The sequence below is a fragment of the Vibrio sp. CB1-14 genome (assembly GCF_040412085.2).
GTDB classification, from domain to species: Bacteria; Pseudomonadota; Gammaproteobacteria; order Enterobacterales; family Vibrionaceae; genus Vibrio; species Vibrio chaetopteri.
Genome location: NZ_CP115920.1, coordinates 230,686 through 288,356 on the forward strand (window position 1 = coordinate 230,686; position 57,671 = coordinate 288,356).

General features: G+C 47.8%; 53 protein-coding genes, 3 tRNA genes and 3 rRNA genes. 37 read left to right on the forward strand and 22 right to left on the reverse strand.

Annotated elements, in window-relative coordinates:
* Positions 1-101 precede the first annotated feature (101 nt).
* Together PG915_RS01115 and PG915_RS01120 are read left to right on the forward strand one after the other, a co-directional pair.
* Complete coding sequence (locus PG915_RS01115; protein ID WP_353497523.1) at positions 102-1,289, forward strand: multidrug effflux MFS transporter; 1,188 nt, start codon at positions 102-104, stop codon at positions 1,287-1,289.
* A gap of 91 nt (positions 1,290-1,380) precedes the next feature.
* On the forward strand, positions 1,381-1,665 hold the full coding sequence (locus tag PG915_RS01120; protein WP_353497524.1) for a hypothetical protein: 285 nt from the start codon (positions 1,381-1,383) through the stop codon (positions 1,663-1,665).
* A 90-nt stretch (positions 1,666-1,755) separates the two neighbouring features.
* On the opposite strand, the gene PG915_RS01125 is transcribed toward PG915_RS01120, so the two are convergent.
* From PG915_RS01125 to PG915_RS01140, 4 genes are all read right to left on the reverse strand, one after another.
* Complete coding sequence (locus tag PG915_RS01125; RefSeq protein WP_353497525.1) at positions 1,756-2,208, reverse strand: DoxX family protein; 453 nt, start codon at positions 2,206-2,208, stop codon at positions 1,756-1,758.
* 1 nt (position 2,209) lies between these two features.
* Positions 2,210-2,983, reverse strand: coding sequence for a DNA-binding domain-containing protein (locus tag PG915_RS01130; RefSeq protein ID WP_353497526.1), 774 nt, complete (start codon positions 2,981-2,983; stop codon positions 2,210-2,212).
* Between the two features lie 2 nt (positions 2,984-2,985).
* Positions 2,986-3,843, reverse strand: a complete 858-nt coding sequence (locus PG915_RS01135) for a DUF692 domain-containing protein (protein WP_353497527.1) — start codon at positions 3,841-3,843, stop codon at positions 2,986-2,988.
* A gap of 173 nt (positions 3,844-4,016) precedes the next feature.
* Positions 4,017-4,277 (reverse strand): DUF2282 domain-containing protein, encoded by a 261-nt coding sequence (locus PG915_RS01140; RefSeq protein WP_112463168.1) that lies wholly within the window; start codon positions 4,275-4,277, stop codon positions 4,017-4,019.
* Between the two features lie 259 nt (positions 4,278-4,536).
* Between PG915_RS01140 and uvrD the strand changes: the two genes are divergently transcribed.
* A complete protein-coding gene (gene uvrD / locus PG915_RS01145; RefSeq protein WP_353498633.1) occupies positions 4,537-6,711 on the forward strand; it encodes a DNA helicase II in 2,175 nt (724 codons plus the stop codon).
* Between the two features lie 717 nt (positions 6,712-7,428).
* Here the strand turns inward: uvrD and PG915_RS01150 are convergent.
* The 3 genes from PG915_RS01150 to rarD form a co-directional block, all read right to left on the reverse strand.
* Positions 7,429-8,085, reverse strand: a complete 657-nt coding sequence (locus tag PG915_RS01150) for a LysE family translocator (RefSeq protein ID WP_353497528.1) — start codon at positions 8,083-8,085, stop codon at positions 7,429-7,431.
* A 21-nt stretch (positions 8,086-8,106) separates the two neighbouring features.
* Positions 8,107-8,898 carry an AraC family transcriptional regulator gene (locus tag PG915_RS01155; RefSeq protein ID WP_353497529.1) on the reverse strand — a complete coding sequence of 264 codons (792 nt, stop codon included), beginning with the start codon at positions 8,896-8,898 and terminating at the stop codon, positions 8,107-8,109.
* A 97-nt stretch (positions 8,899-8,995) separates the two neighbouring features.
* Positions 8,996-9,898 (reverse strand): EamA family transporter RarD, encoded by a 903-nt coding sequence (gene rarD, locus PG915_RS01160; protein WP_353497530.1) that lies wholly within the window; start codon positions 9,896-9,898, stop codon positions 8,996-8,998.
* Between the two features lie 205 nt (positions 9,899-10,103).
* Here rarD and recQ point away from each other — a divergent pair, with 205 nt between their 5' ends.
* The 3 genes from recQ (at position 10,104) to PG915_RS01175 (ending at position 13,115) form a co-directional block, all read left to right on the forward strand.
* Positions 10,104-11,939, forward strand: a complete 1,836-nt coding sequence (gene recQ / locus PG915_RS01165; protein WP_353497531.1) for an ATP-dependent DNA helicase RecQ — start codon at positions 10,104-10,106, stop codon at positions 11,937-11,939.
* A complete protein-coding gene (locus PG915_RS01170; RefSeq protein WP_353497532.1) occupies positions 11,932-12,234 on the forward strand; it encodes a DUF3630 family protein in 303 nt (100 codons plus the stop codon). Before recQ ends, PG915_RS01170 begins: the two co-directional genes overlap by 8 nt.
* Before the next feature lie 209 nt (positions 12,235-12,443).
* Positions 12,444-13,115 carry a 7-cyano-7-deazaguanine/7-aminomethyl-7-deazaguanine transporter gene (locus PG915_RS01175; RefSeq protein ID WP_353497533.1) on the forward strand — a complete coding sequence of 224 codons (672 nt, stop codon included), beginning with the start codon at positions 12,444-12,446 and terminating at the stop codon, positions 13,113-13,115.
* 90 nt (positions 13,116-13,205) lie between these two features.
* On the opposite strand, the gene gppA is transcribed toward PG915_RS01175, so the two are convergent.
* Together gppA and rhlB are read right to left on the reverse strand one after the other, a co-directional pair.
* The gene (gene gppA, locus PG915_RS01180; RefSeq protein WP_353497534.1) at positions 13,206-14,702 is read right to left on the reverse strand and encodes a guanosine-5'-triphosphate,3'-diphosphate diphosphatase; all 1,497 of its coding nucleotides are present in this window, start codon (positions 14,700-14,702) and stop codon (positions 13,206-13,208) included.
* A 52-nt stretch (positions 14,703-14,754) separates the two neighbouring features.
* The gene (gene rhlB / locus PG915_RS01185; RefSeq protein ID WP_353497535.1) at positions 14,755-16,047 is read right to left on the reverse strand and encodes an ATP-dependent RNA helicase RhlB; all 1,293 of its coding nucleotides are present in this window, start codon (positions 16,045-16,047) and stop codon (positions 14,755-14,757) included.
* Between the two features lie 108 nt (positions 16,048-16,155).
* Between rhlB and trxA the strand changes: the two genes are divergently transcribed.
* The 13 genes from trxA (at position 16,156) to PG915_RS01250 (ending at position 29,154) form a co-directional block, all read left to right on the forward strand.
* Entirely contained in the window at positions 16,156-16,482 is a 327-nt protein-coding gene (gene trxA / locus PG915_RS01190; protein WP_042478899.1) for a thioredoxin TrxA, read from the forward strand.
* 192 nt (positions 16,483-16,674) lie between these two features.
* Positions 16,675-17,934 (forward strand): transcription termination factor Rho, encoded by a 1,260-nt coding sequence (gene rho / locus PG915_RS01195; RefSeq protein ID WP_252012937.1) that lies wholly within the window; start codon positions 16,675-16,677, stop codon positions 17,932-17,934.
* Between the two features lie 129 nt (positions 17,935-18,063).
* Positions 18,064-19,062: a hypothetical protein gene (locus PG915_RS01200; protein WP_353497536.1), complete on the forward strand. Its 999-nt coding sequence runs from the start codon at positions 18,064-18,066 to the stop codon at positions 19,060-19,062.
* 97 nt (positions 19,063-19,159) lie between these two features.
* Positions 19,160-21,025 (forward strand): 4-hydroxy-3-polyprenylbenzoate decarboxylase, encoded by a 1,866-nt coding sequence (ubiD, locus tag PG915_RS01205; protein WP_353497537.1) that lies wholly within the window; start codon positions 19,160-19,162, stop codon positions 21,023-21,025.
* Complete coding sequence (locus PG915_RS01210; RefSeq protein WP_042478889.1) at positions 21,022-21,294, forward strand: 2Fe-2S iron-sulfur cluster-binding protein; 273 nt, start codon at positions 21,022-21,024, stop codon at positions 21,292-21,294. The genes ubiD and PG915_RS01210 overlap by 4 nt, the downstream gene beginning before the upstream one ends.
* A gap of 12 nt (positions 21,295-21,306) precedes the next feature.
* Positions 21,307-22,020 carry an NAD(P)H-flavin reductase gene (gene fre, locus PG915_RS01215; RefSeq protein WP_353497538.1) on the forward strand — a complete coding sequence of 238 codons (714 nt, stop codon included), beginning with the start codon at positions 21,307-21,309 and terminating at the stop codon, positions 22,018-22,020.
* A gap of 533 nt (positions 22,021-22,553) precedes the next feature.
* Positions 22,554-24,104, forward strand: a 16S ribosomal RNA gene (locus PG915_RS01220).
* Between the two features lie 67 nt (positions 24,105-24,171).
* Positions 24,172-24,248: transfer RNA gene (locus tag PG915_RS01225), tRNA-Ile, on the forward strand.
* A gap of 41 nt (positions 24,249-24,289) precedes the next feature.
* Positions 24,290-24,365, forward strand: a tRNA-Ala gene (locus tag PG915_RS01230).
* A gap of 349 nt (positions 24,366-24,714) precedes the next feature.
* A 23S ribosomal RNA gene (locus PG915_RS01235) occupies positions 24,715-27,601 on the forward strand.
* 127 nt (positions 27,602-27,728) lie between these two features.
* Positions 27,729-27,845, forward strand: a 5S ribosomal RNA gene (rrf, locus tag PG915_RS01240).
* The 16S, 23S and 5S rRNA genes sit together here with 3 tRNA genes alongside, the layout of an rRNA operon.
* Before the next feature lie 70 nt (positions 27,846-27,915).
* Positions 27,916-28,006 (forward strand) — tRNA-Ser (locus PG915_RS01245).
* 188 nt (positions 28,007-28,194) lie between these two features.
* On the forward strand, positions 28,195-29,154 hold the full coding sequence (locus PG915_RS01250; protein WP_353497539.1) for a phosphotransferase: 960 nt from the start codon (positions 28,195-28,197) through the stop codon (positions 29,152-29,154).
* Between the two features lie 60 nt (positions 29,155-29,214).
* Here PG915_RS01250 and PG915_RS01255 read toward each other — a convergent pair whose 3' ends face one another.
* From PG915_RS01255 to hemC, 4 genes are read right to left on the reverse strand one after another with little or no spacing between them, the layout of a single operon-like run.
* On the reverse strand, positions 29,215-30,396 hold the full coding sequence (locus PG915_RS01255) for a heme biosynthesis protein HemY (RefSeq protein WP_353497540.1): 1,182 nt from the start codon (positions 30,394-30,396) through the stop codon (positions 29,215-29,217).
* On the reverse strand, positions 30,396-31,577 hold the full coding sequence (locus PG915_RS01260; RefSeq protein ID WP_353497541.1) for a uroporphyrinogen-III C-methyltransferase: 1,182 nt from the start codon (positions 31,575-31,577) through the stop codon (positions 30,396-30,398). Before PG915_RS01260 ends, PG915_RS01255 begins: the two co-directional genes overlap by 1 nt.
* Positions 31,561-32,319, reverse strand: coding sequence for a uroporphyrinogen-III synthase (locus PG915_RS01265; protein ID WP_353497542.1), 759 nt, complete (start codon positions 32,317-32,319; stop codon positions 31,561-31,563). The genes PG915_RS01260 and PG915_RS01265 overlap by 17 nt, the downstream gene beginning before the upstream one ends.
* 6 nt (positions 32,320-32,325) lie before the next feature.
* Positions 32,326-33,264, reverse strand: coding sequence for a hydroxymethylbilane synthase (hemC, locus tag PG915_RS01270; RefSeq protein WP_353497543.1), 939 nt, complete (start codon positions 33,262-33,264; stop codon positions 32,326-32,328).
* A 344-nt stretch (positions 33,265-33,608) separates the two neighbouring features.
* Here hemC and PG915_RS01275 point away from each other — a divergent pair, with 344 nt between their 5' ends.
* Positions 33,609-36,143 (forward strand): class I adenylate cyclase, encoded by a 2,535-nt coding sequence (locus PG915_RS01275; RefSeq protein WP_353497544.1) that lies wholly within the window; start codon positions 33,609-33,611, stop codon positions 36,141-36,143.
* 14 nt (positions 36,144-36,157) lie between these two features.
* Here PG915_RS01275 and cyaY read toward each other — a convergent pair whose 3' ends face one another.
* On the reverse strand, positions 36,158-36,472 hold the full coding sequence (gene cyaY / locus PG915_RS01280; RefSeq protein ID WP_353497545.1) for an iron donor protein CyaY: 315 nt from the start codon (positions 36,470-36,472) through the stop codon (positions 36,158-36,160).
* 74 nt (positions 36,473-36,546) lie between these two features.
* On the opposite strand from cyaY, the gene lptM reads away from it, so the two are divergent.
* The 6 genes from lptM (at position 36,547) to yigB (ending at position 41,243) form a co-directional block, all read left to right on the forward strand.
* Entirely contained in the window at positions 36,547-36,684 is a 138-nt protein-coding gene (gene lptM, locus PG915_RS25080) for an LPS translocon maturation chaperone LptM (RefSeq protein ID WP_418641851.1), read from the forward strand.
* A gap of 13 nt (positions 36,685-36,697) precedes the next feature.
* A complete protein-coding gene (gene lysA / locus PG915_RS01290; RefSeq protein WP_042502916.1) occupies positions 36,698-37,951 on the forward strand; it encodes a diaminopimelate decarboxylase in 1,254 nt (417 codons plus the stop codon).
* A gap of 10 nt (positions 37,952-37,961) precedes the next feature.
* The gene (gene dapF / locus PG915_RS01295) at positions 37,962-38,792 is read left to right on the forward strand and encodes a diaminopimelate epimerase (protein WP_353497546.1); all 831 of its coding nucleotides are present in this window, start codon (positions 37,962-37,964) and stop codon (positions 38,790-38,792) included.
* Between the two features lie 81 nt (positions 38,793-38,873).
* Complete coding sequence (locus tag PG915_RS01300) at positions 38,874-39,590, forward strand: DUF484 family protein (RefSeq protein ID WP_353497547.1); 717 nt, start codon at positions 38,874-38,876, stop codon at positions 39,588-39,590.
* A complete protein-coding gene (gene xerC / locus PG915_RS01305) occupies positions 39,568-40,524 on the forward strand; it encodes a tyrosine recombinase XerC (protein ID WP_353497548.1) in 957 nt (318 codons plus the stop codon). Before PG915_RS01300 ends, xerC begins: the two co-directional genes overlap by 23 nt.
* On the forward strand, positions 40,524-41,243 hold the full coding sequence (gene yigB / locus PG915_RS01310; protein WP_353497549.1) for a 5-amino-6-(5-phospho-D-ribitylamino)uracil phosphatase YigB: 720 nt from the start codon (positions 40,524-40,526) through the stop codon (positions 41,241-41,243). Before xerC ends, yigB begins: the two co-directional genes overlap by 1 nt.
* Before the next feature lie 6 nt (positions 41,244-41,249).
* Here yigB and PG915_RS01315 read toward each other — a convergent pair whose 3' ends face one another.
* A complete protein-coding gene (locus PG915_RS01315; protein WP_353497550.1) occupies positions 41,250-41,834 on the reverse strand; it encodes a tRNA-uridine aminocarboxypropyltransferase in 585 nt (194 codons plus the stop codon).
* A gap of 9 nt (positions 41,835-41,843) precedes the next feature.
* Positions 41,844-42,872, reverse strand: a complete 1,029-nt coding sequence (locus PG915_RS01320) for a COG3650 family protein (protein ID WP_353497551.1) — start codon at positions 42,870-42,872, stop codon at positions 41,844-41,846.
* 43 nt (positions 42,873-42,915) lie between these two features.
* On the opposite strand from PG915_RS01320, the gene PG915_RS01325 reads away from it, so the two are divergent.
* The gene (locus PG915_RS01325; protein ID WP_353498634.1) at positions 42,916-43,374 is read left to right on the forward strand and encodes an EVE domain-containing protein; all 459 of its coding nucleotides are present in this window, start codon (positions 42,916-42,918) and stop codon (positions 43,372-43,374) included.
* 108 nt (positions 43,375-43,482) lie between these two features.
* Here the strand turns inward: PG915_RS01325 and PG915_RS01330 are convergent, their stop codons facing one another.
* Together PG915_RS01330 and PG915_RS01335 are read right to left on the reverse strand one after the other, a co-directional pair.
* Complete coding sequence (locus PG915_RS01330) at positions 43,483-44,304, reverse strand: Cof-type HAD-IIB family hydrolase (RefSeq protein WP_353497552.1); 822 nt, start codon at positions 44,302-44,304, stop codon at positions 43,483-43,485.
* A gap of 165 nt (positions 44,305-44,469) precedes the next feature.
* Positions 44,470-45,489, reverse strand: coding sequence for an alpha/beta fold hydrolase (locus PG915_RS01335; protein ID WP_353498635.1), 1,020 nt, complete (start codon positions 45,487-45,489; stop codon positions 44,470-44,472).
* A gap of 110 nt (positions 45,490-45,599) precedes the next feature.
* Here PG915_RS01335 and rhtB point away from each other — a divergent pair, with 110 nt between their 5' ends.
* Positions 45,600-46,217: a homoserine/homoserine lactone efflux protein gene (gene rhtB, locus PG915_RS01340; protein WP_353497553.1), complete on the forward strand. Its 618-nt coding sequence runs from the start codon at positions 45,600-45,602 to the stop codon at positions 46,215-46,217.
* A gap of 15 nt (positions 46,218-46,232) precedes the next feature.
* Complete coding sequence (locus PG915_RS01345) at positions 46,233-47,459, forward strand: EAL and HDOD domain-containing protein (RefSeq protein ID WP_353497554.1); 1,227 nt, start codon at positions 46,233-46,235, stop codon at positions 47,457-47,459.
* 2 nt (positions 47,460-47,461) lie between these two features.
* Here the strand turns inward: PG915_RS01345 and PG915_RS01350 are convergent, their stop codons facing one another.
* Complete coding sequence (locus tag PG915_RS01350; RefSeq protein ID WP_353497555.1) at positions 47,462-48,481, reverse strand: amidohydrolase family protein; 1,020 nt, start codon at positions 48,479-48,481, stop codon at positions 47,462-47,464.
* 96 nt (positions 48,482-48,577) lie between these two features.
* On the reverse strand, positions 48,578-48,898 hold the full coding sequence (locus PG915_RS01355) for a DUF2500 domain-containing protein (protein ID WP_353497556.1): 321 nt from the start codon (positions 48,896-48,898) through the stop codon (positions 48,578-48,580).
* A gap of 258 nt (positions 48,899-49,156) precedes the next feature.
* On the opposite strand from PG915_RS01355, the gene PG915_RS01360 reads away from it, so the two are divergent.
* The 4 genes from PG915_RS01360 to PG915_RS01375 all read left to right on the forward strand — a co-directional run bounded on the left by PG915_RS01360 (position 49,157) and on the right by PG915_RS01375 (position 52,083).
* The gene (locus tag PG915_RS01360; RefSeq protein WP_353497557.1) at positions 49,157-49,528 is read left to right on the forward strand and encodes a DUF4145 domain-containing protein; all 372 of its coding nucleotides are present in this window, start codon (positions 49,157-49,159) and stop codon (positions 49,526-49,528) included.
* Positions 49,529-50,467: 939 nt separating this feature from the next.
* Positions 50,468-51,106, forward strand: coding sequence for a lysoplasmalogenase family protein (locus tag PG915_RS01365; protein ID WP_353497558.1), 639 nt, complete (start codon positions 50,468-50,470; stop codon positions 51,104-51,106).
* A 99-nt stretch (positions 51,107-51,205) separates the two neighbouring features.
* A complete protein-coding gene (locus tag PG915_RS01370; RefSeq protein WP_042502888.1) occupies positions 51,206-51,445 on the forward strand; it encodes a YecH family metal-binding protein in 240 nt (79 codons plus the stop codon).
* A 53-nt stretch (positions 51,446-51,498) separates the two neighbouring features.
* Positions 51,499-52,083 carry a YhgN family NAAT transporter gene (locus PG915_RS01375; RefSeq protein ID WP_353497559.1) on the forward strand — a complete coding sequence of 195 codons (585 nt, stop codon included), beginning with the start codon at positions 51,499-51,501 and terminating at the stop codon, positions 52,081-52,083.
* 70 nt (positions 52,084-52,153) lie between these two features.
* On the opposite strand, the gene PG915_RS01380 is transcribed toward PG915_RS01375, so the two are convergent.
* Together PG915_RS01380 and rsmD are read right to left on the reverse strand one after the other, a co-directional pair.
* Positions 52,154-52,462, reverse strand: coding sequence for a DUF1145 domain-containing protein (locus tag PG915_RS01380; protein WP_353497560.1), 309 nt, complete (start codon positions 52,460-52,462; stop codon positions 52,154-52,156).
* Positions 52,462-53,061: a 16S rRNA (guanine(966)-N(2))-methyltransferase RsmD gene (gene rsmD, locus PG915_RS01385; protein WP_353497561.1), complete on the reverse strand. Its 600-nt coding sequence runs from the start codon at positions 53,059-53,061 to the stop codon at positions 52,462-52,464. Before rsmD ends, PG915_RS01380 begins: the two co-directional genes overlap by 1 nt.
* Positions 53,062-53,264: 203 nt before the next feature.
* On the opposite strand from rsmD, the gene ftsY reads away from it, so the two are divergent.
* From ftsY to rpoH, 4 genes are all read left to right on the forward strand, one after another.
* Positions 53,265-54,542 (forward strand): signal recognition particle-docking protein FtsY, encoded by a 1,278-nt coding sequence (ftsY, locus tag PG915_RS01390; RefSeq protein WP_353497562.1) that lies wholly within the window; start codon positions 53,265-53,267, stop codon positions 54,540-54,542.
* 75 nt (positions 54,543-54,617) lie between these two features.
* Positions 54,618-55,289 (forward strand): cell division ATP-binding protein FtsE, encoded by a 672-nt coding sequence (gene ftsE / locus PG915_RS01395; RefSeq protein ID WP_042502875.1) that lies wholly within the window; start codon positions 54,618-54,620, stop codon positions 55,287-55,289.
* On the forward strand, positions 55,279-56,232 hold the full coding sequence (gene ftsX, locus PG915_RS01400; RefSeq protein ID WP_353497563.1) for a permease-like cell division protein FtsX: 954 nt from the start codon (positions 55,279-55,281) through the stop codon (positions 56,230-56,232). The genes ftsE and ftsX overlap by 11 nt, the downstream gene beginning before the upstream one ends.
* A gap of 263 nt (positions 56,233-56,495) precedes the next feature.
* Positions 56,496-57,353, forward strand: a complete 858-nt coding sequence (gene rpoH, locus PG915_RS01405; protein WP_353497564.1) for an RNA polymerase sigma factor RpoH — start codon at positions 56,496-56,498, stop codon at positions 57,351-57,353.
* Positions 57,354-57,671 lie beyond the last annotated feature (318 nt).

Sequence of the window (57,671 nt, forward strand, 5' to 3'; positions counted from 1 at the left end):
AGGAATAATACTAATGAGTATAAACCATTTCTGCTCATATCTTAATGGATATAGAATTGCGTCTTCATTAACTCGTTTTACTATTGCTAAGAGGCACCCCGTTGCAAACCACACCTTCGAAAGTCCAACTTGCTGCATTAGTGATGTTGGTATTTTTTAGCCCTTTGGCCATCGACATCTATTTGCCAGCGTTAACGCAAATTTCTTCTACGTTTGATGTAGCTCATACGCGTGCTCAAGATACGATTACATGGTTTTTGTTTGCTATGGGTGTAGGACAGCTGTTCGCGGGACCACTTGCCGATAAACTCGGACGTCGAACGGTTGCCCTTGGCGGCATAGTGATCTACGGCTTGAGTGCTTGCTTGGCGTGGGCAGCTCAATCCATTGAGTGGATGCTAGTCGCAAGGCTGCTACAAGGCTTGGGTGCGTGCGCGACATCTGTGGCAGCCTTTGCAACCGTTCGCGATATGTTTGGACCAGAGCGTAGTGGCAAGATGATCAGCTACCTTAACGGAGCTATTTGTTTTATCCCTGCATTGGCGCCGATTTTAGGCAGCTATCTAACGCAGCAGTTTGGATGGCGTGCGAACTTCAGCTTCATGGCGGGTTTTGCGTTGTTCGTAGGTGTTATGGTTGTTCTTAACATGAGAGAGACCAATCCGCAGCAAACCAATCAGAAGTATTTCGCACTATCTAGATATACCCATGTCCTTAATACGCCGACGTTCTTGTTTCATGCCACTCTGTGTTTATTGGCTATGGGTGTAATACTTGCGTATGTCACGTCTGCACCAGTGGTACTGATGGAAAACATGGGTCTGTCGATGAATGCCTTTACGTTTTGGTTTGGCCTTAATGCGGTATTTAACATCGCAGCCTGTCTGCTCGCGCCAAAAATGATGGATAAGCTTGGCACTCACAAAACACTGCAATTTGGTATCGTGACTTTGTTAGTCGCCGGAGCCTTAATGGTATGGGGAGCAGAGCTTCAAACACCGGCTTCGTTTATGGTACCTGTTATTTTGTCTTCAATAGGCTTTGCTCTCATCCTTGGAGCGGCTGCCGGTAAAGCATTGGCACCATTTGGCGATAAAGCGGGTACCGCCGCTGCTCTACTCGGACTATTCCAAATGAGTGGAGCGGGTCTGTTAGTTGGTTTGATGCAGCGTGCTGGGCTAGAAGCGCCATACATGATTGCTTTGCAGATGTGGTTGGTACTGCCAGCACTGTTCATTCTCAAAAGCAAAGTTGGCAAAGGTTGGCATCAAACAGTAAAAATTGGCTAATTAAAAAACGATTAGGTTTTCCAATTTAAGAAACGGGTGTATATTTAGCTTTATACACCCCGTATTTATTTATAACTGGATAAACGCAGTAATGTCTTTGACTACATACGAAATGGCTCGTGTTCTCGAGCAAATGGAAGAGTCTCCAGAAAAGATCATGTTTGGTAAATTGCTTAATGAATTAGGCAACCAAAGTGAAGAGCGTATTCGCAGTGCTGCAAAGCAAGTTCCAATTCATGTGCTTCGTGATATCGTTTACCAATTTCAACAAGTGATTGAGTCTCGCAAGGGTGAGCAAGTAGAAACATTGGCCAAAGAATTGGCCGAGCAAGGGATCTCAGTAGAAGAGCTGAAAGCGTTTCTTGCTAGCAAATAGTCGTTAGTTTTTAAAAAGCCTCGCATATCTATGCGAGGCTTTTTACTTTCAGTAAGCCCGACTATTTTGACTCAATAATCAGATCTTGAATCAGGTTATTTGTGAACGAATTACTTTGTCTGCAGATAGTGGTCCTGGACCCCATACAACCACTATGAGTATCATTAACCCCCAAAGCTGGTGGTCATAGAACCCTTTCTCCCAAAGTAGTGGGTAGGAAACAACAGCAATAATATTGAATACAAACAAGATGGCAGCCATGGGTCGAGTAAATAAACCAAGCGCAATAAACACAGGCAAAATTAACTCTGCGGCCGTTCCCATATAGGCGGCTAGCTCCCACGGCAAAATAGGCACTTGGTATTCAAGCTCAAACAGATACAGAGTGCTGTCCCAAGAGCTAATCTTCGTCATTCCCGATTTAAAGAATACCCAAGCTACCCAGAGGCGACAGAATAGCAGCAGTAGGGGCACGAAGCCGCTTTGTAGCGTATCAATAAGCTTGTCATAACTAACAAGCCAGTGAGATAAGGTCGTTTTCATATCATGCTCCTTGTGAGGTGTCGTCATGGAGAGTAAATCCAGCTACAACATCCAAAGCGAATAAACTTGGTAGTGCTGTTAGAAGAGCAGGATTAATGAAGTTAAGGGGTTGTTGTGAACCGAGGGCATTGAGCAGTTCAAGAACGTTGTCGTCGAGAACGTGAAGCGTGCTGGTCGATAGTCCTTGTTTAATAATCAACACGTTTTCAGGTTGATTGATTTCAAAACCCTCTAGGTTATTGCTATGTATCGCGCTCACAAGGCTGGCGATAGCATATTGAGATTGCAGCACAATGTGATTTGGTTTCACATGAAACACTAAGTTGCCATGTTGTGCTTCTGGTACACGCTGCATGTTAACGAGTGGCTCAGTTGGTTCTTTCGCCTCATTTAGAGGGTGTTGATTGAGTGAGTCGATAGCCCACTCAAGTCTTATAACATCGATTAAATAGGGCACGGCATTAGTGATGTTATCAAGCTCAGAGACAGACTCAGCAAACCCTTTGCCATAGTCGGCGACGTTACCTGTTGTTGGTGGATGATGGATCACATGGTGTTTTGCCATCGACTGAAAACATTCCTCACCAACAAGCTGCAAGGTGATCGGGTAGCAAGCTTCGAGCACTTCACTCAAACTCAACACAAAATTGTTGCGATAAATCTGAACGCGATCATCGGCGCTAAAGTGGTCTGCGATAATGAAATGCTCTATGCCACCATCTTGGCTGCGCAAAGATTGGCTGAAAGCCGATTGCAATTCGTGAAGGCTAATCATAGTTAAGCCCTCCTCAGAGTCGTGTTGTGACACTCAACAAGCATGTCGATGGCCTTCTCTGCCTCTTCAAGTAGCACCTCGGGTGCTGGAATATCCAGATCCCACTCAATGAGTGTGTGCACGGCGGCGTGATGATTGTTCCATTGCCGGTACAGCTCCCAAACCTCATTGGAGACTCTCGCGCTGTGGGTATCAATCCAAATCTCGCCTTGCTCAAGTTGTTTGCGTGTGAATCCGGCCAAGTGGATCTCATCAACTGTGTCTGGGTCTATCGCACTTAAGTAGCGGTTGGCGTCGTAGCCATGGTTGAAGCAGGAAACATGGACATTGTTTAGGTCGAGCAGTAGGCGACAATCAGTGCGACGCTGCACTTCAGCGAGAAACTCACATTCTGGAATGGTTGAGTGCTGGAAGCGTAAATAGCTCGATGGGTTCTCAATTAATAGTGGGCGTTGAATCGCATCTTGAACCTGAAGTACGTTTCGACAAAACAGATCTAATGCCTCTTCGGTATAGGGCAGTGGCAATAGGTCATTGAAATAGTGGCCGCCATGCTCGCTCCAACTTAAATGGTCAGAAACTGCAAGTGGCTGGATATCGTTAACCAATCGCTTGAGCTGTTTTAGATGATCGGTATTTACCTTTGATGCTGAACCGAGTGATAGACCAATACCGTGGCAGCTGATATTGACCTTTTCACGAATCGCTATCAGCTGTCGATATTCAGTGCTATGGGGCTGAAAATAGTTTTCGCTGTGGATTTCTAGCCAGCCCACGTTGTGAGCGTTGTGCTCAAAATAGTCGAGGTGGGGTGTGCGTAATCCTACACCGACAAGCTGAAAGGCACGACTTCGATCCATGATGATCTCCCAGATCTGTTGGCTTCTGTGGGTAAGCTGTAGAAAACGGAAGGGGCGTATAATCACGCCCCTCCGATAGTGCTGTAACTTGAAAGCGTATGGACAAACAAAGTGAAGACAAAATGACAATCAAGCTATACAGGCCGTATTACGGCTTTTTGCACGCGAGGCAATTATGCTGACTCTGTGCTGCCGCCAACCAGTTTGTCACATAGGCCTTTAGGGACGACAACGAACGCATCTTTTTGGTTATCTTCTTTCGCAGTACCCGCACATGAGCTGGTTTTGGTTGCACAGTCATTTTGACCAGCTTTCGACACGCCGTAGCACTTTTCTTTGTCAGCTGCATGTGCTGGTGCTGCGCCAAGTGTTGCACCGCCAAGAGCGATTAGACCGGTAACTGCTGCAGTGATAGCTAGATTCGTAGTTTTCATATTACTTTCCTCGAGACTTGATCCTTGATGTTTATTTTCACAGGTCACTGTTTGCGACTTGCTTAACCAATAGGATAGGAAGCCAAAGCTAAATCTTTCAAAAAGATCAAAAAATATTTACTAAAATGTTAAATGTCATCTTATGTGTATGATATTGAAAGGGTAATTGTCTTTTAAAAAAACAGAACTTTTTCTGAAATGGTGAGACTGTTTGAGTTATAATCAACGGATATGTATAAATAACCAGTAGCTAAGACTCATCATGGATCCTTCTCTTCTTCTCGACGGTCTCAATGACAAGCAGCGTGAAGCTGTTGCAGCCCCTCTAGAGCACATGCTCGTCCTTGCCGGAGCCGGCAGTGGTAAAACGCGCGTGCTTGTGCATCGTATTGCTTGGCTTATGTCGGTTGAGAACGCCTCTCCGTTTTCCATTATGTCTGTGACCTTTACCAATAAAGCGGCTGCAGAGATGAGAGGGCGTATTGAAGAGCTGATGATGGGCAGTGCTTCTGGTATGTGGAATGGTACTTTCCACGGCATTTGTCACCGTATCCTGCGCGCGCATTATCTCGACGCTAAGCTGCCGGAAGACTTCCAAATCATCGATACCGACGATCAGCAAAGGCTATTAAAACGTCTCATAAAGGCGCAGAATCTGGATGATAAACAGTGGCCAGCACGCCAAGCAGCTTGGTGGATCAATGGCAAGAAAGATGAGGGGCTGCGACCTCAGCATATCGACAGCTACCAAGATCCGGTCACTAAGACGTATCTGCAGATCTACACCGCTTATCAAGAGGCGTGTGACCGTGCTGGGCTGGTGGACTTTGCAGAGATTTTGCTGCGTGCTCATGAACTGCTGCGTGACAACAAGTTTGTTCGCGAGCACTACCAAGCGCGCTTCAAACACATTCTGGTGGACGAGTTCCAAGACACCAACAACATCCAATACGCTTGGCTACGAATGATGACCGGCGCTGACTGTAAGGTGATGATTGTTGGTGATGATGATCAGTCTATTTATGGCTGGCGTGGTGCTAAGGTTGAAAATATCCAGAAGTTCTTGGATGAGTACCTAGGCGCGAAAACCATTCGCCTTGAGCAAAACTACCGCTCAACCAAAACCATCCTTGAAGCTGCCAACGAGCTGATTGCCAACAATACTGAACGTATGGGTAAGGAGCTATGGACGGAAGGTAACGAGGGTGAAAAGATTTCCGTTTACTCTGCGTATAACGAGCTGGATGAAGCGCGTTTTGCCGTGGGTAAGATTAAAGAGTGGCAAGATAAAGGCGGCAGCCTGACAGACTGCGCCATGCTATATCGAAACAACGCCCAATCCCGTGTTCTGGAAGAAGCCTTGATCCAAGCGCAGCTGCCATACCGAATCTATGGTGGTATGCGATTCTTCGAGCGTCAAGAAATCAGAGATGCCTTGGGCTATTTGCGCTTGATGGCCAATCGCAACGATGACGCTGCATTTGAGCGTATTGTGAATACGCCGACTCGTGGGTTGGGGGATAAAACCTTAGATACCATTCGTTTCGCCGCTCGTGATCGTGGGGCAACACTATGGGAAGCAAGTATTGCACTGCTCGATGAGAAGGTTCTCGCTGGGCGAGCAGCAGGTGCGTTGTCGCGTTTTATTGAGCTTATCAACGCACTCGAAGACGACACGTTTGAATCGCCGCTTCATGAGCAAACTGACCATGTGATTAAGACCTCTGGGCTATTTGCTATGTACGAGCAAGAAAAGGGCGAGAAGTCTAAGGCACGCATTGAAAACTTGGAAGAGCTGGTAACGGCAACGCGTCAGTTTGAGAAACCTGAAGAAGCAGACGATATGACGCTGCTGACGGCGTTCTTAACCCATGCAGCGTTAGAAGCCGGTGAAAGTCAAGCTGATGAGTTTGATGATGCGGTGCAACTAATGACACTGCATAGTGCCAAAGGTCTCGAGTTCCCAATGGTGTTTATGGTGGGTGTTGAAGAGGGCATGTTCCCTAGCCAGATGTCGGCAGAGGAAGCGGGCAGGTTAGAGGAAGAGCGTCGCCTCTGTTATGTGGGTATGACCCGGGCGATGGAAAAGCTGTTCATCACCTATGCCGAGATGCGTCGCTTGTACGGTCAAGATAAGTATCACAAGCCATCGCGCTTTATTCGCGAGTTGCCAGAAACGTGTCTGCAAGAAGTTCGCATGAAGGCGCAAGTAAGCCGTCCAACGACAGCGGGTCGTTTTAGTCAAACAGAAGTAAAAAATAACTTCAACGAAACGGGCTTTAATCTAGGTGAGCGTGTGATGCACCCGAAATTTGGTGAAGGAACGATCATCAACTTTGAAGGAAGTGGTCCACAAAGCCGTGTGCAAGTCGCCTTTAATGGTGAGGGTATTAAGTGGTTGGTGACGCAGTACGCCAAGCTGGAAAAGCTATAACCGACTGGCTATGGAATTATAAGTGCAAAAGGAGCTTAGTTATGAGCTCCTTTTTTGTGTCATACGGATTTGAATTATTGAATTTTAGATAAAGAAAAACCCCGAGGGCTTGCGCCCTGCGGGGTTATAGCTTTACTCGCAGCAATCCGGCTACTAATAGTGCTCCATGCATCTAATCCATGATAGTGTGCTGTATTCCGTCAGCTTAGTCCTTTCGTCGCCTTCCTAGCGGTGTCCTAATGATCTTATCCTGATCGGCTAACAATCCTCGTTAGCGCACTTCACTTGTTCCCTGAGCGGTGTCCCTGACATCATCCTGATGCTAAGTCCTTGCCTCATCCAGAGGTGTCCATTGTCTTTCCTTAGTAGTAACCATCCTAGTTACTATTGCGTCCATTCAATGTCCAATTTGCTATCCATGCCGATCATTCATCCTGAATAACCGTATCTTCTTCCTGAAGATGCCCAAATCCCTGAGCGTTTCCTGTTCCGTGTCAGCATCCTTCCGACATGGTTGATATTAAACGAAACTGGCCTCGGAGCAATCCAATCAAGCAGTAATAATCCATTGTCTCAACAAAGAAAAATTACCCCTTCCCATTTAAAAACAATGACTTATGATATTTTAGGGTGGAATGCTTGTAGCACGAAGCGATAAACACCTAAGCCTTTGTGAGAGATCTCGCACACGTCGCGTGTCGAATGGCGCAAAATACCCTAAAGGCTGGAAATCACCTGTGTGAAGATGGTCACACCAATTCCCGAAAACAGCACGCCACACAGACCATCGATGTAGATGGCGGCAGAGCCTAGCTTGCGTTGCATGCGCTTAGTCGACAGCGCCCAAGCCAAAAAGGAGAACCAGGCCAAGGAAAGCGACCATAGAATCACGAGTGCGGCCACTTTACCCGGAATCGACATGGCAGATGGCACCAAGCTAGACATCAAGCTGATAAAGAACACTAAGGCTTTCGGGTTGAGAATATTGGTGGTAAAGCCACGAGAGAACGCTTGTCTTCGACTTGAAAGCAGAAGACTTGGGTCATTGGCAAGATCACTTGACTGGTGGCGCTGCGGCCATCTACTCCATACGGAGCGTAAGGCGCCGATACCTAGGTAAAGCAAATAGCTGCCGCCAGCGATTTGCACGACGGCAAACAATGTGGGGTGCTGATGAACGATATAGCTAACGCCCGTTAGACTGAAAATCGAGTGCAGCAAGATGCCAAACGACAACCCCAGAGCAATATAAAAACCAGTCTGGCGTCCAAATCGAGTCGCGTTTTGTACCACAAGCGCAAAGTCTGGTCCTGGGCTCATAAGCGCAACAAAGTGCACCGTAGCCAGTGTCATTAGGATAGTAATTTCATTCATGATCGTTCTAAGAAAACTAAGTTAGTTAATGTTTGAAGGAGAAACGCCATAGACGTTTCGAAATGCCTTACTAAAGTGTGCTTGGTCGTAAAAACCGGTTTGCAGTGCGACTTGAATTGCGCTCTTTCCGGCCTTCATCAGTGTCATACTCTTCTCAAGCCTTAGTCTGGTTAGCCAAGCATGCGGTGACATACCGGTTGCCAGTTTAAATTGGCGATGAAACTGCCTTGGGCTCAAATCGCAAAGTTTAGCAAGCTGCTCTAGGCGGATTGCTTGGTCGAGGTTTGCCATTACATAGTCTCGAATTAGCTTGAGCGATTTAGTACCAATGGCATGTGTCTCGGTAGAGAGTGGTTTGCCGTGTCGGTCTAGTATGTTCTGAAAGCTATCTAGAGGAATGCAATCCAGCGCTAAGGCACTCACTTGGTTGGTACTGAGCGTTTGATGCGTATCCAGCAGTGAGCGAAACAATCCAGGCTCGCGAACAATGGGTGAGTGAAAGCCCAAACCGCCTGAGCTGTTACTCATCGAAAATTGTGTTAGCCAAGGTGGAGAAACCGCCAGGACTTTTACCTCATAGCCTTCTTCAAAGCGCGCTTGCCCGTCATGGAGCTCATCCGGTGGCATCAAGACCAAGTCTCCAGGGCCACTGGTGTACGACGAACCTTTTAGCTGAAACTGCTGCTGACCACTGACAATCAACCCAAAGTGATAGTCAAGATGGTAGTGCTTCTGAAATGCAAACTTTTTGTACGAGCCGTTAATGAGATTAATATCTGGGATCGGCGACGACAGGTAGTCTATCTTCTCCATATGATCTCCTTCTATTAATAACATTGGCTCCAGTATAGGAGGTGAAAAGGCGAGGTGTCTTGTAAAAAATGGACACCTCACACATCAAATTTCGGTCTTAACGCTTCTTGTTGGCTCGGTTGGTTTTTAGTCCATCAAAGCTAAACACCACCAATGCACCCCAGATGAAGGAAAAGGTGAGCGCTTTATCTAAGGTAAAGGCCTCGCCATACACGAGTGCGGCCAGTAAGAACATTAAGCTAGGACCAATGTATTGGAAAAAGCCAAGAGTCGACAGCTTCAAGCGCGTCGCGGCACCGGTAAAGCACAATAGTGGCAGTGTGGTGATGATACCTGCTGAGATTAGCAGTACGTTCAGTGTCGTGCTGTTGTCCATCATATTTGAGGTCGCCGTATCCGCGATGAACAGCACGTAGATAGCGGCTGCTGGCAGCATCACTAAGGTTTCAATGAACAGCCCTGTTTGCGCATCTAAACTGACTTTTTTACGCAGCAAGCCGTATAAACCAAAGCTCATTGCCAGCGCAAGGGCAACAACGGGTACCGAGCCAAATGCAATAAGCTGAATCAGAACACCGATGGTAGCAAGTGCGACCGCAAACCACTGCAGTTTTCTGAGTCTTTCACCCAAGAACAGCATGCCGAGTATTACGTTGATGAGCGGGTTGATGTAGTAACCCAGGCTAGCATCGAGCATGTGATTGGAGTTAACCGCCCAGATAAAGATAAGCCAGTTAACACCAACCAGTAGTGCGGTGGTGACTAAGTAAGCCATCTTCTTTTTTGAACGCAGCACATCGCGAACGCTGCGCCATCGTCGACCAAAATGAAGCAAGACGGTCAGTAACACAAATGACCAGATCACACGGTGACTGAGAATTTCTAAGGGAGAGACGCTGCCTAGTGCTTTAAAGTAGATAGGGGCAATACCCCACATTGTGTAAGCACCGATGGCGAGTAAAACGCCTTGTTTGGCTCTTTGTTGTTCTTCTAATGACATGCAAATTTTCTCAAGAGCAGGTCTGTGACCATAAAAGGGGAGGAAAGCGTTTGAGTATAACGTGTTGTGTAGTTTTGGACTATTTAATGCTCGATCTGATGCTACTTTTTCTTCACCTCGCAGAGTAAATTGAGTTTCCTTCAAGTGACAACCCCTCTACAATGTAGCGTTTTCGACCAATCAAAGACTTTCATCAGGATATTGCATGACCGCTGTACTCGCTGCAGAACAATCTGAATCGTCACCCAGTTCGCAGTCGGTCTTAGAGTCCGTTTTCGGCTATCAAGAGTTCCGTCCGGGACAGCAAGAGGTTATCGATAGTGCCATTGCGGGTAACGATGGCCTAGTTATCATGCCAACCGGTGGCGGTAAATCGCTGTGTTATCAAATTCCAGCCTTGGTGAGACCCGGTGTGACACTGGTTATCTCGCCACTAATTTCTCTGATGAAAGATCAAGTTGACCAACTCAAAGCTGACGGCGTCGCTGCAGAGTGCATTAACTCGACTCAGTCGAGGGAGGCGTTGATTGATATCTATCGCCGCATGAACAGTGGACAGATCAAGTTGGTGTATGTGTCACCAGAGCGCGTGTTGATGCACGACTTCATCGAAAGATTAGAGCATATTGAGCTGTCGATGATTGCAGTGGATGAAGCGCACTGTATTTCTCAGTGGGGGCACGATTTTCGCCCTGAGTATGCCGCGCTTGGTCGACTAAAAGAGCAATTTCCCTATATACCAGTTGTGGCGCTGACTGCAACGGCCGACGATGCCACTCGCAAAGACATCATCCACAGACTCAATCTGCAAAACCCTCAAGAATACTTGGGCAGTTTTGATAGACCCAATATTCGCTACACCTTGGTCGAGAAGCATAAGCCTGTCTCACAGATCGTGCGCTTTCTTGGCGAGAACAAGGGCGGCAGCGGAATCATCTATTGTGGTAGTCGTAAGAAAGTGGAAATGCTCACGGAAAAGCTGTGTGGCAACCACATCCGAGCGGCGGGTTATCACGCCGGAATGGACATTGATGAGCGTGCTTATGTTCAGGATGCGTTTCAGCGCGACGATATTCAGGTCGTGGTGGCGACAGTGGCCTTTGGTATGGGCATTAATAAGCCGAATGTGCGCTTTGTCGCTCACTTTGATATCCCACGTAATATTGAGTCTTACTACCAAGAGACTGGCCGAGCCGGGCGCGATAGTTTGCCCGCAGAAGCGATGATGCTTTACGATCCTGCCGACATGGGTTGGCTGCGCCGCATGGTGGATGAAAAGCCCGAGGGACCACAAAAGCAGGTCGAGAGTCATAAGCTTAATGCAATGAGCGCCTTTGCTGAGGCGCAAACCTGTCGTCGTCAGGTACTGCTTAATTACTTTGGTGAGTACCGAGAGCAGCCTTGTGGTAACTGCGACATCTGCTTGGATCCACCTAAGCATTTTGATGCTACCCAAGAAGCACAAAAGGCGCTCTCTTGTGTCTATCGCGTAAATCAAAGCTTTGGTATTAGTTACGTCGTGGAAGTGCTGCGTGGTATGTCGAATATCCGTATTCGCGAGCATGGTCATGACAAGTTAACCACTTATGGCATCGGCCGAGATCATAGTCATGACTACTGGGTGAGTATCTTTAGGCAACTGGTGCACAAAGGGTTACTGAGTCAGAACATCACTCGAAACTCTACGTTGCAGCTTACAGAAGAAGCGCGTCCTCTGCTACGCGGTGAAACCACGCTAGAGCTTGCCGTACCAAGGCTCGATACCGCCGCGCGCAGCGCAAAATCCGATAAGCTGGCATCGAAACACTACGACAAGAAGTTGTTTGCCAAACTACGTAAACTGCGTAAGTCGATTGCCGATGAAGATGGCTTGCCACCGTATGTGGTGTTCAGTGACGCTACCTTGATTGATATGGCAGAAATCTTACCGACCTCGTATGGTGAAATGCTTGCCGTGAACGGGGTGGGTGAGCGCAAGTTAGAAAAGTATGCCGATCCTTTCCTAGACTTAATACAGGAGCATTTAACTGGTCATGGCTGATTTTGGTCTTCGAGAATACATTGAAGAGGAAGGCAAACTGCTTATCGTTACTCCTTCCTTTGATTTTGATAGCTTTGATTCACTAGCGATGTCGATGCTCGATCTGCTCGGCGCAACTGTGGTTGAAAAGCAGTGGGACGCAGACATTCACTCTTGGCTGGTGGATTTTGAAGGCTGCCGCATGCTTTTAAAAGGTGAGCACTACAGTGAATCAATGTGGCTTGAGGCTTTAGATATCTCTGCGAGCAAAGAAGAGTTTGATTTCTTAGAGGGGCTATTTCGTCGCGGCTTTTGACATAACGCATTCAGTCGTTAGCTCGAAAACGTTTGCTATATTATCCTCTATTGCGCGCCAAGTTGATTAATGTATAATCGCCCGCCGCTGAGCTTAGTTAATCAAACAATGAGTTAAATAAGCGGCACAACAAACCATTTTATTAGTCACTCGAGGCTTTGCCTCAACTTGGGTTCCCTCAACCCCAAGCAAAACGAAAAAGGTACAATATGAACTCGTTTTCCCCTGCGCAGCAGCGCAAAGCCCTGACATTTCTTGTTTTATTTCACTTGGTGATCATCGCATCCAGTAATTACTTGGTGCAGCTACCGTTTACTATTTTCGGTTTCCACACCACGTGGGGCGCATTTACTTTCCCATTCATTTTCCTTGCGACCGATCTGACCGTACGTATCTTTGGTGCTGGTTTAGCCCGTAAGATCATCTTCTTGGTCATGCTGCCTGCGTTGGCGGTGTCGTATGGATTATCAGTATTGTTCTTTGAAGGGCAGTTCCAAGGCTTTGGACACTTAGGTGAATTTAACCTGTTTGTTGCTCGTATCGCTGCGGCAAGTTTTATGGCTTACCTGTTGGGACAAATCCTAGATGTGCATGTTTTCAACCGCCTGCGCCAAATGAAGCAGTGGTGGGTGGCTCCGACATGTTCAACACTGTTTGGTAACGCGCTGGATACGCTGGCTTTCTTTGCTATCGCATTCTACCAAAGCCCAGATCCGTTCATGGCAGAGCATTGGACGGAGATCGCCTTGGTCGATTACGGCTTTAAACTGGTGATCAGTCTTGGTCTGTTCGTTCCAATGTACGGCGTGCTGCTCAACTTCTTGGTGAAGAAGCTTACTGCAGTGAACCCAGACTTAAAGGTGAGCGGTGTAAAAGCCTAATGAATCTCTAGAAGCTAAATATAAAAAATCCCGAACGGTTTGGTTCGGGATTTTTTTTACAGCAATAGACTTAAACAGTTTGAGTCAGGATTAGACCGCCTGAATCGTCAGTGGCCAACCAGCATCTGACTGTCGGTTAGACTCGATTTCCAGCCCTGCTGCTGACAGAGGATGGGCTTCTAACCACTGCTTGTCGATAGAGAGCGTTAGGCTATTGCCCTCACATTGCACCGCAAATCGAGGCTGCAGATCACGCTGACGGCGGTGAGTAATGATCACCGATAAGCGCAGCAGTCGCAGTACACGCTCGGCACTTTGTGTCGATAGAGCATGCTGCGATGGCAGTGGTGTTAGCTGGTCTTTGTATCGACGAACCACTTCACTAAGCAGATGCTTTTGCGCGCGAGTGAAACCCGGTAAATCTAAGTTTTGAAGTAAGTACGCACTATGCTCACCGGCCTTTTTAAAGTTCAAGGTTAGGCCGATTTCATGCAACTTTGATGCAGCTTCAAGCAGGGCAACGGCATGTGGCTCTTCAATCCAGCTTTCATTGCCACAGCTTACTAATAAGCTGGTGGCGGTAGCAGCAACTTGATCGCCGTATTCCACATCGAGCTGACAACGGGTTTGCACGCTGTTGATGGTGCGCGCACGAATGTCATCTTGTTGCAGCTCTTCAACCATGTCATACACCATGCCCTCGCGTAGCGCGCCGCCAGCAAGAGTCATGGAATCGATATTGAGTAGCTCAAATATGGCAATCAATATAGATAGGCCGCTCGGGAACACCAAAGCGCGCTCTAGAGTTAGACCATCAATGTCGAGCTCTTCAAGATGATCGGCTTGCATCGCTTGTTTTTGCAGTCGCTTTAGTTTGGCATGAGTGATGACCTCATCCATACCTTGCGCCAGCATGATCTCTTGCAGGGCTTGTACTGTGCCACTGGCACCAACACATACATCCCATCCCAATCCCTGATACTGCTCGAGAATTGGGGCGAGCGTCTGTTTGGCACCTTCGATAGCACGTTCGAAGTTCGCTTTGTTCAGCTGGCGGTCTTTAAAGTAACGCTCTAGCCAAGTGACGCAGCCCATTTTCAGGCTGGTCAATGCTTTTGGCTCGAATCCTTCGCCAATTATGAGCTCGGTACTGGCACCACCAATATCGACTACAAGGCGACGGCCAGTACCGCCAGACGTATGAGCTACACCTTTATAGATGGTCGCTGCTTCTTCTTCACCGCTGATCACTTGGATTGGGTAACCCAAGATTTGATCGGCTTTGGTTAGGAATACATCGACATTAGTTGCGGTACGTAGTGTTGCGGTACCAACAATACGGATGTTTTCCTTTGGAATGTCCTGAAGTCGTTCCGCGAAAAGACTTAGGCAATCCCAACCACGCTGCATCGCTTCTTGACTGAGAGCCATCTCATCATCAAGGCCTGCGGCCAAACGTACTTTGCGCTTAATCTTGGCCATGGTCTGAATGCTGCCATCGATATGACGCACAACCAACATGTGGAAACTGTTGGAGCCAAGATCGATAGCCGCATACAAAGGTGAAGAATTCACTGCAAGACTCATAAAAACTGCTTACTTCCTGTTCAGATTACTGCTTATGTCAGATCTCGGTCTATTAAGACCTTGGTGATCTTGGCCTTCTTTGAGGCTTTCTGTTTGATGGTCGTGAACCACCTGTATTAGTGCGACGAGGGCCTGAGTTGCGGCTCTTCATAACAAGTGGAGCAGGCAGCTCGGTCAACAGTGCGCTTGAGTCATAGTCAGACACTGGGATTGAGTGCTCGATATACTCTTCAATCGCTGGTAGGTTGATCGCGTATTCTTCACAAGCAAAGCTGATTGAGTGACCACTTGCACCAGCACGACCTGTACGGCCAATACGGTGCACGTAATCTTCACAGTCGTCAGGTAGGTCGTAGTTGAATACGTGCGTAACTTGAGGAATATGTAGACCACGCGCTGCAACATCCGTTGCAACCAGAATGTCTACATCGCCTTTTGTGAATTGCTCAAGGATCTTTTCACGCTTCTTCTGCGGAACATCTCCAGTTAAAAGACCAACGCGGTGTCCGTCAGCGGCAAGGTGACCCCACACTTTTTCACACTTATGTTTAGTGTTGGCAAAGATAATGGCGCGATCGGGCCACTCTTCTTCCAAAAGCGTTTGCAGTAGAGCCATTTTTTCATTGTTCGATGGGTAGAACAGCTCTTCTTGAATGCGGTGACCCGTTTTTTGCTCAGGCTCAACAACCACGTGTTCAGGGTTATGCATGTGTTCGAACGCTAGCTCTTGTACACGGTATGACAAGGTCGCAGAGAACAGCATGTTGAGACGGTCTTTAGGCTCAGGCATACGGCGGAACAAAAAGCGAATGTCTTTAATAAAGCCAAGGTCGAACATACGATCGGCTTCATCAAGAACCACAGCTTGAATGTTGTTGAGGTTAAATACTCGTTTCTTATAAAAGTCGATAATACGACCACAAGTACCGATTAGGATATCGACACCATCTTCAAATTTCGCTAGCTGTTTGTCGTAGCTATCGCCCCCATACGCTAGTGCTGTTTTTAGACCCGTGCTTTCAATGAGCGGTTTCGCATCATTGTGGATCTGAATAGCAAGTTCGCGCGTTGGAGCCATGATGATTGCGCGCGGTTGTGTCGCTTTGCGGCCTTCATGTTCAGGCGTATTTAACAGATGGTTAAAGGTAGCAGTGAGAAACGCAAGCGTTTTTCCCGTCCCGGTTTGGGCTTGTCCTGCAATATCTTGGCCGGCGAGCAGTACCGGCAGCGCCAAGGCTTGGATCGGGGTACAGTATTCGAACCCTTTTTTTTCCAATCCTTCAATGATTTGGGGGTGTAACTCCAAATCGGCGAACTTTTGCTCTGTGATATGCGTCTTTTTCATCGGTATAGAATATCAGCTTAAGCTTGCAATACGAAGGTAAATACATTCCAATAGGAGATCTAATTGTTGGTGATTATCTCATCAATACAAAAAATATCGGAGTGAAAGATGAGTGAAAAGATTTTGCAGCTGACGGATGACGGTTTTGAAACTGACGTAATTAATGCTGCAGGCCCGGTTCTTGTTGACTTCTGGGCGGAGTGGTGTGGTCCTTGTAAGATGATTGCCCCAATCCTCGATGAAATCGCAGATGAGTACGAAGGCAAACTCACTATCGGCAAGCTAAACATCGACCAAAACGCAGGTACTCCACCTAAGTTTGGTATCCGTGGCATTCCAACGCTACTACTTTTCAAAGATGGCGGAGTGGCAGCAACGAAGGTTGGCGCACTGTCTAAAACTCAGCTAAAAGAGTTCTTAGACGAGAACTTATAATGAGAAGTAACGAAAACCGTGTATCTTAACAAATACACGGTTTTGTTTTTTTCAAAGCTAGACTAGACTCTTTTTTAGTGATAATTTATCGCACGTTAATTAAACAAGTGTTCACTTCTTGGTCGATCCTGTGACCAAATCCTTCTTAACAACAAAACAGATCCTATTTTGACTAAACAAACATCCACCACAATGAACTTAACAGAATTGAAGAACAGACCTGTTTCTGAGCTCGTTAAACTTGGCGAATCTCTTGGTCTGGAAAACTTAGCTCGTCTGCGTAAGCAAGACATCATCTTCGCCATCTTAAAAGCCCATGCGAAAAGTGGTGAAGATATCTTTGGTGACGGGGTCTTAGAGATTCTTCAAGATGGTTTTGGTTTCCTGCGTAGCGCAGACAGTTCATACCTTGCTGGCCCAGATGATATCTACGTTTCTCCAAGTCAGATCCGTCGTTTCAACCTGCGTACAGGTGACTCGATTGCCGGTAAGATTCGACCACCAAAAGATGGCGAGCGCTATTTCGCACTTCTAAAAGTAAACACTGTTAACGCTGACAAGCCAGATAACGCGCGTAACAAGATCCTGTTTGAAAACCTAACCCCTCTGCATGCTAACGAACGCATGACTATGGAGCGTGGTAATGGCTCAACAGAAGACATCACCGCACGTGTTCTTGATCTCGCGTCACCAATCGGTAAAGGTCAACGTGGTCTCATCGTTGCACCACCTAAAGCGGGTAAAACCATGCTGCTGCAAAACATCGCGCAGAGCATTGCCCACAACCACCCTGAGTGTGAATTGATGGTGCTTCTTATCGACGAACGTCCGGAAGAAGTAACCGAGATGCAGCGCCTAGTTAAAGGTGAGGTAATCGCATCTACGTTTGATGAGCCAGCGTCTCGCCACGTTCAGGTTGCTGAAATGGTTATCGAGAAAGCGAAGCGTCTTGTTGAACACAAGAAAGACGTGGTTATCCTACTAGACTCTATCACTCGTCTAGCTCGCGCTTATAACACTGTTGTACCTTCATCAGGTAAGGTTCTTACTGGTGGTGTTGATGCTAACGCACTACACCGTCCTAAGCGTTTCTTCGGTGCAGCTCGTAACGTAGAAGAAGGCGGTAGCCTAACTATCATCGCAACAGCGCTAGTGGATACTGGTTCTAAGATGGATGAAGTTATCTACGAAGAGTTTAAAGGTACAGGTAACATGGAACTGCACCTAAACCGTAAGATTGCCGAGAAGCGCGTGTTCCCTGCGATTGACTTCAACCGTTCAGGTACCCGTCGTGAAGAGCTACTGACGAAAGCAGATGAGCTACAGAAGATGTGGATCCTACGTAAGATTGTTCACCCAATGGGCGAAATCGATGCGATGGAATTCCTAATCGACAAGCTTGCAATGACTAAGACTAATGACGAGTTCTTTGACGCAATGCGTCGCCAGTAATCGTTAATCGCGACCGCAAAGCGGACAACGAGTCTCAAATTTTAAACGTCACCCTTAAGGGGTGACGTTTTTGTTTGCACTTCCCCTGTTTCACGCGCACAATACTGAGTGTGTTAACAGGAGGTTAATATGCTACAAGGATGGTTAGCGTCGTTACTCCTCGTATTGGTTGTTTCATTCTCACAACCGGTGCACGCGTCTAAGGAAATGACGCAGCAGGAAGTAGAACGCTGGTTGCAAAGCCAAGTGGTACTGCAAAAAGTTGACGATTTTTTGTTATTGGTGGAACAAGATGACACCGACGGCCTTAAATTTGCGTTAAATAGACTCGCGTTACCTCAGCAAGAGGTGGCGAGATTTTTGTTGCTCAAACATATTGAAGACAACGAACGTATTCTTTCCCCTAAAATGGCCATTTTCGTTCAAGGCCAAAAATCCCTGCCGCCTACTTACACTATGCTTGAGCGTGGTGATGGTTATGAGTTTTCTATTCCGGCGTTTAACTACCCAGCTATTTCTGCGCGATTGATTAAGCGTTGGAACAGTGATCAGAAAACCTTGGAGTTTATTCTACAGGCCGAAAGTGAGCAGTTGGTATTGCGTGATTGGCTATCTGAGGGTAGCGATTATGAGCGTAAGATCCGCGAGGACTTATTGGTCAAAGAGTTTGACAGCTTGTCACCGAAAGCGAACGCATTTATTAGTCAGCAACTTACCGATACCAATATCACCGAGTGGTTGCCTTCAACTCGCGTATTGGTGCGAATGGCTCAAGTGAATGAAGACGCAGCCTTATATGACTTACTATGGAAAATGCGCGCAGATTATCATAGCCAAGTAGAATTAGAGAGGCTGGCGAGTCTTTCTTCTCCATTTGCTCAGCAACAAATCATGGCGGCTGCTCGTAATCCGAGCCTAAAACGTCAGGCGATCACTGAACTTGCTCAAATCACGCCACTACCGAATGAAGTGAAAACCTTCTTGGTGACACGAATGACCAAGGTGGAAGACGCCAGTTTTGTCGCCAGTCAATTGGCGCAGAATGGTCATGGTGGATGGGTGAGGGATGTGTTGTCGACCAACAGCCAGGTGAAAGCGAGTTTGGTGTTGCAAGCCCTATCTAATTAACTGAATTTTTTCAGCTTATCAACATCACAGAGGACATTTCACCCGATGATAGATTTGCGTATATAATGGTACCTTCTTTCAAGGCGAAGTATCCCCTATGATTTACAAGGACTTACGTGATTTCACTCAGCACCTGGAAAGCCAGGGGCTGCTCAAGCGCATCTCACATCCCGTCGACCCTGATTATGAAATGACGGAGATCAGCGACAGAACTCTGCGATCGGGTGGACCTGCTCTGCTGTTTGAAAACCCGATTGGCTATGACATGCCGGTGTTGACCAATTTATTTGGTACCCCTGAGCGTGTAGCGATGGGGATGGGACGACAGCAAGTATCAGAGCTTAGAGAAGTAGGCAAATTGCTGGCCTACCTAAAAGAGCCTGAGCCTCCTCGTGGATTTAAAGACGCGATCAATAAAATTCCTCTATTTAAGAAAGTGCTGCATATGCCAGCCAAACGGCTACGTAAAGCTGCTTGCCAGCAAGTCGTTTGGCAAGGTGATGAGGTCGAACTTGATAAAATCCCTGTAATGAGTTGCTGGCCTGATGATGTCGCACCCTTGCTAACATGGGGACTAACGGTCACCAAAGGATCGAACAAGAAGCGTCAAAATTTAGGTATCTATCGCCAACAGAAGATAGCCAAGAATAAGATCATCATGCGCTGGCTCGCGCATCGCGGTGGTGCGCTTGATCTAAGAGACTGGATGGAAACTAATCCAGGAAAACCGTTCCCGGTATCGGTCGCATTTGGCGCCGACCCGGCTACCATCCTTGGGGCGGTCACACCCGTACCTGATACGTTGTCTGAATATGCCTTTGCTGGCTTGCTGCGTGGCGAACGTACCGAAGTGGTCAAATCGGTTAGCAACGATCTTGAAGTGCCAGCGAGCGCCGAAATTGTCCTTGAGGGTTACATTGATCCGCAAGAGTTTGCCGATGAGGGTCCGTATGGAGACCACACTGGCTACTACAACGAAAAAGAAAAGCACCACGTCTTTACAATTACGCACATTACTATGCGTGAAAACCCTATCTATCACAGTACTTATACAGGTCGTCCACCAGATGAGCCGGCTGTACTGGGGGTGTCGTTGAACGAAGTCTTCGTGCCTATCTTGCAAAAGCAGTTCCCGGAAATTGAAGATTTCTATCTTCCGCCAGAAGGATGTTCGTATCGTATGGCGGTGGTAACAATGAAGAAGCAATACCCGGGGCACGCTAAGCGCGTCATGATGGGGGTATGGTCTTTCTTGCGACAGTTCATGTACACCAAGTTTGTGATTGTATGCGATGAAAGCGTCAATGGCCGCGATTGGCAGCAAGTCACGCAAGCCATGAATGACCATATGGTACCGAGTCGCGATACCTTGATGATCGACAGCACGCCGATAGATTCTTTGGACTTTGCATCGCCGGTTACGGGTCTAGGTTCCAAAATGGGACTGGACGCCACGATTAAGTGGGATGCAGAGTTGGAGCTGGAGGCGGCGAAGTATCAAACAACACAAGATATCGAACGCTCGAATAGTTGGGATGAAACCTTATTGGCGAAACAGGTTACAGCTCAATATCCAGAGGTGACTGACTTGTATATTGCACCGGGAACGGGTACAAATCGTATGGTACTGCTGACTCTAGATAAGCAACGCGCAGGTCAAGCTATTGAGGTGATGGAAGGAGTAGAGGCTATACTCTCACCTTATCTGGCGACTAAGTTTATCGTTGCCTGCGATCAAGACGTGAATGTGCGTGATTGGAATGATGTGATTTGGGCGATCACTACGAGAATGGATCCGTCCAGAGATACATTGCTGGTCAACGATAGCACCTCTAGAGCATATTTAGATGCAACCAATAAACTTGAAGACGAAGTGACTCGTGAGTGGGGCATACCAATTAAAAAAGACCCTGCATTGGTTGCGAAGATAGACAGCATTTGGGATGAACTAAATATCCTATGACTAAGCGAGTAGTGCTCAAGCCTCAGAACCTTGAGTTTATAGTCGAAGAAGGGCAGACAGTGTTAGAGGCTGCGCTCAACCAGAATCTTGCTTTTCCTCACCGCTGTATGGTGGGAGCCTGCGCTTCTTGTTTATGCCGTATCGAGTCAGGTGCGGTAGACTATGATTTGGAACCATTACTTACCGAGAAAGAAAAGCAGCAAGGCTGGATGTTCTCCTGTCTTGCATATCCAAAGAGTGATTTGGTGATCACCTTTGGAGACGAATAAAAGAGATAAACCATGACCATCAATTGTAAAGTTAAGTCTATTGAGCCTTTAGCAGCGAATACCTATCAAATTTTGCTGCACCCAGAACAGCCTGTTAGCTTTAAAGCAGGTCAATATTTAATGGTAGTAATGGGTGAGGCCGACAAGCGTCCTTTCTCTATTGCTAGCAGCCCTTGCCGTCATGAAGGCGAGATCGAACTCCACATTGGTGCTGCGGAGCATAATGCTTATGCGTTAGAAGTGGTTGAATCAATGAAGCATGCACTTGAAGTGGGTGGCGACATTCAGATTGATGCCCCTCATGGCGAAGCGTGGATTCGTGAAGATAGCCAACGCCCAATTTTATTGATTGCTGGTGGCACGGGTTTTAGCTATGTACGTTCTATTCTTGATCACTGCATTAGCCAAAACATTGCTCAGCCTATTTATCTCTATTGGGGTGGTCGTGATGAAGCTCAGCTATATGCCAAACAAGAGTTGGCTGACATCGCTAATGCTCATGAGCGCATTCAGTTCATTCCAGTTATCGAAGAGACACTTTCTGAGTGGACGGGCAAACAAGGCAACGTACTTCAAGCGGTCAGTGACGATTTTGATTCACTCGCAGACTTCGATATCTATATAGCAGGCCGTTTTGAAATGGCTGGCGCTGCACGTGAACAGTTCACGCAAAACAAGCAAGCGAAGTCTGATCACATGTATGGTGATGCGTACGCATTTATCTAATTGTTAGTGATTTGCGGCTAAAAGGAGAGTTTTTATACTCTCCTTTTTGTTTTTTGATGGTATTTCAATCAAAAGAACGTTTTTTTTAAAAAATATTGAAAAAGGGGTTGCGCGGCTTCTCATTCTCCCTATAATGCGCACCACACCAAACGGGAGGGCAGCAAAGCAAGAGCCCAACAGGTTTGGCGGGCAAAAAGCCTAAACGAAAATAATTTGGAAAAGTGGTTGACACGACAAGTTATCTAGTTAAAATGGCCGCCCACTTCGAGAGAAAAGCCGAAAGGCTCAAAAACGAAAGTTTAGCTTCTCGAAGAAACGTTCTTTAAAAATTTAAACCTATCAATCTGTGTGGGCACTCGTTGATGATAATCAAATTAGATACCTCGGTATCAAATTAGGTTTTCAATGAACTGAGTGACCAATCAAGTCGAAAGACTTGGCACAGTCAATTCATTATCGTTCTGTTGGAACGATAATAGCTTTAGATTACTTATGTAGTTTAAAGTCAGTATTCATTGAGCCGACAAAATCTTAAATTGAAGAGTTTGATCATGGCTCAGATTGAACGCTGGCGGCAGGCCTAACACATGCAAGTCGAGCGGAAACGAGTTAACTGACCCTTCGGGTGACGTTAACGGCGTCGAGCGGCGGACGGGTGAGTAATGCCTGGGAATATGCCTTGATGTGGGGGATAACCATTGGAAACGATGGCTAATACCGCATAATGCCTTCGGGCCAAAGAGGGGGATCTTCGGACCTCTCGCGTCAAGATTAGCCCAGGTGGGATTAGCTAGTTGGTGAGGTAATGGCTCACCAAGGCGACGATCCCTAGCTGGTCTGAGAGGATGATCAGCCACACTGGAACTGAGACACGGTCCAGACTCCTACGGGAGGCAGCAGTGGGGAATATTGCACAATGGGCGCAAGCCTGATGCAGCCATGCCGCGTGTGTGAAGAAGGCCTTCGGGTTGTAAAGCACTTTCAGTCGTGAGGAAGGTAGTGTAGTTAATAGCTGCATTATTTGACGTTAGCGACAGAAGAAGCACCGGCTAACTCCGTGCCAGCAGCCGCGGTAATACGGAGGGTGCGAGCGTTAATCGGAATTACTGGGCGTAAAGCGCATGCAGGTGGTTCGTTAAGTCAGATGTGAAAGCCCGGGGCTCAACCTCGGAACTGCATTTGAAACTGGCGGACTAGAGTACTGTAGAGGGGGGTAGAATTTCAGGTGTAGCGGTGAAATGCGTAGAGATCTGAAGGAATACCGGTGGCGAAGGCGCCCCTGGACAGATACTGACACTCAGATGCGAAAGCGTGGGGAGCAAACAGGATTAGATACCCTGGTAGTCCACGCCGTAAACGATGTCTACTTGGAGGTTGTGGCCTTGAGCCGTGGCTTTCGGAGCTAACGCGTTAAGTAGACCGCCTGGGGAGTACGGTCGCAAGATTAAAACTCAAATGAATTGACGGGGGCCCGCACAAGCGGTGGAGCATGTGGTTTAATTCGATGCAACGCGAAGAACCTTACCTACTCTTGACATCCAGAGAACTTAGCAGAGATGCTTTGGTGCCTTCGGGAACTCTGAGACAGGTGCTGCATGGCTGTCGTCAGCTCGTGTTGTGAAATGTTGGGTTAAGTCCCGCAACGAGCGCAACCCTTATCCTTGTTTGCCAGCGAGTAATGTCGGGAACTCCAGGGAGACTGCCGGTGATAAACCGGAGGAAGGTGGGGACGACGTCAAGTCATCATGGCCCTTACGAGTAGGGCTACACACGTGCTACAATGGCGCATACAGAGGGCGGCCAACTTGCGAAAGTGAGCGAATCCCAAAAAGTGCGTCGTAGTCCGGATTGGAGTCTGCAACTCGACTCCATGAAGTCGGAATCGCTAGTAATCGTGGATCAGAATGCCACGGTGAATACGTTCCCGGGCCTTGTACACACCGCCCGTCACACCATGGGAGTGGGCTGCAAAAGAAGTGGGTAGTTTAACCTTCGGGAGGACGCTCACCACTTTGTGGTTCATGACTGGGGTGAAGTCGTAACAAGGTAGCCCTAGGGGAACCTGGGGCTGGATCACCTCCTTATACGAATAGATTATTGCGATGAGTGTTCACACAGATTGATTAGGTTTATGAATTAAAGACGATGCTTGGGTCTGTAGCTCAGGTGGTTAGAGCGTTCGCCTGATAAGCGAGAGGTCGGTGGTTCAAGTCCACTCAGACCCACCAATCTTCCTCCCAGATGATTGGCGATAAGCATCAACACTGATGGGGCTATAGCTCAGCTGGGAGAGCGCCTGCCTTGCACGCAGGAGGTCTGCGGTTCGATCCCGCATAGCTCCACCATCTTTAAGTGTTTTCTCTTTGAGAATATTTAAAAATGGTTTCTTTCTTTAACTAGAAAGCAAATCTCGTTCTTTAACAATTTGGAAAGCTGACGAATAACATTTGATTAATGTTATTCATTTAAAAGTTCTCAAATCCTAGATGATTTAATCATTTAGGTACCAACACACATTCAAGTGTTCTTGGAAGTGACGAAAGTCCACTTTTTGCCTCTGCTTTTTCTTAAAAAGCGGGAACAAAGAGTTATTTGAGTCCGGCAAAATCGAGTCTGCACATGTATAAAAATGCAGACAACTTTGGTTGTTTAACGACAATCTCGAGGTTTCTTTGAAACTCTTTGGGGTTGTATGGTTAAGTGACTAAGCGTACACGGTGGATGCCTTGGCAGTCAGAGGCGATGAAAGGCGTAATAACTTGCGATAAGCCCAGATTAGGTAGTAATAACCTTTGAGTCTGGGATTCCTGAATGGGGAAACCCAACTGCATAAGCAGTTATCGCTGAGTGAATACATAGCTCAGCGAGGCGAACCGGGGAACTGAAACATCTAAGTACCCCGAGGAAGAGAAATCAACCGAGATTCCGAAAGTAGCGGCGAGCGAAATTGGATTAGCCCTTAAGCTTTTAATGAGACAGACGAAGGCTCTGGAAAGTGCCGCAGTAAAGGGTGATAGCCCCGTAGTCGACATCTCATCATCAGTGAAATCGAGTAGGGCGGGACACGTGATATCCTGTCTGAATATGGGGGGACCATCCTCCAAGGCTAAATACTACTGACTGACCGATAGTGAACCAGTACCGTGAGGGAAAGGCGAAAAGAACCCCTGTGAGGGGAGTGAAATAGAACCTGAAACCGTGTACGTACAAGCAGTAGGAGCACCTTCGTGGTGTGACTGCGTACCTTTTGTATAATGGGTCAGCGACTTATATTCAGTGGCAAGGTTAACCGTTTAGGGGAGCCGTAGGGAAACCGAGTCTTAACTGGGCGTTCAGTCTCTGGATATAGACCCGAAACCAGGTGATCTAGCCATGGGCAGGTTGAAGGTTGAGTAACATCAACTGGAGGACCGAACCGACTAATGTTGAAAAATTAGCGGATGACTTGTGGCTAGGGGTGAAAGGCCAATCAAACCTGGAGATAGCTGGTTCTCCCCGAAATCTATTTAGGTAGAGCCTCGGACGAATACTACTGGGGGTAGAGCACTGTTAAGGCTAGGGGGTCATCCCGACTTACCAACCCTTTGCAAACTCCGAATACCAGTAAGTACTATCCGGGAGACACACGGCGGGTGCTAACGTCCGTCGTGGAGAGGGAAACAACCCAGACCGCCAGCTAAGGTCCCAAATTATAGCTAAGTGGGAAACGATGTGGGAAGGCTTAGACAGCTAGGATGTTGGCTTAGAAGCAGCCATCATTTAAAGAAAGCGTAATAGCTCACTAGTCGAGTCGGCCTGCGCGGAAGATGTAACGGGGCTAAGCTATAAACCGAAGCTGCGGCAATGACTTAGGTCATTGGGTAGGGGAGCGTTCTGTAAGCCGTTGAAGGTGGACTGTAAGGTCTGCTGGAGGTATCAGAAGTGCGAATGCTGACATGAGTAACGATAATGGGGGTGAAAAACCTCCACGCCGGAAGACCAAGGGTTCCTGTCCAACGTTAATCGGGGCAGGGTGAGTCGACCCCTAAGGCGAGGCCGAAAGGCGTAGTCGATGGGAAACGGGTTAATATTCCCGTACTTCTTACAATTGCGATGGGGGGACGGAGAAGGCTAGGTGGGCCTGGCGACGGTTGTCCAGGTTCAAGTGCGTAGGCTTGAGAGTTAGGTAAATCCGGCTCTCTTTAAGGCTGAGACACGATGTCGAGCTACTACGGTAGTGAAGTCATTGATGCCATGCTTCCAGGAAAAGCCTCTAAGCTTCAGATTGTAAGGAATCGTACCCCAAACCGACACAGGTGGTCGGGTAGAGAATACCAAGGCGCTTGAGAGAACTCGGGTGAAGGAACTAGGCAAAATGGTACCGTAACTTCGGGAGAAGGTACGCTCCTCACGGTGAAGTCCCTTGCGGATGGAGCTATGGGGAGTCGCAGATACCAGGTGGCTGCAACTGTTTATTAAAAACACAGCACTGTGCAAAATCGTAAGATGACGTATACGGTGTGACGCCTGCCCGGTGCCGGAAGGTTAATTGATGGGGTTAGACTTAGGTCGAAGCTCTTGATCGAAGCCCCGGTAAACGGCGGCCGTAACTATAACTGGTCCTAAGGTAGCGAAATTCCTTGTCGGGTAAGTTCCGACCTGCACGAATGGCGTAATGATGGCCACGCTGTCTCCACCCGAGACTCAGTGAAATTGAAATCGCTGTGAAGATGCAGTGTACCCGCGGCTAGACGGAAAGACCCCGTGAACCTTTACTACAGCTTGGCACTGAACATTGACCCTACATGTGTAGGATAGGTGGGAGGCTTTGAAACGAGTACGCCAGTATTCGTGGAGCCGTCCTTGAAATACCACCCTTGTAGTGTTGATGTTCTAACGTCGGCCCCTTATCGGGGCTGCGGACAGTGCCTGGTGGGTAGTTTGACTGGGGCGGTCTCCTCCCAAAGAGTAACGGAGGAGCACGAAGGTGGGCTAAACACGGTTGGACATCGTGTGGTTAGTGCAATGGCATAAGCCCGCTTGACTGCGAGAATGACAATTCGAGCAGGTGCGAAAGCAGGTCATAGTGATCCGGTGGTTCTGAATGGAAGGGCCATCGCTCAACGGATAAAAGGTACTCCGGGGATAACAGGCTGATACCGCCCAAGAGTTCATATCGACGGCGGTGTTTGGCACCTCGATGTCGGCTCATCACATCCTGGGGCTGAAGTCGGTCCCAAGGGTATGGCTGTTCGCCATTTAAAGTGGTACGCGAGCTGGGTTTAGAACGTCGTGAGACAGTTCGGTCCCTATCTGCCGTGGGCGTTGGAAGATTGAAGGGGGCTGCTCCTAGTACGAGAGGACCGGAGTGGACGAACCTCTGGTGTTCGGGTTGTCATGCCAATGGCATTGCCCGGTAGCTAAGTTCGGAATCGATAACCGCTGAAAGCATCTAAGCGGGAAGCGAGCCCTGAGATGAGTCTTCCCTGGCACTTTAAGTGTCCTAAAGGGTTGTTCGAGACTAGAACGTTGATAGGCAGGGTGTGTAAGCGTTGTGAGGCGTTGAGCTAACCTGTACTAATTGCCCGTGAGGCTTAACCATACAACACCCAAAGGGTTTTGATTGGACTCAAAGCAAGAACAAATTGAATGTGTAGAGAACGCATTAACAGCTTTCCGAATTTATTGTTTTCAGATTTTCAGAAAATCTGAAGGCAAAACAGAATTTGCTTGGCGACCATAGCATTGTGGACCCACCTGATTTCCATGCCGAACTCAGAAGTGAAACGCAATAGCGCCGATGGTAGTGTGGGGTTTCCCCATGTGAGAGTAGGACATCGCCAGGCTTTGAATACTGTTACTTGCAATAGTAAGTAACCACATCACCAGTGTACGAATCTGTTGATGACAATTTGTGGAGAGATGGCTGAGTGGTCGAAAGCACCGGTCTTGAAAACCGGCAACCGTTAATAGCGGTTCTAGGGTTCAAATCCCTATCTCTCCGCCACATTAAAAAGCCCGCTGAGTAATCAGCGGGCTTTTTTCATATCTGAGATTCTTAAAGCGCTAACCTAGCCACTATCGAACTCCGCTGCCCTTCCGTTTGCTGTCTTTGTCTGTCAAAGTAAGCTTTACTCCTCAACCATTAAAGGTAACCAAACCTTGAGTTCTTGTTCTTACGAGCCAGCAGAGTCCTTGAAAAAACAACTTGGTGACCAACACAATGCGGTTTCAAAAGAGCCAATACAGAGCCTTTGGAGCGGATATGGCGAACTATTTCGCGTTTATACCGATAACCCTGCGCTACCCAGTCTGATAGTTAAGGCCATTGACCTACCAAAGGTTGCACCTAAGCATCACCCGAAAGGCTGGAATACTGAGCTTTCAAACCAAAGAAAGCTTAAGTCCTATCAAGTTGAATTTCATTGGTACCAGCACTATGTTGCCCGAATGCCTATCGGCTGGGCGCCACGTTGTTTAGCCGCAGAAAGTCATGGCTCGCACTATGAGTTGCTTTTGGAAGATCTCAAGCTAGTTGAGTGTGCTAGGGTGGTAAAAACCCCATCAAACCAAGAGATAGAAACGGCACTTCGCTGGTTAGCGCAGTTTCACGCGTTTTGGTTGGGCACTGAGACTACTGGACTGTGGCAGCAAGGCACCTATTGGCATTTAGCCACTCGACCCGATGAGTGGCAGGCAATGACGTCAAGTCGTTATAAATCAGCTGCTGAGCGCATAGATGACATACTCAATGATTGTCGTTATCAAACCCTAGTACATGGCGATGCGAAGCTGGCTAACTTTTGTTTCAACGAAACCGGCACACAGGTCAGTGCGGTTGATTTTCAGTATGTTGGCGGTGGCGTGGGGGTGAAAGATGTCGCGCTATTTCTTTGCACAGTGCTCGATTTTGATGATCCTCAGTTATCTATCGACAGCCATGTTGAAACTTATTTTGAAGCGTTACAGGCAGCGCTGGCTCGCTATCAGCCTAATGTGGATGCAAGTGATGTGTGTCATGAGTGGCGAAAGCTACTAGGACTCGCGTGGGCTGACTATCAGCGTTTTCTGCTTGGCTGGAGCCCAGTTCATGTGCGAGTGAATGCCTTTACGAATAAGCTGACTTTAGAGGCACTCGACGACTTTCTGTTGTAAAAAGCCAGTTGTAAAAAAGCTCCCGAGGGAGCTTTTTTATCATTTATAGAAGTGTTCCAGTTACTTACTGTCAATCAAGGTCAACGCTTTACGAGAAACTTCACCTGCTGCTTTAGTGAGATCTTGCTTCTCAAGCGTATCAGCTAGATACGCATAATCCGAAACGTCTGGGCGAACCGACAATGCGCGCTCAAAGTGGCGCTGTGCTTCAGGCCATTTCTCTTCGCGGAAGTAAAACTGAGCGAGAGCACTCTGAGCTTTGGCGTTGTCTGGTTGCTTTTTAACAACATCTTCTAGCATTACAACTACTGGGTGAGCATCCGCTAGGTTCAGCTCTGGTAGTAGAGTATAAAGGTCATCGTGACCTTGCTTCTTCAGCGTCTCTTTAATCACGGTAAAGGCTTCAGCATCCGCTTTGCGAGCGATAAGCTGCTTTGTAAAGCAACCCACTAGGTGTGTGCTTTGACGCGTTTTACGAGGCAGTTTGTTCCAATGACCGATTAGACCCTCACTACCTTGTTGGCTAGCAATGTCTTCAAGCAGGCCGCATTGAGCACGCTCTTCAAGTTCAACTTGCTCTTCAATATCGATAAGCTTGGCTTTGTTAAGCTTTGGCAGTAGATCGATCAGTGCTTGCCACTCGCCAAGTTCACGATAGGTGGTTTTTAGTAGGCTTAGAACGATCGTATTGCTTGGATACTCGGCTTTTAGTGTCTCAAGTGTTGAGGCCGCAAGTTCCCACTCTTCTTCACGCACAGCTTGCTTAGCACGAGTAAGCTGAACCGCGAGATCCGAGTTTTCTTGCTGAGAAGCCAGCTCAAGGTAGTGGTCGCGTTTCGCTTTATCGCCTTGACCTAACGCAGCTTCAGATGCCACTAGATAACACAGCAGAGGCATATCATGATAGTTCGCCCAGCGAGTCACTTTTTTCTCAGCGAGCTTCCAGTCACCTTCTAGCAGCTTAACAATACCTTCGTTAGTGTAGCGGCGAGAGCGGCGCATCTTACGCACGCTGAAGTAGTTGAATGTGGTCACACTGGTGTAGAGGATCTTCTTGATGATGTACTCCAGCAGAAACAGCACGGCAAGCGCGGCAATCACAAAGACAACCAGTGTCGTGACACTCATTTCAATGGTCTTATCGGCAATCGATATCAGCACATAGCCTTGTTGACCAGTGAACTGGGTGCCGACAAACAGCCCTGCGCCCAGTACAACGAAGAGGAAGATTAATCGAATCATTATTTCTCCTCCGTGATAATGGTTGTCACTTCACGGCGCAGGCGTTCGCTAATCACATCAGACAGCTGCGCTTGTGTTTCAAGTTTCACAGGGTAGTTCACTTGGATGTTTTGCTGACTCAGCTTACCCAGTGCCGCATTAAACTCTTTAACGCTGTTATTATCCATATCGAAGAAGGATTCTGACCATTGATCTGCGGTCTCCAGTGACATCTTGTAGATCTCACCTTGCTCTTCGTACACAGCTCGTATTGCCGTCTCAATTTTCGACTTGATGTTCTCACGTAGGTAAAAGTGCTGTTCTGGTGACAGTAGTGGGATAACATTGCCGTCACGGCTGCGAAAGGTGATGAAGTTCTCTGAGAAATCTTTCAAAGAAGTCATCAAGTTATCTTGCCAGTCGTAGATATCCTGCGATACCTGACGTTTTTCTACCGCCGGAGCATCAGGCAGAATAGCGTTGGCAAGTGGCAGTTGGTCGACTTCGCGCTGCAGGGAAGTCAGGCGAAGCACTAAACCATCACGGTCAATCAAAGGTACTGTGCGCAGCTTAGTGATGTCGTTTGCCATGGATTGGCGCAGGGAAACAAGGCTTGGGTCGTTGAGCGCGGCGATGCGTTGATCAGCACTCTCCATCAAGCGTGTTGCACTGACCACATCGTGTTCTAGGAACAGTTTACGTCCAGCCAGCTTTACCAAGTAATCCGCTTCTGCTAATAGCCAATCATTAGGACGGCGGCCTTTTACATCGGCGACAGCAAGTTGCAGGCTCTCGATGCTCTTCTTCTGCTGACCTAATACCACTTCTGCTTTGTGAGTCATGGTTTTTGCTTGCTCTAACGTGTCAGCTTGAACTTGCTGCATTTCAGAGCTTAGCGAGCTTTGTGATGCTTTGATTTGGGCTTCAAGCCTTGCGATACGAGCTTCGTAGTCGCCAGCCTGCTTTTGCATCATAAAGGTCATGCCACCACCTAGTAGCAGAGCAATAATGATGGCAGCTGTACCAAGCTTCACACCACGCTTACCCTGCTTTTCTTCAAACTCAGGGGCTTTTGGTTGCGTGGTTTGGTCGTCGACGGTGTTCGTCTCGGGCTCGTTAGATTGTTTAGTGTTCTCTGGGGCTAGAGTTACGTCTTTTTTGTCTTCAGACTGGATTTGCTCGTCTTTATTTTTGTTCGTCATTGTTTAGTCCTGTTTTTAGACGCTGGAGAGCAGCAAATAGAGTAGAGTTCGATGCACCTTGGCTATTAGTAATGTTATTAAATCCTTGGGCTATCGCTTGCTTGGCGATTCGTTCACTGGGAACCAATAGCCATTGTTGTTTCAACCATGCATGTTGTGATTCTGGCATTGCAGCCACTAAATGATCCAGTTGTTCCGCACTTGTGACCACCATGGTATCAATCTGGGCTTGTTGCCATTGTTCTATCGCGGCAGATTCGACGGCTCGATATTGGCGCTGATATAGCTGCAAATAATGCACATGGGCGCCTCGTTTCGTCAACTCATCGAAGATGAGCTCACGCCCGCCATTGCCACGAAGAATGACAACACGCTTGCCGGCAACGCCGACTAGCTCAGGCATGGCGAGCAGGTGTTCACTGTCGCTAACCGAGGGATAGTGTACGTTTTGTTGCACTATTTTGCTCAATTCATGTGCGGTTTTTTGACCAACCCCAAGATAAATAGCGTGATTCGGCATGCTGTCCGGGTGTGTTGAAAGCGGCTTTGAAAGGCCATGCACGGCGTATTGGCTGACTGCTATAACAATGTCGGCGCAGCGAAGTTTGGTGAGTTGAGATGAATCGAGGGAAGTCAGATGAATATCAATAAGGGGGTAATGGAGGGCATAGCCCCCCATCTTTTCAATCAGAGCGCAGAGTTCAATACCTTGGGTTTCAGGCCTTGTCACCAGTACTCTCATCAGGCATTACTCGTGATCTTGGTAAAGCTTCTCAAGGATTTCTTTAGCGCCATCGGCGAGGAGCTGGTTCGCTAGCTGTACACCCAATGCTTCGGCATCTTGGCGGCTACCTTGGATTTCACCGCGTACGATTTTGCTGCCGTCGGGCTCACCGACTAGAGCGCGTAGCCAAATGTTGTCACCATCAATCAGAGAGTAGCTGCCAATTGGCACCTGACAGCCACCTTCTAGCGTCAGGTTCATGGCGCGCTCACAGCGCACACGATCGGCGGTTTCTGTGTGGTTTAGTGGCTCCAGTAATTTGATCAGACGCTCATCATCAAGACGGCACTCAATGCCAACCGCGCCTTGGCCAACTGCAGGAAGAGATTCCTCAGGCTCGATAAAGCTGCGAATACGTGACTCAAGCTCAAGACGCTTAAGGCCAGCAGCGGCAAGAATAATGGCATCGTACTCACCGTTGTCGAGTTTACCCAGACGGGTGCCTACGTTGCCGCGCAACTCTTTGATGATCAGATCAGGACGCTGCTCTTTGAGCTGACACTGCCTACGCAAACTACACGTACCGACGATAGCGCCTTGCGGTAGGTCACTAATGCTTGCATAGGTATTAGAGACAAATGCATCACGTGGATCTTCACGCTCACAGATGGTCACAAGCCCCAGGCCTTCTGGAAAATCAACCGGGACATCTTTCATCGAGTGCACAGCTAGGTCAGCACGACCTTCCAGCATCGCCACTTCAAGCTCTTTAACGAACAGCCCTTTACCACCAACCTTTGCTAGGGGCGTGTCTAGGATAATGTCGCCTTTGGTTACCATAGTCACCAATTCAACCTCGAGTCCAGGGTGTGCAGCAATCAATGCGTCCTTCACATAGTGAGCTTGCCATAGTGCAAGGGGACTTTTACGGGTAGCAATTCGAATAGGCTGAGTCTGGGTCATAGTGTTCTCGTAAGCATCTCGTTTGTTCTGATGGTTCAATCGTATCATTGACTCAAAGAAATGCTTAGCGATTTCCCAAACCCGAGCACAAACGAGAACTTTAGCGATCACAGATATTATCAATAGTGTGAGATTAATCGCATTTGTTGTGGTAACTACTGTTAGAATTGTCCGCTATGATTTGGAAGGCTGAACCAAACGCCACCGCAGTGGGTATTGAGTTGTTGTAGTGCCGAGTATCACTTTACCGCTTATAATAAAAATGATACATTGATCACGTTTTGGACGCTTGTTTGTTTAAAACCTATGCAAAATAGCAGTTAGATTGAACCTAGGAATCACCCTTGCAGGCATACACTCAAACCCTTATACAAAGGTTAGATACCCTAAACCAGCAGCGTATTGAGCGCGCGCTGGCGCTTATGGATCTGCAAGGCCAACGTGTATTTCAGCTTATTCCAGCACTGTTTCACTTCAACCACCCGATCATTCCCGGTTTTTACGAAGCCAGTAGCCCTAGCGGCGTGTTTGGTTTTGAAGCCAACGAACTCCAGCAGCAATTCCTCGATGATATCGCGCTCGCATTGGGTCAACCTTTGCCGCAGCCAAGTCAAAATGAGATCCTTGGTTTGTATACGATGGGAAGTACCTCATCGATAGGTCAAAGCACGTCGAGTGACTTGGATATATGGGTCTGTATCTCCCCGCAAATGTCGACTAAATCCAGAGAACTGCTCAGCAATAAGTGTTTGCTGATAACAGACTGGGCAAAAGGCCTTGGGGTGGAAGCGAACTTCTTTTTAATGGATGAAGATCGTTTTCGTAGCAACATCTCTGAGGAGATGACGGGTGATAACTGTGGTTCATCACAACACCTATTGCTACTGGATGAGTTCTATCGTTCTGCGGTACGCCTAGGCGGCCAGCGCCTGTTGTGGCAAATCGTGCCGCCAGAGATGGAAGAGTGCTACGAAGATTACGTTGCTAAAATGTGCAATGAAGGCCACATCAATTGCGATGAGTGGATTGACTTCGGGCGTCTGAATCGCATCCCTGCAGAAGAGTACTTTGGTTCGAGTCTGTGGCAGCTCTATAAGAGCATCGACTCCCCTTATAAGTCGGTACTTAAAGCTATTTTGCTTGAGGCGTATTCTTGGGAATACCCGCACACCCAATTACTAAGCATTGATACTAAACGTCGCTTCTTTGCCCATGAGCCTGATCTCTATGGTATGGATGCGTATTATCTGATGCTTGAGAAAGTAACGCGCTATCTTGAGCGTATTGACGATGAGACCCGCTTGGACTTGGTTCGTCGTTGTTTCTATCTCAAAACGCACGAGAAACTATCTCGCGAGCCTGGTGTCGGTTCGATGCCATGGCGCCGTGAAGCGCTGACGCAAATGACCACCAATTGGAATTGGTCGCAAGAGGTGCTTAAAGAGCTCGACAACCGCCGTAACTGGAAGGTTGAGCAGGTGATGCAAGTGCATAACTCGCTGCTTGATGCACTGATGCTCAGCTATCGTAACCTGATCCAATTTGCGAGACGCAATGACATCACCTCGGCAATCAGTCCGCAAGACATCAGTATTCTTGCTCGTAAGTTGTATGCCGCGTTTGAGGTATTGCCGGGCAAAGTCACTCTGCTCAATCCGCAAATCTCACCTGATTTACATGAGCCCGATCTAACGTTTATCGAGGTTCAGCAAGGTAAGAGTTACCAGTCGGGTTGGTATCTGTATAAGCAGCCGCTGATCCCGCATCGAATCCTAGGCCAAGCACCACTCGAGCATAACGAATACTTAAGCAAGCTTGTTGCTTGGGCGTTCTTTAATGGCCTTATCACTGAGTCGACACGTTTGAACTCGGTAGTGCGTGATGCGCATATTGATATCGATAAGTTCTATCAGATGGTCAGTGATCTGCGTAATACCTTCTCGTTGCGCAAGCGTCGCCCGAGTATGCAAGCATTAGGTAGCCCATGTGAGATAAGCCAGCTTGCCATGTTCATCAACTTTGAGAACGATCCGACGCAGGAGCTTTCTGCGAAGGCGTCTAAAGTTGATTTGAAGAATGTTGATATCTTAAGCTTTGGCAGCGAAGGTAAAAGCCTGATTGGTTCGGTCGATTTGGTGTACCGTAACTCTTGGCATGAAGTGCGCACCCTTCACTTTGAAGGTGAAACGGCAATGCTGGATGCGCTGAAAACTGTGCTCGGCAAAATGCACCAAGATGCGTTCCCGCCAGAGTCGGTAGACGTGTTCTGTTACAGCAAGAACTTGCGCGGCGTGTTAAGAAACACGGTCTATCAACTGCTAGCGGAGTGTATTGAGCTGCGCTTGAAGCCGATTGACCAGGAAAAGCGTCGCCGCTTCAAAGCACTGAAAGTCGCCAACCAGATGTATGGCTTGTTCTTTGAACGTCGCGGTGTTTCGGTGCAGAAATTGGAGAACTCGGTGGACTTTTACCGCAGTATCTCAACCAATAAGCTGCAAGGTTCACCGCTGCTCATGCTGGATAAAGAAGTGGAGTATCAGCTGCCTCAAGTGGTCGATGGGTTTGCCAGCGAAGGTTTGATTCAGTTCTTCTTCGAAGACACTGACAACGGCTTCAACATTTATGTGTTGGATGAATCAAATCAGATTGAGGTTTACCATCAGATGCGCGGCAGCAAAGATGAGATGATTGCTAGCGTAAACAGTTTCTACACCTCAAACGTCAACGACGACAATGAGGTGTCATCGAAGCTGATTAACTTCAACTTGCCGCAGTACTACCAGCTTGTGCATGCGGAAGAAGGAGAGCCTTACATCATTCCTTACCGTAACGACGGCGGCTCTTCCAACTCTCGTAATTCAAAAGCAGTCAATGCTTGATGCATCGGTTGGGCTTATACCCAATCGATGTCTTCACTCGCGTGTTTCTCACACTCTTCTTTGACCATAGTCATCAGTTCAAGACCGGTCTTTGAGCATATCCACTTATCTTCAATCAGCTTGAAGTGAAATCCACCTGATTTTGACGCAAGCCAGATTTCGTGCATCGGCTCTTGGCGGTTGATGATGATTTGACTGCGATCTTCAAATTCCAGTGTCATGACGTTGCCCGTCACTTCATAATCGATATCGGCACCCGATTCGTCGATGGCTTCTTCGATGTTTTGTAGTTGAGCATCGACCAGTTGGTGAAATTCCGTGTCGTTCATTTTGTAATCCTATTGCTTTTCTAATTCGTGGTGCGATTATAGGGGGCATTGATTCAATAATCACGATATGCAAAATGAAAAAGACGATTACAGCAATGTTTATGCTTGTAATAGTAGGACTAGCGGGATGCGGCCAGACTGGCGACTTGTATATGCCTGCTGAAGACGCACCAACCAACGAGCAAGCACAAATAGCCATCGACACAGTGTAAAGGGATACAGGATTTGGATTATTTCAACTATCAGGACGATGGCCAGCTTTGGGCCGAGAATACGTCACTTACCGAACTTGCCGAGCAATACGGCACACCACTTTATGTTTATTCTCGTGCGACGCTAGAGCGTCACTGGAATGCATTTGATAAATCTGTTGGCGACCACCCACACTTGGTGTGTTATGCAGTGAAAGCGAACTCGAATATCGGTGTGCTTAACGTACTGGCACGTTTGGGTTCAGGCTTTGATATTGTTTCTGGCGGCGAGCTAGAACGTGTGGTTGCCGCGGGTGGCGATCCTAGTAAAGTGGTGTTCTCAGGTGTAGGTAAAACCGCGCAAGAGATGCGTCGTGCGCTTGAGCTTGGTATTAAGTGCTTCAATGTTGAATCGGAACCTGAGCTAGAGCGTCTAAACCAAGTCGCTGGCGAGATGGGTGTCGTGGCACCAATCTCACTGCGTATTAACCCTGATGTCGATGCGAATACTCATCCATACATTTCAACCGGTCTTCGTGATAACAAGTTTGGTATTGCGTTTGATCGCGCACCAGCGGTCTACAAGTTTGCCAGCAGCTTACCTAACCTAGCGGTTCATGGTATCGACTGCCATATCGGCTCACAGCTAACGGATATCGAACCATTCATTGATGCGACCGATCGTTTGTTAGCCCTTATTGACCAATTACGTGGCGACGGCGTTGATATTCGTCACTTAGATGTCGGTGGTGGCCTTGGTGTGGTTTATCGTGATGAGTTGCCACCACAGCCATCGGATTACGCCAAAGCACTGCTAGCTCGCTTAGAGAACCATCCAGAGCTTGAACTGATTTTTGAGCCGGGTCGTGCGATTGCGGCTAACGCTGGCGTACTACTGACTAAGGTTGAGTTCCTAAAGCACACTGAGCATAAAAACTTCGCCATCATTGATGCGGCAATGAACGATCTTATGCGCCCGGCGCTGTATCAAGCATGGCAAGATATCATCCCGGTTACGCCTCGTGAGGGTGAAGCTACGACTTACGATTTGGTTGGCCCAATCTGTGAAACGGGCGACTTCATCGGTAAAGATCGCGCCTTAGCACTTGAGCCAAACGATCTACTGGCCGTTCGCTCAGCTGGTGCTTACGGTTTTGTTATGTCTTCTAACTACAATACGCGACCACGAGTTGCAGAAGTGATGGTTGACGGCGAGACGGCGCACCTTGTACGTAAGCGTGAAACCTTAGAGAGTCTTTGGGAACTAGAAAGCATTTTGCCGGAGTAACAGAACCACTATGCACTTCCACTTTTCTAAAATGCACGGTTTGGGTAACGACTTTATGGTTGTTGACTGTATTACCCAGAACGTTTTCTTTTCACCTGAGCTTATCCGCCGTTTAGCAGATAGGCACACAGGTGTTGGTTTTGACCAACTGTTGATTGTTGAAGCACCTTACGATCCTGAAACGGATTTCCATTACCGCATTTTCAACGCGGATGGCAGTGAGGTAGAGCAGTGTGGCAATGGCGCACGCTGTTTTGCTCGCTTTGTGCAGATGAAAGGGCTCACCAACAAGTACAGCATCAGTGTCAGCACTAAGAAAGGCAAAATGGTGCTCAAGCTAGAAGAGAATGACTTGGTGACGGTCAACATGGGTCAACCTGAGTTCGAGCCGAGCAAGATCCCATTTAAAGCTAAGCAAAAAGAAAAGACCTATATTCTGCGTGCTGGCGACCATACCTTATTCTGTGGTGCCGTCAGTATGGGTAATCCCCACGTCGTCACCGTGGTTGATGATACGCAAACCGCGGATGTGGATAATTTAGGTCCGCTATTGGAGTCGCATGAACGCTTCCCAGAGCGCGTTAACGCAGGCTTTATGCAAGTGCTTAGCCGTGATGAAGTGAATCTTCGCGTCTATGAACGCGGTGCGGGTGAAACCCAAGCTTGTGGTAGTGGCGCGTGTGGTGCGGTCGCGGTGGGTATCGTGCAAGGGTTACTGGATGAAACGGTGCAAGTGCACTTGCCGGGCGGCGATTTGAAGATCAGTTGGAAAGGTCCAGGTCATCCACTGTATATGACAGGCGCAGCGGCTCACGTTTTCGATGGGCAGATTTCTTGTTAGCCAATAACCCATTATACTAATGGCGGGTCTTTTGAGACCCGCCATTTTTTTATTATCTGACAGGGATTAAAGGGAATCATTTTGTCTGAGTTTGAAGCGAGCCATCTAACAGCAGAAGTGGTAGCAGAGTATCTTTCTGATCATCCAGATTTTTTTAAGGGTAGAGAGTCGTTAGTAGAGTCGCTTTCCTTACCTCACCAGCAGCAAGGTGCGGTGTCTTTAGTGGGGATTCAACTGCAACGACAGCGTGAACGCATTGAAGCACTGGAAGAAGAGATCACCGCCTTGATGTCGCTAGCTGCTCGTAATGATAGAACCTTCTATGAGTTTATGTCGCTGCAAGAAAACCTGTTGAAGTGCCATGATCTGCAAAGTGTCGTTTCAGCCATTAAATACACCGCAACCGGCCTGAATCTGCGTGGTTACCTTAAGCTTATCGACAGCGATGACCATGCCGACCCATTGTCGATGGAAAGCTGGAAACGCTTTACCACCAATCATCTCAATGGCAAAGAGGCGTACTTAGGGCGGCTACGTCAAGCTGACCGCAGCATGCTATTTACTGAGCAGCAAATCAGCGATGGCCAGGTGCCAGAGCTTGGTTCTTACGTGGTTCTGCCGCTCAAACGAAAGTTTGCTCAAGGTCTGCTCATCTTCTCAAGTGACGACGGAGGTCACTTCCAACCGGATATGGATACCCTGTTTTTGCGCCACCTCGCGCTGGTGGTTTCCTATCTATGCGAGCACCTCGATTGGCAGGTGCAAGAGGAAGACAATGTCAGACCAAGCCACGCCTAAAGCAAACCTTCCTAGCGGGCTGCAAAAGCCGCTAGATAAGTTCTACGAGTATCTGCGTAGCGAGAAAGGGCTTAGCCTGCATACTCAACGCAATTACCGCCAGCAGCTTGAAACAATGGGGCAACACCTAAATGAAATGGGCGTGAAAGCTTGGACTCAAGTGGATGCTGGGTGGGTAAGGCAGCTTGCGGGTAAAGGGATGCGTGAGGGGATGAAAGCGAGCAGCATTGCCACGCGTCTATCGTCGCTGCGCAGCTTCTTCGATTTCCTTATTCTGCGTGGTGAACTGACTGCGAACCCTGCAAAAGGCGTCAGTGCGCCGCGTAAACAAAGACCTCTACCTAAGAACTTAGATGTGGATGAAGTCTCCCAGCTTCTGGAAGTGGATGAAACCGACCCGCTGGCGATTCGCGACCGCGCCATGATGGAAATGATGTATGGCGCAGGGCTACGTTTGGCGGAAATGGTGGGGATTGATGTTAAGCACCTCAATTTGTCGAGTGGTGAAATTCGCGTTATCGGTAAAGGTAACAAAGAGCGTAAGGTACCTTTCTCTGGGTATGCGACGGAATGGGCGCAAAAGTGGCTTAAAGTGCGTGGTGAGCTAGCAAAGCCGGGGGAGCCAGCATTGTTCGTCTCCAAACTGGGTACGCGCATTTCCCATCGCAGTGTACAAAAGCGCATGGCGGAGTGGGGACAAAAGCAGTCCTTGGCAAGTCATGTCAGCCCACACAAACTGCGTCACTCGTTTGCGACTCATATGCTTGAGTCGAGCAATAACTTACGTGCGGTACAAGAGCTGCTTGGTCATGAGAACATCTCAACCACACAGATCTATACCCACCTTGATTTCCAACATCTTGCCCAAGCGTATGATCAAGCTCACCCTAGAGCACATAAGAAAGGTAAGCCTAAGCAACAAGAGGATTCCTAATGCGCTTTTATCGTAGTCTAGAGACCATCAAGGCGATGACCTTTGACCTTGATGACACCCTTTATGACAATTGGCCGATCATTCGTGAGGTAGAGAGAAAAGCGACTCAGTGGTTGCAGCAACACCACCCGATTAGCCAGCAGTGGGACAAAGCCCAGTGGCAAGCGTTCAAATTTCAGTTAGCAGAGACAAACCCGATGCTGAAACACGATGTCACCGAGTGGCGTTATCAGCAGATAAAACAGGGGCTGGGGCATTTGGGTTACGATGATCCCAAAGCTACCGAGGCTGCGAAAACGCTAGTAAATCATGTGTTGAAATGGCGCAGCGACTTTGATGTTCCACATGAAACACATCAGTTTTTGACAACCTTGAGTAAGAAGATGCCACTGGTGGCCATCACCAATGGCAATGTCGATGTCGATAAAATCGGTTTGGGGCGCTACTTTTCCTTAGTGCTAAAGGCAGGCCCTGATGGCAGAGCCAAGCCTTATGCGGATATGTTCGACAAAGCGGCAGATTTTCTGGCCTTGCCGCGCCAGCAGATCTTGCATGTGGGCGATCATGTGGTGACGGATGTAGCAGGAGCCAAGCGTAACGGTTTTAGTGCTTGCTGGTTTAACGATAAAGGTCTTGAGCCTCGTGATGTTCGTCGAATGAAGCTGCTGCCAGACGTTGAGATAAGCCGCATTGAGCAGCTGCTTGAGCTCACGCGCTAATAGGCATTATCGCGTCAAAGCGTGTCCGCTGCGCTCTGCTTGAAAGCGCAGCATATACTCGTCAAAGAACGTGAGCATGGCGTTGGCGTCTTGCTCGCTTGCTACTTGTCGAGTGATCTCAGCACACACCTCAAAAGTACACAAATTCCCGGCTTGTTGGTTTCTTCGCAATGCATATCTCGATAGCTGTTCTGTATCCAGATGCACTTTGGGTAGCGCTTGCAGCCAAGCGCTGCGATTGAGCATCTTTTTCGCTTCCTGCCAGGTGCTATCCAACACAATGAAGTTACTCATTTTCCCTGGCTGCTGCGCTTGCCACTCATCAAGCGGCACACTGTCTTCACACGGAAAAACCAATACGGGCAGGTTAGGGCTGGTTTCTGGCAAGCAGCGCTCACAGGGCTGTTTACGTTGCCACTGGGTTACCTGGCTGCTCGCAAACAATCTATCGATCAGCTTTCCAGTATTGGTTGCTCGAGAAAGCTCATTAGGGTGAGTGAGTAGGGTAAAGCAAAGATCAGAGGCGATCGTTGGGATCACCTCACAATAGCAATTGTGGATAAAACCACAGGTTGTGCACATCGGCTTCATGGTCGGGATCTATTCGCCTTTATACAGCACCAGGCCGCCATTAGCGATGGGGTAAACGATATCGCCCACTTTCTCTTGTTTTGCGATCAGCTTATTGCCGTCTAGGGTGAAAATTCGCTGTGACACTAAGTATTGCTGCTGGTGGCGCGTCATGATGACTTGCACTTGCTTGTTATTCAGTTGCTGCCAAAAACCGCGCTCTTCGGTGGCTGGTGAGTTGTCTGGGTACTCATAGCGAGTGATGGCGGTATGGTCTGGGAGTAGCGTCATTGAGACCGTGAACCCAGCCGTTTCAGTGGACTGTGCAACATAGTTGCCAGTCCAGCTTAGCGTAGTATCCGAGTTGGATAACGTGGCGCAGCCTTGTCGAGTTTGGCCGTCTATGGTGATGACGCCAGTCCAGCCATACAGGGTGTCACTCATGGTGTCGTTACACAGCTTATTGCTCATTTGCAGATTGGCGTCGTCAAACTCGTATCGGCGTGTCGTTTGGGTAAGCTTGCGATCTTTGAGCTTGAGCGACTGCTTGTCTTCACCCATCATCGCAAAGCTTGCTTGTTTGCTGTTGTCGAACTTTAGTGACCAGAAAGGTTCGTTACCCAGCACCTGAGTTGGTCTTAGTGGTTGATTGCAACGCTTTGGGTTTTCTGCGGTGAGCATGTTGACCTGTTTCACCACAAAGCGCCCGGTGTAATCGGAATCAAAACCGCGATGGCTTGGCGGCTCAAGATAGCCGATAACTTCAGCATAGACGGGCTGATAAGGCTTGCGGGTTAACTTCTCCGCTTCAGGGCGAACGTTTTTGGGCAGTTCGAGCCAATATTGGTGCTGACTGCCACAAGGCTGAATGGTACGTGTCTCATGACCAATGACAGCTTGTCCGCGCATCACATAGGTTTGCGGTGTGATCGTTTCTGGACGTGATAGCTCAGCAGAAGGCACTTGAGGTGCGCTTTGCGGCGACTCTGAGTTGAAAGACGAACAGGCTTGAAGCAATATGAGCGGAGCAACCGCGAGCGGTAAACGCGACATTGTCATTGAATTTTCCTTATTTGAAACGATCACAGGTATCCACACCATTATGGCATATTGGTTATTTAAAACAGAGCCAGATGAGTTTTCCATCGACACGCTGCGCGTAAAAGGAAGCTCATGCTGGGAAGGCGTTCGTAATTATCAAGCACGGAATATGATTCGTGATCAGATGAAGCTGGGCGATTTAGTGCTCATTTATCACTCCTCATGCAAGACAATAGGCGTGGCTGGTATTGCTCGTATCACCAAAGAGGCCTATCCCGACCACTTCCAGTTTGATATCAACAGCGACTACTACGACCCTAAATCGGATCCTGATAACCCGCGCTGGTTAATGGTAGACATTGAATATGTCGAAAAGTTTAAGCGCGTTCTGCCGCTAAGTATCCTTAAAGGGATGCCTGAGCTTGAGAATATGCCGTTGGTAAAACGAGGTAATCGCTTATCTGTGATGCCAGTAGCAGAGTCTGAGTGGTCAGCGATTTTGACGCGAGTGGCTCGCTAGATTTGTGCGTGAGACTTTTTGTTCCAAGAAATAAAGATCAGTAAGCTCCCATGCCCAATGGCGAGGATATGCGCCATATAGGGGTGAGCATGGGAGGATACGACTTCGTTACAGTAGGTGTTTCTTTAAAAACTCTGCAACGGCATCATCGGCATTGCTGCCAATGACGGTATTGTTTGGTAAGGCTTTTTTCACTTTCTCGTGAGCATTTTCCATCACAAAACCATGACCCGCCATGCTCAGCATCTCGGCATCGTTCATGCCATCGCCAAATGCGATACAGTTTTCAAGTCCGCACCCTAGCTTCTCGGCGACAGCTTTCAGCGCTTCACCTTTAGACACTTCTTTTGCCATCACTTCTAAGCACCAAGGTGTTGAGAATGCGATATTGAGCGAATCACCAAACTTTTCGCGCAGTGCGTCTTCAAACTCAACCAAGTGTTCATGGTCTTGCTTTGGGTGGGTGATGAAAATCTTAGCGATACCTTGAGTTGGTGCGTTGCTGGCATCAAACAAGGTATAGGTAAAGCCCGTCTCAGTATGGAATTTACGTAAGAACTCATCTTCTTGGTTTAGTAGCCAAGTGTCATCTTGATACATGTGAACAAACAGTTCGCTGTCGGTGTTCAAAGCATCCACTACAGATTGAACCATGTCTTGTGGAATGTTTTCGCTGTATAGCAGTTCATCTTTCTCATCATGAACACGGGCGCCGTTAGAGGTGATCATGTAAGCAGGAATACCGACCGATTCGCGAATGCCTGCCACGTCTACGTGATGACGACCCGTGGCGAAGATAAAGGTGTAACCTTTCGCGTGTAGCTCTTTTAAGGTTTGTTTTGAGTTGGCGCTTAGAAGGTGATCCGGTGCCAGTAGGGTACCGTCTAGATCAGAGGCAACAATTTTGATGGAATCTCGATTCAGGGTCATAGTTCTCTCTTGGTGTCACAGGTAAAAGCGAGTCGCTTGGCGCAGCCAATAAAGCCGTCACAATGGTGACAATTGTAGGGGATCTAGGCGCAGAAAAAGAGGGTAAATGGTGAATTGATTTGTTTCCTCATTTACCGACTTTTCCGCAATTTATGGCTTTCAGTTCTATTTATCAGTAAAGAACGTGTTGTCGCCAAAGAATGTGGTTATCGCATCCAGTGCTTGGTTGCGATATTGGTCTTTTTCAAACAGCACTTCGTGTTTGGCGCCATCGACAGTCACAAGGGCTGCGTTGGCATTGGTGCCTGACAGTTTATTGATAAAACGCAGTTGGTCTTGGTTACTCACAATTTGATCGGCGCCAGCTTGGACGACAAGCAGTGGAATATTGACCTGCCTCGTCTGTTGAATACATTGTTTAGCCGCCATCAAGCCTTGCCATACCCAACGCGTGCTCGGGCCGCCAATTTTTAGCTCTGGCATCTTTTCATACAGATCACGAAACCAGTGGTAACGCACTTTACTTGAAGAGAGCGGGTTGATGTCGAACGGTTTTGCTACATAACCTTGATAGCCGGGTGCATAGGTTGGGGTTGGGTAAATCGCTGTCATGATCTGCGAGAGCCAAATGGCGATCGGCTTCAGGTACCAAGGGACGTTCACGCCATACATGGGGGCGCTCAGTGCAATCTTATCGAAACCATGATTGGGGCGAGTTTGCAGATATCGAGTAGAAATATTGCCGCCCATCGAGTGTGCGAGTAAGTGGCGCTGCTCATAGTGGCTTAAATCAAAGCTCTCTAGCAGCAGCTGCATGTCATCGAGGTAGTCGTCAAACTCATTGATGTGACCCATTTCAGGGTTGGGTGCTAGGTGAGTAGACAGTCCCTGACCGCGATGATCAAATGAATAAATGTTGTAGCCTTGCTGGTAGAAGTCGAAAAACAGCTCCTGATATTTCCAGGCTGACTCGATGCGCCCGTTGACGACCACAAGGGCTTTGGTATGGCTCTCGTGGGTTAACTTACACCAATAAAGCTTTGTGCCATCTTTTGCTCGGAGCTTGCCCTCATGGCGACTCTCCCATAATTGAGCGATTTGTGTGTTTATTACTTGCTCAAATTGTGGCTCTTGAGTATAAGAGATGTCAGTAGCATTTTTTGTGCATACATAGGCCCACTTCAATATTTGTGTATAATACACTGTTTTTTCGACATTTTTGTGTCGATGTACAGGGTAATTAGTCCACGGGATGTCTTATTTAGTTAAGAGTAAACCAGTGGTGAGGAAATACAATGGATTATCATGTTTGGTTCGCTTACGTGGTGACAGCAATCGTGTTCAGTTTGGCGCCGGGATCGGGCACCGTTAATTCGATCAGCAATGGCTTGAGCTATGGGACGCGTAAATCCCTTGCAGCCATTGCGGGTTTGCAGATCGGGCTGGCGATTCATATTGTTCTGGTAGGTGCAGGTATTGGCGCACTTGTCGCACAATCTGCATTGGCATTCAGTGTGATCAAGTGGGTTGGGGTGGTGTACCTCATTTGGCTTGGCATTCAAAAATGGCGAGATACAGAATCTGTATCCGCTAAAGCTGCACATGAAAGTCGCAGTGCAGGACAACTGCTGCGCAGTGCGGTGCTGATCAACCTCACCAACCCGAAATCGATAGTGTTTTTGGTGGCACTGTTTCCGCAGTTTATCGATCCGGCGGGCGACCAGTTTCAACAGCTGATGATTTTAGGCATTACCACCGTTGTTATCGATTCTTTGGTCATGCTTGGTTATACCTCGCTTGCCTCTCAGATGGGGCGTTATATCCGTTCAGATCGAGTTATGGGACGCATTAACAAAGTGTTTGGCTCTATGTTTGTGGGGTGCGGCGCCTTGTTGGCCGCAGCCAAGTCGTAGGCTAGCGGTTTGGATATGTACGCCACCTACGTGGCTCGTCAGCCCATCTTTAATGCACGTCGGCATACTTTGGGCTACGAGCTGCTGTTTCGTGATGGTGAGCGCAATGCGTTTCCGGCTCATGTTGAGGCCAACCGAGCGACTTATCGCCTTATCGCAGAAAATTTCCTTGCTCTTGGGGTCAATCCCACGATTTCTAATTCCCGCTGCTTCATTAATTTCCCACAACAGAGTCTAATACGTCGCTTACCACTCATTTTGCCAAAAGAGCGAGTGGTGATTGAGATCTTAGAAACCTGCGAGCCCAATGATGAGCTTTATGAGGCCATCAAAGAGTTATCGCGCAGCGGTTACATGATTGCTCTTGATGACTTTGTTTATAAGGAAGCGTGGGAGCGTTTCCTGTCCTTTGTGCAGATCGTTAAGCTCGACATCATGTCGATGGGTGTCGAACAAGCCTGTCAATTTGTTAAACGTCAGAAAGCCAAAGGCAGTCCAAGGCACTATCTGGCTGAGCGAGTGGAAACGGAACAGGAGTTTTTGCTCACCAAACAGGCCGGATTTAAGTTCTTTCAGGGCTTTTTCTTTAGCAAACCCATCATGGAAAAGCAGGTCTATATTAGCCCTGAGCAGCTGGTGGCCATGGAGCTGTTTCAGCAAGTGTGTGTGCCTGAAGTCGACTTTGATAAAATTGAACAGATTGTCGCCAAGGATGTCTCTTTATCCTACAAGCTACTGCAGTTTGTGAATACCATGAGTCCGCGTCTAGAGTCGGAGATTTCATCGTTTCGCCAGGCTTTGGTCTACCTTGGACAAGACAAGCTCAAACTGTTTGTGTCACTCACCGTGGCGTCATTTATTTCAAGCAACAAGCCTAAAGCTCTGTATGAGCTATCGCTGCAGCGAGCGCAATTTTGTCGCTTAATGACCAAATACCCGCCATTTAGACAATACAAAGATCAAGCCTTCATGATAGGTCTGTTCTCGATTTTGGATGCGTTGATGGATCTCTCTCTTGAGCAATTGATTACTCAATTGCCGTTATGTGAAGAGATAAAGCGCGCTTTGCTTGAGCGCCAGGGGCCGTATGGTCGTCTATTGTTGATTGGTGAGTGTTTTGAATCTGCAGACTGGCAAGGGCTTGAGCAGCACCGGGTGCAACTTGGTGTGTCACAAAATCAGTTGTTTGCAGCGCTGGCTGATGCACAGCGCTGGAGCCAAAAAGTTCAAGCGTTGAGTTAATCTCACTTCTGCTGCGGTTTCTTCGGTAACACACTCAGCATGTTTTGGTAGGCCATCTTGTCGGCAACGTGCGTCGGAAGTGCGGACAAGATCGGCGACCATACTGCCAAGGCTCCTGCCTGATATTGGAACTGTCCAACTACATCACTACCAATCATAAACCGCTCTGGATAGGCTTCAATCAGCGATAGCCAGCGGCGATCAATTTGCCCCTGAGGCATCATAACCTCAATCAAACTCCATGATGCCAAGATATACAGGTTATCGTGCTCGCTTAGCAAATCCGCAACGGTCTGGTACAGAAACTTCATGGTGATGGTTCTGGTCAGAGTCGTCGTCGTTCCTGCGTGCGCCCAGAGAAAGCGGGTGTCTGGGTGCTGGTTTAGTGCTTGTTCTAGCTCTTGCAAGTAGAGAGGATTGTCTTCTCGCTGTGAGGTGATGTTGGTGTGCAGCAGTACCGGCATATCGTGGCGCGCGGCGAGGTTATACACCTTGCTCAGTGCAGGGTGGTTGGCTCGCGGTTTTTCATCTGAGGTCAGCGCGGTTAGGTGGTCATGGCGGGTAATCACTTCGCCAATACCTTGCCAAAACCCAGGACGGTAGTTGAGCTCTCGCTCGATATGCTCAGCTGCATTCATGTCTGTGGTGTTGAAGCCACTGACAAATGGGTGCAGTCTGGCTTGGCTTTCGGTTGGCAATGATTCTACTTCACGTGCGATGAGTTCATCGGTGAAGGAGTAGTAATACACAGGAGTATCGTCACCGTAGACAAAGCGGGGCGCTTTTGGTGCGCTGGCACCCCACTTTTTCATCACGGGTAAGCCCATGACGTAGGCATGGTCGATGTTTTGTTCGTCCATGGTGCTGATTAATGCTGCAGCGCCATCAGAGCGTTGGAAATAGTCGACAAGGTGGACTTCGGCGTCATTGATACGCCCCTGATAGGCGGCACTGCAACCTGATGTGAGTATGGCAAAACACGCAAGCATTGCATTGCGTGTCGCGCTTGAGGCTAATTTCATGATTTACGTCCCTGTGATTTAGCTTTGCTAAAACTATCACGGCTAACGCTATCACGACAGCTAAGTGACGTAAATCTAAGCGGTTTGCTGTTTTTACTAACGCTTAAGAGCGAAGTGTAAGAATTTATCACCTTGATAGGTCAGCATCCCTTTGTCACCAGGGTTAAGGTGGTGATAATAGTGAACGCCGATCTGAAACTCTCGCTTGGGCCCGAAGGTGCCTTTTTGAATATAGATCCAATACTCGTCTTCTTGGGTTGGATCTTCGGTAGCCATCACCTGCTTATCGAGAATAGTGACCGCCGCTTTTCGTTCCGGTGCATCGACACCAAACGTGTGCTTTCGTTGCACAAAAACAAAGAGATAGCCGGCGACGCCAATCAGTAGCACCACCGCTAGAATGAGAGAGATAGGCATACAAACCCCGTATATTCCAATGCGCTGGAAGTAAGATCGCATAAAAACCGCAGAAAATAAGCTGTCATCGTGTGTTTTGCCGAGAATTTTAGGCTCATATCACACAAAAGGCAGTGGAATTAGGGTTAAATCTTTACTTGAATTTACCTAACAATTGTCGAATTCTTAATACAGATGGTTAACAATGGAGTGAACCGGAAGTAAAGACATGAGCCAGCACGGCTTTTTCACATTTCGCTGGTGTTGGGAGGGATGGATATGTCTGATATAGAAAGTGTGGTTATCCGCACAAGACGTTTGGAAAAATTGCTCAGGCAGCAATATCGAGCGGATGGTAAAGGTCTGCATCAGCTAGTGACGAGCTGTGAAGAGCGTCTGCCTCATGATGTGGTTAGTAAATTGCGTTATATCGCCACCATTCGCAATAAAATCGTTCATGAGGACGATTTTGAATTAGACGACAAGTCTGGTTTTTTACGTGCTTGCGATGAGTGTGAACAAGAACTCACACCACGCAGTAGCCGTTTTATCTGGCGCACCGCGATGTGGCTGATGGCCTTGATTACTTTAATCGCGATGGGGTTTTATTACGTGCACTGGGAAAAAGTGCTGCACATTCTCGCCAAATAGTCGTGTGAGGTAGTCGATTGACGCTCAAGCGAGCGGCTAGTCTGACTATTCATCAAACAGAAACGAAAAAGGGACGCTGAAAGCGTCCCTTTTTTTGATCTTACGGTTTTGACTCAGTCAATACTAGTAGAGTATCGGCAGTGTCATTAGCCCTACTACTACGGCTATCATCACTAGACCTTGCTTCTGAGAAGATGAAATCATAACACTGCTCCTTTCAATAATTCTGTCGTTGGAAATAAGAATAGCACTGTTTTTGGCTTTTAGGCAATAATATTCTCAAATTCTTTCTATTTTATGACCTTTTCTAACGGTAATTTGATCTTAATGCCACAAAGAAACAGTGTATTTATTTTGTGCTAATTTTGTCCGCATGACGTTTTGTGATGTATATCCTCAATAACACGTTGTTTTAATTGAATTAAATTGTGTTTACATGTTGCTCAATAAACCAATGTATACTTTTGAGGCTTTGGTGTTCTCACTGGTCTCAGTGGTGTTTGTAGTGATGTTGGAGCCAAGGTTTTTCGCCTCAGTTATCTTGAGGGGTGAGAAATTGGTCTGGGTTTTCTTGCTCAGTGATAGAAAACCGATATTTTTGTTAGGTTATTAGAAAGTTAACGTTTCTTCGTGTTGGTTCGTTTTAGATTAATACTATTTTAAAACAGTGGCTTACTGGTCTTTTGGGAAGCGGATATGAAAGGAATATGTTGCCATGCTCCAGTAGAGCAGAAGAAATAGAAGCTCTATTGGCTAATAGTTAAGTAAACGTTTGCTTTTTAAGTTCATGCTTTTGTCAGTAACAAGGCCTATAAAGGCGTGAAATTTGCCAATGTCAAAACGAGAATGGTTTAGTTTAAGACAAGTCCAACTTTTACCCCTTACCACTGGACAGGATAAGTGAGCTTCATACACTGGGAGCGATAATAAGAACTGGGTATGTGTATGTGGAGTTGGCTGGCAGTCGCGCTTTCGGGCTTGCTGTATATTTTTGCGGATGAAAAAGGGGACAAGGTCAGAATGGTGCTGTTCAGTTTGCTGACGCATGCACTGTTGGCCACAATGATATTGGCCACTGACCATTTGCAGTCCTATCAAATGTGGATGTTGCTTGGGCTTGGAGTGTTCGCGGTGAGCGACGCGATAGCACAGTGGCAACAGCATACTAAATTGAGCTTTGTTGGCTTTATCCTCGCTCAGCTGGTTTATAGCTGGGCGATGTGGGGAGTCGTGAACAGTCAGTTTGTGCTCTGGTTGCCTGCACTACTGCTGTGTATTGCCATAGTGACATTTCTATTACTTTTACCGCGTTTGGACTCGTTTTTAATGCCAGTGGCATTCATGGGACTATCTTTAGTGCACTTGCTTTGTGCTGCAGGAGAGGCGTGGCTGATCGCCGGTACTTCATCATCTACCTTGGGCTTTTGCGGGGCGCTGGTATTGATGTTATCTGCACTACTTTTGGCACTCGACCAATATCACTTTCAGTCTAGGCGAGCCCGTTATGCGGTATCTGGTAGCTACTATGCAGCGCAAAGTTTGCTGGTCGCTTCTGCTTTGTCTTTCGCGGCGCAGTAACCGATTATTGGTTTATGTCTGCGCCTTTGCGATAGATCATCGAGATTGGCAATAGACTGGGCTAGCATGGCGACCTGAACATTTAGTAAGGTATTCATCATGACAGCATCTGACATCCACGCTCATAAAGTTCTTAATCTGTTGCGCGAGCAGCCGATGAGCCGAACGCAACTTGAGCAAACCGTTATTGAGCAGTTTGGCGCCAATGCCACTTTTCGCACTTGCAGTCGCGATGGTTTTGACCTTGACTCTTTACTGGCTTTTTTTGTCGAAAAGCAAAAAGTGATTGAGAATGATGGACTGTGGAGCCTAAACATTGAGCGCGTCTGTTCTCACTAAACGATAAATAGCCTGCTATACTCCCAGAAAATTTCGTTAGCAGGCTGTAATCCATGGATATTCTTTCAGCGGCGACCATGTTATTCCTCATCATGGATCCGCTCGGCAACCTTCCCATCATACTTTCAATACTCAAACACGTCGATCCTGAGCGTCGTCGCAAGATACTGGTGCGCGAGTTGTGTTTTGCTTTGCTCATTCTGCTTCTGTTCCTTTTTGCAGGCAAAGGCATACTTAGCTTCTTACACGTTGAGCCAGAAACGCTGAGTATTTCGGGCGGTATTATCTTATTTATCATTGCGATTAGGATGATTTTCCCACAGGCGGGCAGTGTGACGGGGTTAGCCGCAGGTGAAGAGCCATTCATTGTCCCTATGGCGATCCCTATGATTGCGGGGCTATCAGTGATTGCGTCCGTTTTGCTGCTCTCAACGCAAAATCCAGACAGTTTGGTTGAGCTGTCTGCTGCGGTGTTAATTGCTTGGGGCGCAACGTTCTTTATTTTGATGTTCTATAACTTCTTCCACAAACTGCTGGGAGAAAGGGGCTTGAAAGCGGTCGAGCGCTTGATGGGCTTGATGCTGGTGATGATTTCCACCCAAATGTTCCTAAACGGGCTGAAAAGCTACATGGGTTAATCTCGAGACATAAATAACAAAAAAGAGCCGCATTCGCGGCTCTTTTTCTATTACTTGTTCGAGATCGAGACTACTTTTGCTCTTGGCTCTCGTCATCTTGCTCTGGCGCCGGTCCCATCATGTGCTTTTGGCGGATATCCAGCAGTGCGAAAATACCAAACGCCAGAATTGAGTATTTCTCCCAAGTGCCGAGTTTGAGTTTATCGCCGAAGGCACCAATGAAAATCGCCATTTGAATGCCGTGCATCATAAATAGGAATGCGGTCATGATGTACAGCGCGATCGCGCCCTTACCTGGAAATGGGTGGAAGATGTTTAAGATCAACACAAACCAAACAAATCCAAAGGCGATTTTTGCCAGCATTAATAGCGCTTTCATTATGATTCCCTCTCAAATAATCGGTAGCTAACCTGACCCGCTGTTTTTTCTTTTAGGAGATCCCAGTGCTCTGGGATAGCGTCAAGCTGCAGTTCTTTTTCCGTTTCAATATAGATTAACGCATTGTTAGCCAGCCAGCCATTGCTCTCTAGGCGTTCTATGACATCCGGTAGCAACCCTTTGCGAAAAGGAGGATCGATAAACACCAAATCCTGTGGTTGCCCAGCTTGAGACAAGAAACTCAGTGCATCACCGTGATGAGCTTTGATGTTGTCTGCTTTGACCAGTGCGATATTACTGACAATTTGCTTGTAGGCTTTGTCATTAAGCTCGATCATAGTGACTTGTTCGGCTTGTCTCGACGCGGCTTCAAAACCTAGACCGCCGGAACCTGCGAACAGATCGAGCACTTTGGCGTGCGGAACATCTTGAGCTAGCCAGTTAAACACCGTCTCTTTGACGCGATCGGTGGTGGGTCTGAGTCCTTCTGCATCGTGCACAGGGAGCTTGCGACCACGCCAAAGTCCGCTGATGATGCGAACACTGCCCATCTGGCTAGATGGTTTTTGTGATGGAGTTTGCTTGCGACGTCTAACCATAGATTTTTTGACCGCCAATAAAGTGATACTATAACGGGCTCATTAAAGAGCTTAAATTGATAAGTGACGAAGTGTACCAATCTCTGAGAAAAGTTTTCACTGCTTTGTCACAATTATTTTTGCAGCGCCAGACGTGAAATAGACGCGTCTTGGCAACGACGAATTTAAGACATTTGAAAAGACAGTATTCAGGATAGTTTCAGATGACAGAAAAGAAAAAACGCGGACTCCTCTCTTGGCTCGGTTTTGGCGACGAAGAGCAAACTGAGCAAAAACAGCAAGACACGTCGGCACAGACCGAATCAGAGCAGCCATCAGCAGAATCAGGTGATGATCATCAGCCGCAAACTGACAAGGTTGAAGCCAGTGTTGAAGAGGCGCTAGAACCGCAAGAAGAGCAAGCAGCTCTAGATTCAGTAGACCAAGACGTGGTTGCTGAGGATGAAACTCAAGATACTGAAAAAGCAGAAGCAGAAGCAGAAGCAGAAGTAGAAGCAGAAGCAGAAGCAGAAGTAGAAGAGCCTGTCGCTGCGCGAGTTCAAGAGCAAGAGAAGCCAACAGAAAGCTTTTTCGCGCGTCTAAAGCGCAGCTTAAGCCGCACTAAAGCTAACATCGGTGCAGGTTTCTTTGGTTTATTTAAAGGCAAAGAAATTGACGATGAGCTGTTTGAAGAGCTTGAAGAGCAGCTCTTAATTGCTGACGTGGGCATGAACACCACGGTAAAAATTATTGATAATCTTACAGAAAAAGCGTCTCGTGCCGATTTAAAAGATGGTGAAGCGTTATACGGCCTTCTTAAAGAAGAGATGGCGGAGATCCTAGTCCAGGTTGAAAAGCCGCTGCAAGTGGATACGACCAAAACGCCATTCGTGATCCTTATGGTGGGCGTCAATGGTGTCGGTAAAACCACCACTATCGGTAAACTGGCGAAGCAGTTTCAGGCTGAAGGCAAGAAAGTCATGCTGGCGGCGGGTGATACCTTCCGAGCGGCAGCCGTTGAGCAGCTTCAGGTATGGGGTGAACGCAACGACGTTCCTGTGATTGCTCAGCATACGGGTGCGGATAGTGCCTCTGTTATCTACGATGCGATTGAAGCGGCGAAAGCACGCGGCGCGGACGTAGTCATCGCCGATACCGCCGGCCGTTTGCAAAACAAAGCTAACCTTATGGAAGAGCTGCGCAAGATCGTGCGTGTGATGAAGAAGATTGATGACTCGGCGCCGCACGAGATCATGCTGACGCTGGATGCGGGCACTGGCCAAAACGCCATTAGCCAAGCGAAGCTGTTTAGTGATGTCGCGCCGCTTACCGGTATAACGCTCACCAAACTTGATGGTACGGCAAAAGGCGGGGTGATCTTTGCCCTCGCTGACCAATTCCAGATCCCAATCCGCTATATTGGTGTGGGTGAAGGGATTGATGACTTAAGGCCATTTGAGACGCAAGATTTTATCGACGCACTGTTTAGTCGAGAAGACTAGTCGATATAAATAATAGAAGGGGATGCATGGCATCCCTTTTCTGACCTAGGATGTCCAGATCAGAGGAATGATTCGGTGATCAAATTTGAACAAGTGAGTAAAGCCTACCGTGGGGGACGACAAGCACTGCAAAAAGTCGACTTCCACCTAAAACGCGGTGAAATGGCGTTTTTGGGCGGCCACTCGGGTGCAGGTAAGAGTACCCTATTAAAACTTATCTGCGCCATCGAGCGACCAACTGACGGTCGCATACTGTTTAACGATTATGACATTAGTCGACTGCCAGCAAAGGACATTCCTTTCTTACGTCGCAATATCGGCATCGTGTTTCAAGATCACCGATTACTGATGGATCGCACCGTGTTTGACAACGTCGCTTTGCCGATGCGCATTGAGTCTATTTCAGAAAATGAAATCAAGCGCCGAGTGTCGGCAGCATTGGATAAAACGGGTCTACTCGACAAAATGAAGTGTTTGCCAAGCCAGCTCTCTGGTGGCGAACAGCAGCGTGTCGGTATTGCTCGTGCGGTGGTCAATCGACCTACCATGCTACTTGCCGATGAGCCTACCGGTAACCTCGACCCAGAGCTGTCGAACAAGGTGTTGAAGCTGTTTGAAGAGTTCAACCGTGCCGGCGTCTCGATACTACTAGCAACTCACGACATTAATTTGGTGCGCTCGCGCCCACAGTACCGCTACCTTGAGCTGAACCAAGGCTTTTTGAGTGAGGTGAGTGATGGCGTTTAAGCGTAAACAAAAACAGGTGAAACACCGCCTGAAATCTGATGGCTTTTTTGCTGTGCATTGGCGCCAAGCGAAAAACTCGCTTATCGAAATGTGGCAGCGTCCGCTCGGTAATATTTTGACTCTGGCAGTGATTTCCATGGCGTTGACCATGCCGGCTTGTTTGTACTTGCTGGGTAAAAACGTCGCCGCCGTGACCTCCAATGTAGCCAATCAGTCGCAAATTACTGCGTTCATTGATGTCGGTGTCGCCGATGCCAGAGTTCTAGTACTCAAAGATGACATCGAAAGCTGGGATACGGTCAGCAAGGTGGAATACATTACGCCGCAACAAGGCTTAGCTGATTTGAGCGAGCATTCTGGCCTTGACCAGGCGTTAAGCCTACTCGATGGTTATGCCTTGCCTGGCGTACTAGTGATCATTCCTAGTGATACCAGCGTAAAGACTGACCGGGAGTTGGTCTCGAAACTGCGCACGCGAGGTGACATCACCGATGTGCGTCGCGATGAAGATTGGCTAGGCCGCTTCGATGCGATCAAGAATTTAGCCTCGACGCTGGTGGTGAGCTTGTCGGTGCTGATGTTGGTGTCGGTATTCCTGATCGTTGGCAACACGCTGCGCTTTAATGTGCTAGCCAATAAAGAGGCCATCCAGACCATGAAACTCATTGGTGCCACCGATGCCTTTATCTTAAGGCCTTATCTGTATTCAGGTATGTGGTTCGGCCTCATCGGTGCGCTTGTGGCTTGGCTACTGACTGCTTTGCTAACGGTGATCATCAACAGCACAGTGACTGAATTGGCGATGATGTATGACAGTGATTTTCGCCTGCTTGGACTTAGTTGGGATGAGACGCTGCTTATCTTGATGCTCGGCCTGTTCCTCGGTACTGGGGCGGCAAGAATTTCTGCCAAGCGTCATTTAAAAGAAATTGAACCGGTTTAGAGAACTGCAATCCAAATAATCGGTAACAAAGCGTGATAGGGGCTAGCGTCATAATCATAACGGGATTCAACAAGATAGTGAGATTTGTGTCTCATTAACAGGGTGTTCACCTATTAATGAGTGAAATTTAATCGGTAAATACACTTGTTTAGACTCATTGATTATGCATAATTACTAACCCCTTCTTGAAACTGTCACCGATTAGGTTCAGTATTGACAGGTTAAGAAGGTGTTAACCCTACTCGAGATAGATGAGGAAGTGAATGGCAAACCAAGCGTATCCAATGGCTTTAGTAACACAAGATAGCTTAGACAGCTACATCCGCTCAGTGAACAGCTACCCAATGCTGACCGCTGATGAGGAGCGTGAACTAGCAGAAAGATTGCATTACGACGGTGAGATTGATGCGGCGAAAGGGCTCATCTTGTCACACCTTCGCTTTGTTGTTCACGTCGCTCGTGGCTATTCAGGTTACGGCCTGCCTATGGCGGATCTGGTGCAAGAGGGCAACATTGGTCTGATGAAGGCGGTAAAACGCTTTAACCCAGAAGTTGGGGTAAGACTGGTGTCGTTTGCAGTACATTGGATCAAAGCTGAAATCCATGAGTACGTGTTGCGTAACTGGCGTATTGTTAAGATTGCGACCACAAAAGCGCAGCGCAAATTGTTCTTCAACCTACGTAAGTCCAAGAAGCGTCTTGGTTGGTTTAATAACGGTGAAGTGGAAACGGTCGCAAAAGAGCTGGGTGTAGAACCAGCTGAAGTTCGCGAGATGGAATCACGTTTAGCCGCGCAAGACCCAGCGTTTGAAATGCCAAGCGATGACGATGAAGCGGGTACCACATATACGGCGCCCGCGCTGTACCTAGAAGACAAAAGCTCAGATCTTGCTGAAGACTACGAAGCTCAAAACTGGGAAGCGCACACTAATAACCGTCTTGGTCATGCACTGGCGACACTGGATGAGCGTAGCCAACATATCGTTCGCTCTCGTTGGTTAGATGACAACAAGTCGACGCTACAAGACTTAGCCGATAACTACGGTGTGTCTGCTGAACGTATTCGTCAGCTAGAAAAGAATGCGATGAAAAAGCTCAAAGCCGCAGTCGGTGAGTTTTAATAACCGTTGAGTTCTAATCACAACGAAGCATAACGCGCAGTTCAAATTTGAAAGGCCGAAGTCGAAAGACTTCGGCCTTTTTGATGGTTCGCGTTTGATCACCTCTCTACCACCTATCGTACTCAAAATCAGACCAAGCACATGATGTTGATCGCAATGGTGATCGACAGTCGTTTCCCTTGCCGATCATCGATCCGGATTTTGTTGCCACTGCCTGTGGATAAGTCTGTGACAAAATTATTTGCCAACTGTCAGAAAGCAGCGACAAATGGGGCGTTTCGAGGCTTTTGGCCTTGGGGATACCTTTTGCCTTACCCA

Coding starts and splice junctions, on each gene's coding strand:
- ftsX (WP_353497563.1), top strand. CDS start 55,279: ATGGCGTTTAAGCGTAAACAAAAACAGGTGAAACACCGCCTGAAATCT.
- dapF (WP_353497546.1), top strand. CDS start 37,962: ATGCACTTCCACTTTTCTAAAATGCACGGTTTGGGTAACGACTTTATG.
- rarD (WP_353497530.1), bottom strand. CDS start 9,898: ATGTCATTAGAAGAACAACAAAGAGCCAAACAAGGCGTTTTACTCGCC.
- PG915_RS01260 (WP_353497541.1), bottom strand. CDS start 31,577: ATGACGAACAAAAATAAAGACGAGCAAATCCAGTCTGAAGACAAAAAA.
- rpoH (WP_353497564.1), top strand. CDS start 56,496: ATGGCAAACCAAGCGTATCCAATGGCTTTAGTAACACAAGATAGCTTA.
- PG915_RS01170 (WP_353497532.1), top strand. CDS start 11,932: ATGGCTGATTTTGGTCTTCGAGAATACATTGAAGAGGAAGGCAAACTG.
- PG915_RS01345 (WP_353497554.1), top strand. CDS start 46,233: ATGTACGCCACCTACGTGGCTCGTCAGCCCATCTTTAATGCACGTCGG.
- PG915_RS01330 (WP_353497552.1), bottom strand. CDS start 44,304: ATGACCCTGAATCGAGATTCCATCAAAATTGTTGCCTCTGATCTAGAC.
- rhtB (WP_353497553.1), top strand. CDS start 45,600: ATGGATTATCATGTTTGGTTCGCTTACGTGGTGACAGCAATCGTGTTC.
- ftsY (WP_353497562.1), top strand. CDS start 53,265: ATGACAGAAAAGAAAAAACGCGGACTCCTCTCTTGGCTCGGTTTTGGC.
- trxA (WP_042478899.1), top strand. CDS start 16,156: ATGAGTGAAAAGATTTTGCAGCTGACGGATGACGGTTTTGAAACTGAC.
- PG915_RS01360 (WP_353497557.1), top strand. CDS start 49,157: ATGTCTGATATAGAAAGTGTGGTTATCCGCACAAGACGTTTGGAAAAA.
- rsmD (WP_353497561.1), bottom strand. CDS start 53,061: ATGGTTAGACGTCGCAAGCAAACTCCATCACAAAAACCATCTAGCCAG.
- gppA (WP_353497534.1), bottom strand. CDS start 14,702: ATGAGTCTTGCAGTGAATTCTTCACCTTTGTATGCGGCTATCGATCTT.
- PG915_RS01380 (WP_353497560.1), bottom strand. CDS start 52,462: ATGAAAGCGCTATTAATGCTGGCAAAAATCGCCTTTGGATTTGTTTGG.
- rhlB (WP_353497535.1), bottom strand. CDS start 16,047: ATGAAAAAGACGCATATCACAGAGCAAAAGTTCGCCGATTTGGAGTTA.
- lptM (WP_418641851.1), top strand. CDS start 36,547: ATGAAAAAGACGATTACAGCAATGTTTATGCTTGTAATAGTAGGACTA.
- PG915_RS01265 (WP_353497542.1), bottom strand. CDS start 32,319: ATGAGAGTACTGGTGACAAGGCCTGAAACCCAAGGTATTGAACTCTGC.
- PG915_RS01370 (WP_042502888.1), top strand. CDS start 51,206: ATGACAGCATCTGACATCCACGCTCATAAAGTTCTTAATCTGTTGCGC.
- PG915_RS01365 (WP_353497558.1), top strand. CDS start 50,468: ATGTGTATGTGGAGTTGGCTGGCAGTCGCGCTTTCGGGCTTGCTGTAT.
- fre (WP_353497538.1), top strand. CDS start 21,307: ATGACCATCAATTGTAAAGTTAAGTCTATTGAGCCTTTAGCAGCGAAT.
- yigB (WP_353497549.1), top strand. CDS start 40,524: ATGCGCTTTTATCGTAGTCTAGAGACCATCAAGGCGATGACCTTTGAC.
- PG915_RS01130 (WP_353497526.1), bottom strand. CDS start 2,983: ATGATTAGCCTTCACGAATTGCAATCGGCTTTCAGCCAATCTTTGCGC.
- hemC (WP_353497543.1), bottom strand. CDS start 33,264: ATGACCCAGACTCAGCCTATTCGAATTGCTACCCGTAAAAGTCCCCTT.
- PG915_RS01200 (WP_353497536.1), top strand. CDS start 18,064: ATGCTACAAGGATGGTTAGCGTCGTTACTCCTCGTATTGGTTGTTTCA.
- PG915_RS01150 (WP_353497528.1), bottom strand. CDS start 8,085: ATGAATGAAATTACTATCCTAATGACACTGGCTACGGTGCACTTTGTT.
- recQ (WP_353497531.1), top strand. CDS start 10,104: ATGACCGCTGTACTCGCTGCAGAACAATCTGAATCGTCACCCAGTTCG.
- PG915_RS01135 (WP_353497527.1), bottom strand. CDS start 3,843: ATGGATCGAAGTCGTGCCTTTCAGCTTGTCGGTGTAGGATTACGCACA.
- rho (WP_252012937.1), top strand. CDS start 16,675: ATGAACTTAACAGAATTGAAGAACAGACCTGTTTCTGAGCTCGTTAAA.
- xerC (WP_353497548.1), top strand. CDS start 39,568: ATGTCAGACCAAGCCACGCCTAAAGCAAACCTTCCTAGCGGGCTGCAA.
- ubiD (WP_353497537.1), top strand. CDS start 19,160: ATGATTTACAAGGACTTACGTGATTTCACTCAGCACCTGGAAAGCCAG.
- PG915_RS01320 (WP_353497551.1), bottom strand. CDS start 42,872: ATGACAATGTCGCGTTTACCGCTCGCGGTTGCTCCGCTCATATTGCTT.
- PG915_RS01140 (WP_112463168.1), bottom strand. CDS start 4,277: ATGAAAACTACGAATCTAGCTATCACTGCAGCAGTTACCGGTCTAATC.
- PG915_RS01375 (WP_353497559.1), top strand. CDS start 51,499: ATGGATATTCTTTCAGCGGCGACCATGTTATTCCTCATCATGGATCCG.
- PG915_RS01350 (WP_353497555.1), bottom strand. CDS start 48,481: ATGAAATTAGCCTCAAGCGCGACACGCAATGCAATGCTTGCGTGTTTT.
- PG915_RS01315 (WP_353497550.1), bottom strand. CDS start 41,834: ATGAAGCCGATGTGCACAACCTGTGGTTTTATCCACAATTGCTATTGT.
- PG915_RS01120 (WP_353497524.1), top strand. CDS start 1,381: ATGTCTTTGACTACATACGAAATGGCTCGTGTTCTCGAGCAAATGGAA.
- PG915_RS01125 (WP_353497525.1), bottom strand. CDS start 2,208: ATGAAAACGACCTTATCTCACTGGCTTGTTAGTTATGACAAGCTTATT.
- PG915_RS01155 (WP_353497529.1), bottom strand. CDS start 8,898: ATGGAGAAGATAGACTACCTGTCGTCGCCGATCCCAGATATTAATCTC.
- PG915_RS01210 (WP_042478889.1), top strand. CDS start 21,022: ATGACTAAGCGAGTAGTGCTCAAGCCTCAGAACCTTGAGTTTATAGTC.
- cyaY (WP_353497545.1), bottom strand. CDS start 36,472: ATGAACGACACGGAATTTCACCAACTGGTCGATGCTCAACTACAAAAC.
- PG915_RS01175 (WP_353497533.1), top strand. CDS start 12,444: ATGAACTCGTTTTCCCCTGCGCAGCAGCGCAAAGCCCTGACATTTCTT.
- PG915_RS01325 (WP_353498634.1), top strand. CDS start 42,916: ATGGCATATTGGTTATTTAAAACAGAGCCAGATGAGTTTTCCATCGAC.
- PG915_RS01255 (WP_353497540.1), bottom strand. CDS start 30,396: ATGATTCGATTAATCTTCCTCTTCGTTGTACTGGGCGCAGGGCTGTTT.
- PG915_RS01355 (WP_353497556.1), bottom strand. CDS start 48,898: ATGCCTATCTCTCTCATTCTAGCGGTGGTGCTACTGATTGGCGTCGCC.